Genomic DNA, 57671 nt, shown 5'->3' on the forward strand with positions numbered 1-57671 from the left:
GTTGCGGGCCAGCACCGGGCCGTGCATGTACGTACCGAAGACGGTGTCGTTGTACGCGCCCTCCGTGCCGTCGCCCGTGCCGTTGCCGTTGCCGAACCGCACCTGGGCGAGCGGGCGGGCGTTCGGCCCGACCTGGGTGACGCCCTGGTGGTTCTCGAAGCCGGTCAGCGGCGGCAGGCCGAGGCGCGGGTCGATGTCGCCGAGCACGTCGCCGACGCACCGGGCGCCCTCGCCGCGCACCGAGACCACGTCGAGCAGGCCGAGCCCCGGCTCGCGCTGGCCGAGGTCGTTGATGAACTCGTGGCCGATGATCTGGTAGCCGGCGCAGACCGAGAAGACGATCGCGCCGTTGCCCACCGCCCGGTTCAGGCCCCCGTCGCGGCGCAGCCGTTCGGCCGCGAGCCGCTGCGGGCGGTCCTCGCCGCCGCCGATCAGGTAGATGTCGCCGGAGGTCGGGATCGGCTGGTCGCTGCGCACGTCCAGGCGCGCCACGTCCAGGCCGCGCTGGCGCGCCCGGCGCTCCAGGACCAGCGCGTTGCCCTGGTCGCCGTAGGTGCTGAGCAGGTCCGGGTAGACCCAGACGACCCGCAGCTGGTTGTCGCTCACTTCACGTCCCCTGAGAGTCTCGTGGTCAGTTGCCGACGCGGCGGCGCAGGTCCTGGAAGGCGGTGTAGTTCGCGATGACCTCGATCCGGCCCGGCGGGCACTGCTGCACCGCCTGGTCGAGGTTCTCGCACACCTGGAACTGCTGGTTGGCCACCTCCAGGCGGACCGCGAGGTCCAGCTTCCGGTCGCCGATCACACAGATCGGGTGGCCGGTCAGCCGCGTGTAGTCCACGTCCCACAGCCAGGAGGTGTCGGTGCCGTCGGCGCCGCGCGCGTTCACCGAGAGGATCACCGGGGTGGGCGGCGGGTCGATCAGGGAGAAGGTCTCCAGCCAGCCCGCCGGGTTCTTGGCGAGCAGCAGGCGGAGGTCGCGGCCCTGGAACTGCACGACGTCGTAGCGCCCGGCGACCGCCTGCACCTGGTACATCCGCTCCAGGGCGACCTGCGGCGGCACCCCGAAGACGGCGGCGACGGCGGCCGAGGAGGCGGCGTTGGCCTTGTTGGCGCGGCCCGGCAGCTGGAGGTGGATCGGCCAGGCCGAGCCGTGCGGGTCGAGGACGTGGTCGCCGGAGAGCGCCCAGCTCGGCGTGGGCCGCCGGAAGCCGCACTCGCCGCAGAACCAGTCGTCGCCGGGGCGCTGCATCACACCGCCGCAGGACGGGCAGGACCAGGCGTCGTCCTTCCACATCTGCCCGGCGGCCACCCAGATGACGTTCGGCGAGGAGGAGGCCGCCCACACCACCAGCGGGTCGTCGGCGTTGGCCACGACGACCGCCTTGGAGCCGGCCAGCCCCTCGCGCCAGTGCTCGGCGAGCATCCGGGTCTCGGCGGCGCGGTCGAGCTGGTCGCGGGAGAGATTGAGCAGCGCGACGCACTTGGGGTCGGTGTCCCGGGCGACGCCCGCGAGGTACTTCTCGTCGACCTCGATGACCGCGAACCGGGCGTCCGAGCCGCCGGCGAGGGCGGAGGTGATGCCGGCCGGCATGTTGGCGCCGAGCGCGTTGGAGACGACCGGTCCGGCCGCCCGCAGCGCCTCGGCGATCAGCCGGGTGGTGGTGGTCTTGCCGTTGGTCGCCGAGACCAGGGTCACATCGAGGTGCTGGGCCAGCCGGGCGAGCAGGTCGGGGTCGAGCCGCAGCGCGACCTTCCCGCCGATCACCGAACCACTGCCCCGCCCCGCGGCGCGCGATGCCGCCGCGACCGCCTTGCCCGCGGTCACGGCGAGCTTGGCCCGCGGCGTGAGCGGGTCCGAGTTGCCTGCCATCAGTCCTCGATCCTCCCTTGCGTACGCGCCGTGCCCGGAACGCCCTTACGGCCACGTGGTGTGCACCGAAGCCTATCGAGATCCTTTCGCACACCCGAATCGCGCACCGGTGCGGGCGTCGGCGTCGGCGCGGGTCACGGCCCCGGGGCACGGGCTCCTCAGGGGACCTTACTCTTGCGGCCATGCGACACGGCTCCATCCCGGGCGCCCGCGGGCGCGTCCGCCCCCTGCGCCTCCTCGGCGACCCCGTCCTGCACGCCCGCTGCGCCGAGGTGACCGACTTCGGCCCCGAACTGGCGTCGCTCGTGGAGGACTTGTTCGCCTCCATGTACGCCGCGCACGGAGTGGGCCTGGCGGCGAACCAGATCGGCGAGCCGGTCCGCGTCTTCGTCTACGACTGCCCGGACGACGAGGACGTGCGCCATCTGGGCCATGTGGTGAACCCCCGGCTGGTCTCCGCCGGCGGGGTGGTGGTGCGCGGCCCGGAGGGCTGCCTGTCCCTGCCGGGCCTGGAGGCGGGCACCGAGCGCCACGACGAGGCGGTGGTGGAGGGCCTCACGGCGGCCGGGGAGCCGGTCACGGTGCGCGGCACCGGGTTCTTCGCCCGCTGCCTCCAGCACGAGTGCGACCACTTGGAGGGCGAGGTCTACCCGGACCGGCTCGGCGGGTGGCGCAGGCGGCGGGTGCTGCGGCAGGCGGCGAAGGCGTCCTGGAACAGGCCGGGGCCGCTCGCGGAGTCCCTCTGAACAAGGGCGATCGGTCTGAAAAGGGTGCTCGGTCTGAACAAGGGTGCTCGGTCCGGTCAGAACCCCGGACCGCCGACCCGGTCGCCGACCGCCGAAAGCCGCCCCCACAGCAGGTCGGTAAGGCTGTGCACCAACTCCTCGCGGGAGCAGGGGCGTTCGCCGAGCCACCAGTCTCCGGCCGCGTGCATCATGCCGACGATGCCGTGGCCCCAGACCCGGGCGAGCCGCCCGCCGGCCGGCCCGAGGTCGAGGCGCTCCTCGATGACCTGGGCCAGCTCCTCGCCCATCCGGCGCAGCAGCGGCGCGGAGTGCCGGCCCACGTCGAAGCCCTGCTCGGCCTGCTCGGCCGGGTGCATCAGGAACCGGTACACCTGCGGGCGGGCCTCGATGGCCGCCAGATAGGTGTCGAGCGTCGACGCCACCCGCTCCCGCCGGTCCGCCGGCGCGTCCAGGGCGGCCCGCAGCGAGGCGAGCAGGGCGTCGGTGTGCCGCTGGGCGAGGGCGGCGTAGAGTCCGCCCTTGTCACCGAAGTGCCGGTACAGGATCGGCTTGGTGATGCCCGCCTCGGCGGCGATGGCGTTCATCGAGGCGTGCGGTCCGTCGCGCAGCACCACCCGGTCGGCGGCCTCGAGGAGCTCCCGCCGGCGGCGCTCGGCGGTCCGCTGCTGATCGGTCCGCTGCGTGGTGTCCATGTGCTCTCCCCGCCTGTGCCTTTCCGGTGCCCCCCGGGCAACGTAACACCCGGCGGTGTTGACTTTCCCTACCGGCCGGTAACACACTGCGGTTACCGCAAGTAACATGTAGGGCGTCACTGGAGGGGACATGGCCGAGTTCACCATGGAGCTGAGCGACGAACAGAAGGAGGTCCGGGACTGGCTGCACGGCTTCGCCGCCGACGTCATCCGTCCCGCCGCCGCCGAATGGGACGAGCGCGAGGAGACTCCCTGGCCGGTCATCCAGGAGGCCGCCAAGGTCGGCATCTACTCCCTCGACTTCTACGCCCAGCAGTACTTCGACGCCACCGGCCTCGGCATACCGATGGCGATGGAGGAGCTGTTCTGGGGCGACGCCGGCATCGCCCTCTCCATCGTCGGCACCGGCCTGGCCGCCGTCGGCGTCCTCGCCAACGGCACCGAGGAGCAGATCGGCACCTGGATCCCGCAGATGTACGGCGACGCGAACGACGTGAAGGTCGCCGCCTTCTGCTCCTCCGAGCCCGACGCCGGCTCCGACGTCGCCTCCATGCGCACCCGCGCCGTCTACGACGAGGCCAAGGACGAGTGGGTGCTGAACGGCACCAAGACCTGGGCGACCAACGGCGGCATCGCCAACGTCCACGTGGTCGTCGCCGTCGTCGACCCGGAGATCGGCTCCAAGGGGCACGCCTCCTTCATCGTGCCGCCGGGTACGCCGGGTCTGTCCCAGGGGCAGAAGTTCAAGAAGCACGGCATCCGCGCCTCGCACACCGCCGAGGTCGTCCTCGACGACGTGCGGGTGCCGGGGTCCTGCCTGCTCGGCGGCAAGGAGAAGCTGGACCAGCGGTTGGCCCGGGCCCGGGAGAAGGCGAAGAAGGGCGGCGAGCGGCTGAAGAACGCGGCGATGGCCACGTTCGAGGCGAGTCGGCCGGCGGTCGGTGCGATGGCGGTCGGGACCGCGCGGGCCGCGTACGAGGTCGCGCTCGAGTACGCCCAGACGCGTGAGCAGTTCGGGCGGCCCATCATCGACAACCAGGGTGTCGCCTTCCAACTCGCCGACATGGCCACGTCCGTCGACGCGGCTCGGTTGCTGGTGTGGCGGGCGTCCTGGATGGCGGTCAACGGCAAGCCGTTCAACGCGGCCGAGGGGTCGATGTCGAAGCTCTTCGCCAGCGAGACGGCGAAGAAGGTCACGGCGCAGGCGGTGCAGATCCTCGGCGGCAACGGGTACACCCGGGAGTACCCGGTGGAGCGGATGCACCGGGACAGCGCGATCTACACGATCTTCGAGGGCACGAGCGAGATCCAGCGCCTGGTCATCGCCCGCACCTTGTCGGGCATGCCGATCCGCTAGCGCGGGCTGGGCGATGTCGTCGGCTGCGGGTGCGTCGTGGCTGGTCGCGCAGTTCCCCGCGCCCCTGGGTCCGCTGGGCTGAGGGCCGTCTGCCGGGTGCGGGTGCGTCGTGGCTGGTCGCGCAGTTCCCCGCGCCCCTAGGGGGTTGCAGACGCGCCAGCTGCAACCGAGCCGCACCTGCCTACCCCCCGCCCCAGCTGCGGGCAGTCGTGCCGCTGGGGCGGCACGGGTGGGCGCAGCGGCACCCCGTCGCGCCGGGGTGCGCCACGCCCCTACGGCGTCACCAGGTGACGGGCAGCGCCTCCGGGCCGCGGATCAGGGTGCCCCGCTTGAACGGCACCTGCTCCGGGGGCACCGCCAACTTCAGGCCCGGTACCCGGTCGAGCAGGGTGTCCAGGAGTACGGCCGTCTCCAGGCGGGACAGCGTGCCGCCGGGGCAGTGGTGGGGGCCCGAGCCGAAGGACAGGTGGGGGCGGGGGTCCCGGGTGAAGTCGATCGTGTCGGGGGCCGGGAAGACCGACGGGTCGCGGTTGGCGGCCAGGTACGACACGTACACCGCCTCGCCCGCCCGGATCTCCACGCCGCCGATCGACACGTCGGCGAGGGCGATCCGGGACAGCCCCACCGCGTTGCGGTGCGGGATCCAGCGCAGCAGCTCCTCGACCGCGCGGGGCCGCAGCCCCGGCTCGGAGCGCAGGCGTTCGGCCAGCTCGGGGCGGGACAGGAGCAGGAAGCACAGCTGGCCGGTGTTGTCGGTGACGGCCGCGCCGCCGATCTGGAGCAGCACCGCGAGGCCGACCGCCTCCTCCAGGCCGATCTCGTCCCGGCCGACCGCCGCGCCGAGCAGTGAGGCGAGGTCCTCGCCGGCGCTGTCGGAGCGCAGGCCGATCAGGTCGCCGAGATAGTCGGTCAGCTCCCGCCGGGCCCGCTCGGAGGTCTCCCCGTCGTGCGCCCGCGAGAGCAGCAGCCGGGTCCAGGCGCGCACCCGGTCGTGGTCGGCGGCCGGCACGCCCATCACCTCGGTGGCCACGGCGGCCGGGAACGGGCCGAGCACCGCCTCGGTGAGATCGGCCGGCGGCCCCTGGGCGAGCATCCCGTCCACCAGCGCCCCCGCCGCCGCCCGGGCCCGCTCGCGCACCCGCTCCACACCCCGCGCCGAGAGGGCGGGGGCCATCACCCGACGCAGCCGGGTGTGTTCGGGCGGGTCGAGGAAGCCCACCGCACCGCGCGCCGGGACGAAGTGCCGGGCGAGCCGGGTCACCTGGCGGTCCGCCACCGCCGCCCGCCCGAAGCGGGCGTCGTTCGTGACCCGCCGCACCTCCTCGTACCGGGTCACCAGCCAGGCCCAGCCCTCGCCGTCGGGGAGCGAGACCCGCTGCGGCGGACCCTCGCGCATCAGAGCGGCCAGGACCGGGTCGAAGTCGGTGCCGGGCAGGTCGGCGGCCGGCCAGTCCCGGACCGGCGGCAGGGCCCGCTCCCTCGTCATGTCGTCCACGATCACCCACGCCGGCGGCGATCTCGCGTCGTGCTGCTCCGTTCGGTCAGGGGCGGTCGCTGCTGTGCGCGATGCAGGCCACGTCGATCCGGTCGGCCAGTTTGGCCAGCTCGATGGTGAGCGCGGCGACGGTGTCCTCGTCCAGCCGCTCCTCGCCGCTCTCCACCAGCCGCAGCCACCGCCCGCCCACCGTGCGCAGCAGCTTGCTCACGTCGGCCGCGGCGACCTGGAGGACACCGCGGTCGTCGACGATCAGGGGCAGGGTCACTTCGCGGTTCACAACGGGGATCGTAGTCGCGGACGGCTCACGCCCCGTGCCATACGGTGGTGATGTTGCAGAACTCCCGGATTCCGTGCCCGGACAGCTCACGGCCGTAACCGGAGCGCTTCACCCCGCCGAACGGGAACGCCGGGTGGGAGGCGGTCATGCCGTTGACGTACACGCCGCCGGCCTCCAGGTCCCTTACGAAGCGGTCCACTTCGGCGTCGTCGCGGGTGAAGACGTTGGAACTGAGCCCGAAGTCGCTGTCGTTGGCGATCAGCACCGCCTCGTCCAGGTCGGCCGCCCGGTACAGCGTGGCGACCGGGCCGAACGCCTCCTCGCGGTGGATGCGCATCTCGCGGGTGATGCCGGCCAGGACGGTCGGCGGGTAGTACCAGCCGGGCCCGTCGGGGCGCTCGCCGCCGCACAGCACCTCGGCGCCGGACCGCACCGCGTCGTCCACCAGCTCGGTCACGTCCGTCAGGCCCTGCTCGCTGGAGAGCGGGCCGACGTCGGTGTCCTCGTCCAGCGGGTCGCCGACGCGCAGCGCCTCCATGCCGGCGGTGAAGCGCTCGGCGAAGGCGTCGTAGACGTCGGTGTGCACGATGAACCGCTTGGCGGCGATGCAGGACTGCCCGGCGTTCTGCACCCGCGCGGTCACCGCGACCTCCGCCGCCCGGTCCAGGTCGGCCGACGGCATCACGATGAACGGGTCGCTGCCGCCCAGTTCGAGCACCGTCTTCTTGATCATCTCGCCGGCGGTGGAGGCGACCGCGCGGCCGGCCGGCTCGCTGCCGGTCAGGGTGGCCGCCCGCACCCGCTCGTCGCGCAGGATCTCGTCGACGGCCCCGGAGCCGACCAGCAGGGTCTGGAAGCAGCCCTCGGGGAAGCCCGCCCGGTGGAAGAGGTCCTCCAGGTACAGGGCGGTCTGCGGCACGTTCGAGGCGTGCTTGAGCAGGCCCACGTTGCCCGCCATCAGCGCCGGCGCGGCGAAGCGGACCACCTGCCAGAGCGGGAAGTTCCACGGCATCACGGCGAGCACCGGACCGAGCGGCCGGTAGCGCACCAGGGCCCGGGAGGCGCCGGAGTCCTTCACGTCGGCCTCGGCGGGCTCCTCGTCGGCGAGCAGGTCGGCGGCGTGCTCGGCGTACCAGCGCATGGTCTTCGCGCACTTCAGGGCCTCGGCGCGGGCCTGCTTGACCGGCTTGCCCATCTCCAGGGTGATGACCCGGCCGATCTCCTCCGCGTCCTCCTCCAGGAGGTCGGCGGCGCGGCGCAGCAGCCCGGCGCGCTCCTCGAACGTCGTCGTCCGGTACGTGCGGAAGGTGGCCTCCGCGAGCTGGAGCCGGCGCTCGATCTCCTCCTCGCCCATGGCCTCGTACGTCCGCAGCGTCTCGCCGTTCGCCGGGTTCACCGTCGCGATGGCCATGGCCGACCTCCGTGTCGCTCGTTCGTGTGCTCGATCCGGGGCCCCGGCGGCTCGGCCCGGTCCCGTCAGTGCGAGTGCTCAGCCAGGCGGTCGAGAAACGCCGTCTGCGCCCGGACGATGACGCCGCGCGCCCGCTCCACCGCGAACCAGGCGACCTGGTCCAGCTCCGGGAACTCCTCGATATGCCCGGAGCGCGGCGGCCACTCCATGCGGAATGTGCCCGGCACGACCGTCGCGGGGTCGAGGTCGGCCTCCACCGCCCACGCCGTGACCACCTTGCCGCCGGCCTGCCGGACCTCACCGAGCGGCACGGCCTCGCCGTCCGGCGGCGGCAGCCCCAGCTCCTCCTGGAACTCGCGCCGGGCGGCGTCCCAGGCCGGCTCCTCGGGGTCGTACTCGCCCTTCGGTATGGTCCACGCGCCGGCCTGGCGGCGGGCGTAGAAGGGGCCGCCCATGTGCCCGAGCAGCACCTCGGGACCCTGGGCGGTGGGGCGGTGCAGCAGCAGCCCCGCGCTGCGTCTCACGGGGCCACCCCGGGGTGGGCGGCGAGCAGTGTCTCCACGGTGTCCGCCTCCTGCGGCCGCTTGTCCTCGCGGTAGCGCACCACGCGGGCGAAGCGCAGGGTGACGCCGGCCGGGTCGCGGGTGGACCGCTGGAGGCCGTCGTAGGCGATCTCGACCACGAGTTCGGGGCGCACGGTCACCGTGTACCCGCTCTCGGCCGTCGCCAGCTCCCGCAGCCGCTCGGTCTGCCAGGCGAGCATCGCGTCGGTCATGCCCTTGAAGGTCTTGCCGAGCATGACGAAGGTGCCGTCGGCGGCGCGGGCGCCCAGATGCAGGTTGGACAGCTTGCCGGTGCGGCGGCCGTGGCCCCACTCGGCGGCCAGGACGACCAGGTCGAGGGTGTGCACGGGCTTCACCTTCAGCCAGGACGCGCCGCGCCGCCCCGCGCTGTAGCCGGCGTCCAGTCCCTTGACGACCACGCCCTCGTGGCCGCGCTCCAGCGTCGCGGCGAGGAAGGCCTCGGCGGCGGGCAGGTCGGCCTCGCCGCCCACCAGGGCCCGGCGCACCCGCGTCGGCTCCGGCACCAGCGCGGCCAACTCCGCGTGCCGCTCGGTCAGCGGCAGGTCGAGCAGGTCGCGGTCGCCGGCGGACAGCACGTCGAAGAAGACGACGGAGACCGGCACGGTGCGCGCCGCCGCCGCCACGTCGGTGCGGGAGCCGACCCGTCCGGCCGTCTCCTGGAAGGAGCGCGGGCGCCCCTCCGCGTCGAAGGAGATCACCTCGCCGTCCAGCACGAACCGCTCACCCGGCAGCTCCCGCGCGGCGGCGGTGACCTCGGGCAGCCGGTCGGTGATGTCGTCCAGGGTGCGGGTGTACACGCCGACGCTGTCGCCGTCCCGGTGCACCTGCACCCGGATGCCGTCCAGCTTCTCCTCCACCGCGCAGGCGCCCAGTTTGCCGACCGCCTCGGCGACGGAGGACGCGGAGTGCGCCAGCATCGGCAGCACGGGGCGCCCCACGGTGAGCCGGAACCGTGCGAGGGCCTCGGGCCCGTCGGCCAGCAGCGCCTCGGCCACGGCCTGCAGCGACCCGGCGAGCATCACCGCGCGCCGCACCGCGGCCGGCTCGGCGCCGGTCGCGCCCGCCAGCCCCTCCACGGCGACCGCCTCCAGGGCACCCTGGCGGACCTCGCCGGTCAGCAGCCCGACGAGGAAGCGCTGCTCGTCCTCGGTGGCCGCGCCCATCAGCTCCCCGACCAGCCGCGCCCGCTCGGCCTGCGACCCGGCGCCGGAGACGCCGGCCAGCGCACCGAGCCGTGCGTCCACCTCCCGCACGCTCAGCGTCGCCTCCCCGGCCGGCGCCACCTCCCGGCCCAGGACCTTCCACCCGACCCCGATGCGCCCCTGCGGCAGCCGCCCCGCCAGATACGGAATGACCACCGGCACGTCGTCCGGCTCCGCCTCCCGGAACAACTCCGCGAGCAACGCGATCTTCCGGGACCGCGCCGAGGCGGCGCCGACCTCCCGAGACACCTGAGCCAGCCGGGCAAGCAGCATGCAGTCAGGGTGCACCGTGAGGGGGTGGGTCACACCTGGAAAAAGCCAGGTTTCGGCACGCGAACGCACGACTGCCCGCAGCGGCGGCGGGGCCGAGCGGCCGACGTGACCGCATGCCCCAGGGGCGCGGGGAACTGCGCGACCAGCCACGACGCACCCGCACCCGGGGAACGACCCGCAGCCCCCCCCCGCACGCCTCACCGCCGCGGACGCGAACCCGCGTCCAGGTCCGCCATCAGCAGGTCCCCGACGATCGCCGCCGCCGCCCGATACCCCCCGCTCGCCGCGTGAATCACCTGCTCGCCGAAGCCCATCGCGTTACCGGCCGTCCACACCCCCGGCACGCTCGTGCGACCGGTCGCGTCCACCACCGGATACGCCCCGAACGGCGTCGACTCCAACGAGGCCCCCAGCCGCTCCATCAGCCCCGTCCCCGGCACCGCGCGCGGCGCGCAGAACAGCACCTCCCGGTCGTGGACCGACCCGTCGGCCAGCCGGACCCCGGTGAGCCGGTCCGACGAGACCCGCAACCCGGCAACGAGACCCGGCACCACCTTCACCCCCGCCGTGGCCAGCCGCCGCAGGTCCTCGTCGGACAGCTCCTCCTCACCGACCGTGTGCAGGAAGAGCGTCACGTCGTCGGACCACCCGGACACCATCAGCGCCTGGTGCACACTGAGCACCCCCGTCGCCAGCACACCGAAGGCGCGGTCACGAACCTCCCAGCCGTGGCAGAACGGGCAGTGCAGCACATCCCGCCCGAACCGCTCGGCGACCCCCGGCACCTCGGGCAGCTCGTCCACGAGGCCGGTGGCGACGATCAGCCGCCGCGCCCGCACGGTCCGGCCGCCGGCCAGCACCACGGCGAAGTCCTCGCCCCGGGTGACGTCCACCGCCCGGTCCTGGACCAGTTCGACGCCGTACCGCGCGATCTCGGCCCGCCCGGCCGCCAGGAACTCCGCCGGCGGCATGCCGTCCCGGGTCAGATACCCCTGCATGTGCGCGGCCGGCGCGTTGCGCGGCTCGCCCGCGTCGACGACCAGGGTGCGCAGCCGCGCCCGGCCGAGCACGAGCGCCGCCGACAGCCCGGCCGCACCGCCCCCGACGACGATCACGTCATAGGTCTCGTCCGCTGCACGGTGTTCAACGGTCATGGGGACCACCTCCACCACGAAGGTGCCCCGGATACTGCGCAAACGACAAAGGCAGTTGCCGATTCGGCAAGTCGCGCCCGACGCGACCCCGCCAAGCCATTCCCTCCCTGGCAAGCGACCGCTTAGTATGCGAGGGACCCGGTCCGACCGACCCCCGCACGGAGGCCCCCGCATGCAGGCATGGCAGGTGCACGAGAACGGCGAGCCGAGCGAGGTGATGCGTCTCGCGGACGTGGCGCCCCCGGTGCCCGGCGACGGCCAGGTCCTGCTGAGGGTCCGCGCCGCGAACATCAACTTCCCCGACGCCCTGCTCTGCCGGGGCCAGTACCAGGTCAGGCCGCCGCTGCCATTCACACCCGGCGTGGAGGTGTGCGGCGAGACGGCGGACGGCCGCCGCGTCCTCGCCACCCCCGCCCTGCCCCACGGCGGATTCGCCGAATACACCCTGGCCGACGAGGCCGCCCTGCTGCCCGCCCCGGACACCCTCGACGACGCCGAGGCCGCCGCCCTGCACATCGGCTACCAGACCGGCTGGTTCGGCCTGCACCGCCGGGCCCGCATCGAGGCCGGCGAGACGCTGCTGGTGCACGCCGCCGCCGGCGGGGTCGGCAGCGCCGCCGTGCAGCTCGGCAAGGCGGCCGGCGCCCGGGTGATCGGCGTCGTCGGCGGCGCCGAGAAGGCCGCCGTCGCCCGGGAGCTGGGCTGCGACGTGGTGGTCGACCGGCGCGCCGAGGGCGTCGTCGCCGCCGTCAAGGAGGCCACCGGCGGCCGGGGCGCCGACGTGGTCTACGACCCCGTGGGCGGGGACGCGTACACGCAGTCCGCCAAGACCGTCGCCTTCGAGGGGCGCATCGTCGTCGTCGGCTTCGCGAGCGGCAGCATCCCCAGCCCGGCCCTCAACCACGCGCTGGTGAAGAACTACACGATCCTCGGCCTGCACTGGGGCCTGTACAGCACCAAGAACCCGCGCCTCGTCGCCCACTGCCACGAGCAGCTCACCGACCTGGCCGCCCGCGGCGCGATCAAGCCGCTGGTGAGCGAGCGGGTGCCGCTCGACGGGGCGGCCGACGCGGTCCAGCGCGTGGCCGACGGCGTGACCGCCGGCCGGGTGGCCGTCATCCCCGAGCCGGAGAAGGGAATCGCCGCATGACCGGCGCCGACGAACTGCGCGACCTCACCCGGAAGTTGCTCGCCGACCATCCGCCGGCGAGCACCGACCGGCTCGACTTCCTGCGCGCCCGCTTCGACGCCGGGCTCGCCTGGGTGCACTACCCCGAGGGCCTCGGCGGACTCGGCGCGCCCCGCGCCCTGCAGGCCGTCGTGGACGCCGAACTCGCCGCGGCCGGCGCCCCCGACAACGACCCCCGCCGCATCGGCATCGGCCTCGGCATGGCCGCCCCCACCGTCCTCCAGTACGGCACCGAGGAGCAGAAGCAGCGGCTGCTGCGCCCGCTGTGGACCGGCGAGGAGGTGTGGTGCCAGCTGTTCAGCGAGCCCGGCGCCGGCTCCGACCTGGCCGCGCTCGGCACCCGGGCCGTACGGGACGGCGAGGACTGGGTGGTGGACGGGCAGAAGGTGTGGACCTCAAGCGCCCACCTCGCCCGCTGGGCCATCCTCATCGCCCGCACCGACCCCGAGCAGCCCAAGCACCGCGGCATCACCTACTTCGTCTGCGACATGACCGACCCCGGCGTCGAGGTCCGCCCGCTGCGCCAGATCACCGGCGAGGCCGAGTTCAACGAGGTCTTCCTCACCGCCGTCCGCATCCCCGACTCCCGCCGCCTCGGCGAGGTCGGCGACGGCTGGCGGGTCGCGCAGACCACGCTCAACAACGAGCGCGTCGCCATCGGCGGCACCCCGGTCCCGCGCGAGGGCGGCATGATCGGCAAGGCCGCCGCCACCTGGCGCGAACGCCCTGAGCTGCGCACCCACGACCTGCACCAGCGCCTGCTCGGCCTGTGGGTGGAGGCCGAGGTGGCCAGGCTCACCGGCGTCCGGCTGCGCCAGCAGCTCGCGGCGGGCCAGCCCGGGCCCGAGGGCGCCGGCATGAAGCTCGAATTCGCCCGCCTCAACCAGGAGATCAGCTCCCTGGAGGTGGAACTCCTCGGCGAGGAGGGGCTGCTGTACGACGACTGGACGCTGCGCCGCCCGGAACTGGTCGACTTCACCGGCCGCGACGCCGGCTACCGCTACCTGCGCGCCAAGGGCAACAGCATCGAGGGCGGCACCAGCGAGGTGCTGCTCAACATCGTCGCCGAGCGCGTCCTCGGGCTGCCCGCCGAGCCGCGCACCGACAAGGACGTCGCCTGGAAGGACCTGGCCCGATGACCGACCTGCTCTACTCCGAGGAGGAGGACGCGCTGCGGGCCGCCGTCCGCGACCTGCTCACCGACCACTGCGCCGCCGCCGACGTCATCGCCCGCGCGGAGTCGGACACCCCGCACGACGTGCCGCTGTGGAAGTCCCTCGCCGCCGGCATGGGCCTGGCCGGCCTGCTGGTGCCCGAGGATCTCGGCGGCCAGGGCGCCACGCACCGCGAGGCCGCGGTCGTCCTGGAGGAGCTGGGCCGCGCGGTCGCACCGGTGCCCTACCTGACCAGCGCCGTCGTCGCCACCGAGGCCCTCCTCGAGTGCGGCGCCGAGGAACTGCTCGCCGACCTCGCCTCGGCGACATCGGTCGGCGTCCTCGCCGTCGGCCTGCACATCGCGCCAGGGGCCGCCTTCCCGGTCGTACGCCTCGAAGACGGTGCACTGAGCGGTGAGTTGACCGGGATCGCGGACGCGCCGGTCGCCGACGTCCTCCTCGTGCCCGCCGACGACGGCGGCCTCTACGCAGTCCCCTCCTCCGCCGCGACGATCACTCCGCAGGTCTCCCTGGACCTCACCCGCCCGCTGGCCCGGGTCCGCCTGGACGGCGCGTCGGGACATCGGCTCGGCGACGCGGACCCCGCCGTGCGCCGCGCCCTGCGGGCCGGCGCCGGACTGCTGGCCTCCGAGCAACTCGGCGCCGCCGACTGGCTGCTGACCGAGACGGTCCGCTATCTGAAGGAGCGCCGCCAGTTCAACCGCCAGGTCGGCGGCTTCCAGGCGCTCAAGCACCGCCTGGCCCGGCTCTGGCTGGAGGTCGCCGGCCTGCGCGCCGCCGCCCGCAACGCCGCCGACGCCCTCACCACCGGCACGGACGCGGACACGGCGGTCGCCGTCGCCCAGGCGTACGCCGCCCAGGTGGCCGTGCACGCCGCCGAGGAGGCGGTGCAGCTGCACGGCGGGATCGGCATGACCTGGGAGCACCCGGCCCACCTGTACCTCAAGCGGGCCAAGGCCGACGCCCTCGCCTACGGCACGGCGGGCGCCCACCGCGCGGCGCTGGCCGGCCTGGCGGACCTGCCCGCGCCCTGACCCGCACCCCGTGCCACATCCGACGGCCCGTCTCCGAGCAGGGGGCGGGCCGTCCGGCGTGCCACCCAGGTGAACGCGTGCGGGCGATCCGGCCAACACCCGCTCGCCGCAGGGCCCTTGCCCGCCCCGGGACCCCATACTCACTGGCGTCCCGTACGGCACCTCCAGGGAGGCAGAGCATGGCCCTCAGCACCCGGCGCACCGCCCTCACCACCCTCGGCACCGCCCTCGCGGGCGCGATCGTGCTCCCCGCCGCCCCGGCGCTGGCGAGCGAGAACCGGCACTCGGAAGGCCACCGCCCCCGCCCCCTGTGGCGCGCCCACGCCCACAACGACTACGAGCACCCGCGCCCCCTCCTCGACGCCCTCGACCACCGCTTCGGCAGCGTCGAGGCCGACATCTATTTGGTCGACGGCGCCCTCCTGGTCGCCCACGCCCCCGCCGACCTCGACCCGGCCCGCACCCTCGAGGCCCTCTACCTCGACCCGCTCGCCGCCCGCGTGCGCGCCAACGGCGGCCGGGTGTACCGGGGTGAAACCCACGCTCTCCAGCTCTTGGTCGACATCAAGACCGAGGGCGCCGCGACCTACCGCGAACTGGACCGACGGCTGCGCGGCTACCGGCACCTGTTCACCGCCTACCGCCACGGCCGCGTCGTCCCCGGCCCCGTCACCGCCGTGGTCTCCGGCGACCGGGCCGCCCGCGAGCCGCTGGCCGCACAGCACACCCGCAGCGCCTTCTACGACGGCCGCCTCACCGACCTCGGCACCTCGGCGCCCGCCTCCCTCATTCCGCTGATCAGCGACAACTGGACCCTCAACTTCACCTGGCAGGGCGTCGGCGCCTTCCCCGCGGCCGAGCGGCGCAGACTGCGCGACCTGGTCGCCGCCGCGCACGCCCGCCGGCAGCGGGTGCGGTTCTGGGCGACGCCCGACACCCCGGGCCCCGCCCGCGACGCCGTGTGGAGCGAACTGCTCGCCGCCGGCGTGGACCACCTCAACACCGACGACCTGACGGGCCTGGAGGCATTCCTCGACGCCCGCCGCGGCGGATAGCCGGGACCGGCGGGACACCACACGTTCGGCGGACAGCCCAGCCGCCCGGACGAACCCTCCGCTACGCCACACTTGCGGCCGAACGCCGCGAAGCGGACGTGGCGGAGGAGGTTGACGATGGCCGTTTCCATCTCTGTGGTGCTGTTGCTGTCGGTCCTGGCGGTGATCTTCCTGCGCAGTGGGGGGCTCAAGGTCTCGCACGCGCTGGTCTGCCTGCTGCTCGGCTTCTACCTGGCCGGCACCAGCATGGCCCCGACCATCAACAGCGGGCTCACCGCCACCGCGGACATCGTCGGCAGCCTCAGACCCTGACGGACTCCGGCTGACCGGTCACCGGCCGGAGAACACCCCGATGCCGTTCGCCACCGGGCGCTCGGCGCCGTCCGTGGGGTGGTTGCGGACCGTCACCCCGGCCGCCCCCGGCTCCCGCACCGCGATCGTCGTCGAGCCTCCGCCGTCCAGGCTGAAGCCGTCCTCCGCGCCCAACGACTGCAGGGTGCTGGCGACTTCGGCGATGGTCAGCCCCGTCCGGTAGGCGGGCGCCCCGTCCAGGGCAAGCAGCACCACCCGGCGACCACCGTCGGCCACCCCCACCGCGGTGCGCACCGCCGAGACGTTGCCGTCCAGACCGGGCAGCGGCCGGCCGTCCGCCAGCACCGGGTAGCCGCCGAGCGCGAAGCGGTACGGGATCCGCGAGGCCGCCGCCACCAGCCGGTACCGCACCCCCACCCGTTCGCCCACGGCCAGCTTCCGCAGCCACTGGGCCCCCGCCTCCCGCCCGACCAGGACGGTCGTGCCGGGCGCCACCGCGCCGGCCCCCGGCACGTCGGCGGCGCCGACCACCCGGCCGCCGCGGACCGTCACCTCATGGGTGTCCGTGCTGCACGGGGCGGCCCGGTCGGTGTCCGTGCCGCAGGTGGCGCGCACCCGGGACGCGGCACCCCAGGCGCTGGTGAACGCGCCGACCGAACCGACCGGCAGCGCGTACTGGTTGAGCCCGCCGAGCGGCAGCCGCCCCTCGGGCGCGCGGACGCCGCCGTCCAGGACGAGCCGGTCGAGGCGGGCCCGCCGGTCGGCCCCGACGCCGAGCACCTCCTCGCTGGTCGTGCCGGGCGGCAGGGCGGGGCCGAAACGCTGGCCCACCGGCACCGCCGCCTTCAGGGTCCTGCCCTCGGCGATCGCCGGCCCCACGGGGGCGCCGGTCGCCTCGACGCCCGGGTGCTGGGCCTCGCTGATGTTGAAGAAGTCCCCGTTGATCCCGGCCACGGCGCCCTGGACGTCCGCCAGCTTCGAGACGGGCTCGCGCGCGGCCACCGCCGCCGGGTGCAGCAGGCCGAGCCGCACTCGGGGGTCGCGCAGGTCGACGCGCAGCACATGGGCGTGCGCGGTGCCCTTGGCGGCCGGGATGTCGAGCTCCTCGTACGTCACCCCGGGCGCGACCCGCGCCGCCTGGGGTGCGGCGGCCACCGGCGCGGCGCCGGTCAGGGCGGCCCCGGCCAGGGTGCCCAGGGCCGCGAGGACGGTCAGGACCGGTCTGCCGGCCGGGAAGCGCTTGCCACGACGTGTCACGGGAACCCCCTGATGTCTCGTCAGACGACGCTCATGTCAGGGGAAGTACACCGGACGGGGCCGCCCCGCGGGATGGCCAATCGCGGACGACCCCGAAACGGCTGAGAAAACGCACCCCCTCGGCCCGCCGCCCATTCGCGGTCCGCTCTCTGGCATCGAAGCGCTCGTCGGTGCCATCGAGACAAAGGCGAGCGCGTCGTCTGTACAGGATCAGGGGACAGCCAAGTTGGCGGTAGAGCCATGCTCCGGAGAAGTGGAGAATTAGACGGATTGGTGACCTCTGTAGCCATGCTGTTATGACAGTCACAGATCAGGACGCGTTGAGCAGTATGGGCGTGACCGTCCGAATTTGAATGGGGCTTCCGGTTAGGCCTTGGTGCCGTGTGTGTTGTTCATCACATGCACTTGCTGAACTTGGCGCATAATGTCCGTTTTCCACTCCTTGACCGCCCGATCACTCGACCTTTAACTACCTGAAGATCACGTGAAGCTGTTGTGGCCAGGTGGGGTGGGGATGGTAATCGGGAGTGCAGGCAGAGCATTCGCTGCGTTGCTGAGCGCGGGTTTGGTCATCGGGCTGGCCCAGGCTGGGGGCAGTGAGGCGAAGGTGGGTGGCCTCGCGCCACAGGCAAGCACCGAGTCGTCTGCTGCGACTGCCTTGAGTGAGGCCGACGCGTTGGCGCAGGCAAGGCGGTCCGGAAAGTCTACGGAGGTTGGCTCTCTGCGCGGTGAGAGCCGTGAGGTATACGCAACGCCTGATGGATTCCTTGAAGCCCGCGAATACCTACGTCCTATATGGACTCATAATGGTAGTTCGTGGAAGCGGATCGATACGGATCTGGTTGTGTCGGGCGACGGGTTGGTGACTCCCCACGCGTCAACGGTGGAGCTGGAGTTCTCGGGTGGTGGGGAAGAGACCCCCTTGGTGCGGCTGAAACGTGCCGGCCGAGAGTTGACTCTGTCGTGGCCGACATCGTTGCCGAAGCCAGAGCTATCAGGAGCGGTAGCTACGTATCCGTCAGTTTTGCCGGATGTGGACTTGCGCATGACCGCTCAGGAGGACGGTTTCAGTCAGCTCCTGGTGGTGAAGACAGCTGAGGCCGCAGCGAGTCCAGAACTTGAAGAATTGCGTTTGGAACTGTCGGCTGATGGTCTGGACGTACAAAAGACTGACAAGGGCGGCCTGCAGGCCCTTGACTCGGGTGCTCGGGGCACGGTCTTCGAGGCGCCGAGACCGATGATGTGGGATTCGAGTGCAGGAGGGGAACACCCCTCTACTGCTCCGGAAACGTTGGGTGCTCGGCTCAGGTCGACGGGCAAGGCTGCCGCGTCTAGTGACGACGATGTGCCCGGGGCTGGTGAGTCCGGCAAGTTGGCTCCAGTGCTCGTGGACGTTCCTACGGCACAGGACGCGATCGTGCTCACCCCAAATGCGGATGTGCTGAAAGGCAATGATACGACATATCCAGTTTACATCGATCCGCAATGGTATTCACCGCGTGCTTCGGCGTGGACGATGGCCTCAAAATACTGGTCGTCGTCGCCGCAGTGGAAGTTTAACGGTGACTCGGACTCCGGGATGGGCTACTGCAACTGGTCCTACTGCAGTCCAAACGACACCAAACGACTCTTCTACCAGATCCCGGTGTCCAAGTTCGCGGGTAAATCCATCCTCTCAGCGGAGTTCGTAGTCAACGAGACGTGGGCGGCTTCTTGTTCGACGCGAGAAGTCGAATTGTGGCAGACCAAGGGTATTTCCTCGTCGACGACGTGGAATACGCAAACAGCCTCAGGGTTCTGGATCAGGAAACTACAGTCGAAGTCATTTGCTTACGGCTATTCGGGCTGCGCGGCCAAGGATGCGGAGTTCGATATTAAGTCGGCGATGCAGGCGGCCGCCAGTTCCAAGAGCGCAACGATGACGTTCGGACTGAGGGCGGCAAGTGAGACCGACCGGTACGGTTGGAAGCGGTTCTCGGATAAAGCATTTGTGCGTGTTAAGTATAATCGGCCGCCAGCGCAGGTGAAGATGTCGCAACTTACGATGGAATACGGAGGGGCTTGCAAGTCGCCGTCAGCCGTCGCGAGAGTGCGCACGTTGGGCAAGATCTACGCCAATAACGTCACCGACCCAGATGGCGACAAAGTCGCTGTACAGTTCCAGGCGGCTTGGAATGCGGGGGACGGAAAGGGTGTAGCCGCTCATTGGTCACCAAGTCTTACGTCGTCGAAGTCCTCGGGTTCGGATTTCTCGATCAGCCTTCCATCCTCAATTCCGGTAGACAAAACGGTGTCTTGGCATGTGAGGTCCTACGATGGGGCGCAATACTCGTCGTGGTCTAGCGCGGGTGATCCGACAGCCTGTTATTTCATTCATGATGGTAGTGTGCCAAAGGCGCCGACTATCACCTCCACCGAATATCCGGCGTCGGATCCGGAGAATCCTGAAGACCCATGGTTCGATGGGGTTGGCAAGTACGGATATTTCGACATCAAGGCCGCTGACGCGGACGTGGTGAAGTATTGGATCGGTTTCAATGGCAGTGCGACGTCAAAGAACACCGTGATCACCTCTGGTGGTGCGCTCAAAACCGTGCCGTTTCTACCGGCGCGGGCTGGACTGAACTTCGTGACGGCCGTGGCTATCGATGCGGCCGGAAAGGCAAGTGAGGAACGCACGTACCAGTACCGGGTAAAAGCCGGGCAGCCCGAAAGGGCGATGTGGGAGATGGATGGCGACGCTAGCGCGGGAGAGAGTGAGGGAAGTTCTGGCGCCCGGTCCGCCATCCTCCATGGTGGCGCAAGTACCGGTGTGGAAGGCAGAGTGGGAACCGCCCTCCATGTCGACGGTGCGACGGGATACGCTGAAACCGATATCCCAACCGTCAACACGGCCAATGGATTCAGCGTCTCAGCCTGGGTAAAGCTTGACAAGCTGCCAGAGACAGCGGCGATCATCGCGGCGCAACCCGGAAACCACTCGCCTGGTTTCGAGCTGTATTATTCTCACGACTATAGCCGTTGGGTTTTCAACCAGTTCACATCTGATTCTGCAAACGCTTCTATCGCCCGAGCGATGGCCCCTCAGCCTGGCGGAGTGAACGTGGGCGAGTGGACGCATCTGGTGGGCATTTACAGTGGGCTGGACAAGGCACTCCACCTGTATGTTAATGGCGATCTTGCTGGCTCAACGCCGTACATGACAGCATGGGACGCTCGCCGCGGTCTCCAGATTGGTGCCGGACAGTACAACGGAAACCCCGCGTCCTTCTTCCCTGGCACTATCGACGAACTACGTATTTTTGACAAGCCGATCAGTTCTGGTGAAGTGACGCACCTTTACCATCTTGAACCGCTTGGTAACGGACGCACGGCCCGCGCGGTCTTCCCACTCGATGAGCCCGTAGATGTGATTGAAGTTGAAGGCCACGCTGACACCCAGCCTCTGACCCTTTCCGGCGGTGCCCAGTTGGGAGCCGACGGCGTGGCCGGCGACGCCTTGCAGCTGGACGGAACAACGGGCTACGCCCGTACCGTCGCTCCGCACACTGACACTCAGCGTCCCTTCACCGTGTCGGCTTGGGCGAAGTTGGACCGGCTCCCGAGCGGAGCGGCTACGGTAATTGCGCAACTAGGCACTAACCGGCCCGGCTATGAGCTGTATTACTCAAAGGACTACAACCGATGGGGATTCAAACAGTTCTCGGGCGACGTGGTGGGTGCCACGCAGATTGCTGCTCTCCAACCGGAGGGAACCACGGCACGCGCGGGTGAGTGGGTGCACCTAGTCGGAGTTCACGATCAGGTGGCGCAAACGCTAACCCTGTACGTGAACGGGCTGAAGGCTGGCAGTGTTGCTCAGGCTGCTCCCTTCTACGCGGGTGGCGCTGTCCAGGTCGGAGCACTGAGCGTCGACGGCGGCCGGCTCATCGAGTACTTCCCTGGTCGAATCGATGACGTACGCGTATATGACAGGGCCGTGTCCGCCGAGGAAGTGACCCAAATGTTCCAGCAACGTCCGCTTGTCAAGAGCCGCTGGACTTTCGAGGAGACCGCTGGTACGGACCCGGTAACCGTCCCTGACGCGGCTGGTACGGGTAACACCCTCAGTATGCGTAGCGGCGCAACCCATTCCGACATGGGCTGGATCGACTTCGGTGCCATGGCACTCGATGGTTCGACCGGTTATGCAACGGCGAGCGGAGTTCCTGTTGATACGTCAGGTAGTTTTACGCTGACCGCTTGGGCACAGGCAGCCGCACTACCCAGAAGTGCCGTGGCACTGGCCGCCGCGGAGGGCGTCAACAGGAGTGCGTTTACGGTCCGGTTCGTGCCTGACACCACAGATCCGGAGAATCGTCCAGGCACTTGGGAACTGGCCGTGACCAACGGTGATACGGTCAGCGCGACGGTGGTACGCGTGGGCAATGGCGAGTTCTACGATGCGCGCGAGTGGAACCATATTGCTCTGGTCTATGACGGCTTCGCCAAGCAGGCTCGCCTCTATGTGAACGGCGGTCTAGCCGAGGTTTCCTGTACGGACGCCGACGGCGACGGCGCAAGCGATGACACCACATGCGAAGACCAGACGCCTTGGGCCGAGAACGTCCTGGCCTTCAAGTCCACCTCTCTCCAGGTCGGCCGAAGTGGCACCGGTACCAAAGCCGGCGCTTACTTCCCCGGTCTTGTGGACGATGTATGGACCTTCCAAGGTGCATTGACAAGTACGCAGGTAGAGAAGCTCGCGGCCAGTTGGTTCGACGTGCCCACTCAAGTTCCTGGCGACTAAAACAAGGGTGTGCGTGCCGCAAATTTGTGCGGTGCACACACCCTACTTCTACCTCTCGAATCAAGATCTGCGTGCACCACGAGGGTGGCGCCAGTTGATGGAGATAGGAAAGCCCATGTACGGTACAACGCGATCACGTCGTGCCTTCACCATGCGACGAAGAGTCGCACTGGGTGCGTCGACGGTCATGATCGCTACCTTGTTGCAAGCAGTGACATTCGCATCCACTGCAGACGCGGTCGGAACAAAGGCCCCCAATGTCACGGATCCTGACAAGCCCGTTGCTGCCGGAGCGCCTATCAATGTGAAGCCTCGAACCTTGCAGCGGGGGCCTCGGACACCAAATGCAGAGCCGAAGGCAGATTGGCCCGCTGCGGGGTCGGCCGTGGTGACTTTGGATGAGCCGCAGAACACGGCGGGCGTTCTGGTCAAGGCGAGAGACCTCCCTCTAGGGCTGAACACCCCTGCCCACCGGGTCAAGTCCGCGACCGGCGGTAGCGTGGAAGCCACGGTGCTAGGCAGAGACATCGCGAAGAAAGCTGGTGTCGATGGGCTGCTCTTCACCTTGGAGGCGAGAGACAAAGACTCCGTCGGCGTGGTGGGCACGACTGTCGACTACTCCTCCTTCGCGCAGGCGTACGGTGGCTCCTACACCTCCCGGCTTGAACTTATTGAGCTGCCGGCATGCGTCCTGAAAACGCCAGCGAAGGACGCCTGCCGTACTGTCCTCCCAGTCATTACGAAGAACGACGCTGAGGCACGAACGCTGACTGCATCGGCGGTGTCCGTGCAGTCGTCGGTACCAACAGTACTGGCGGCGGTGGCTGGCGACAGTGGCAAGACTGGTGACTACAAGGCCACTCCGCTGTCGGCCTCGTCGACTTGGGGTACCGACCTCAGCACCGGTACCTTCACGTGGTCATATGAGTTCCCGGTACCCAATGTTCCTGGGGGTATGAGTCCGGACCTGCGTCTTGCTTACTCTTCTGGGTCGATCGACGGTCGTACCGGAAATAGCAACAACCAGTCATCCTGGGCTGGCGACGGTTTCCAACTCTGGCCCGGATCAATCGAGCGGCGCTACAAACCCTGCAGCGACGACGGGCAAACAGCCGCCGACGGCATCAACAAGCCCGGAGACCTGTGCTGGGGTTACGACAATGCTTACATCACGTTCAACGGTAAAGCCAGCGAACTGGTTCCGGTGGGTACGGATGATTATCGGCTCAAGCACGACGACGGAACCCGCATCGCACGACTGCGACAGACCGACCGAGGTAACAGCGACAATGACAACGAGTACTGGCGTGTCACCGACCCGCAGGGCAATCGTTATTATTTCGGTTACAACCGGCTGAACGGTTGGACCGATGGCGACGAGGCAACCGACTCCACCTGGACCGTCCCAGTTTACGGAGACGACGCCGGCGAACCCTGTCACGCCACAACTTTCGCGAGCTCATGGTGCCAGCAGGCGTGGCGCTGGAATCTGGATTACGCGATCGATGCCCACGGCAACGCCATCGCCTACTTCTATAACAAGGAAGACAACTCCTACGGTCGTAACCTGAAGGCATCCGACGACACCCGTTACACGCGCGGCGGTTATCTGGACCGTATCGAGTATGGTTCTGATTGGGCCAAATTCTACAGTTCTAAGCCACTTGCCAAGGTAGACTTCGCCAACTCCGAGAGGTGCATTCCCAACGGTTCTAACACCTGCTCGTCGATCGCTGACGACGCTTTCTACTGGTACGACACCCCTTGGGACATGAACTGCGAAGCTGGCAGTGACTGTGACAAAGGCAGGCTCTCGCCAACATTCTGGACCCGAAAACGACTGGCCGCGATCACTACCGAGGTCCTCAAGAGCGACGGTAGCTATGCCCCCGTCGACTCGTGGACTCTGTCATACCGCTGGGGCCAAGCGGACGTCGATTACCAATTGTTGCTCGACTCCATTCAGAAGACCGGCCGTGCCGGTGACACGCCGGTCACCTTGCCGAAAACCACCTTGGCCTACACTCAGCTCGCAAATCGTCTGGACAAGATTGGTGATGGCTATGCACCTTATGTCAAAGGTCGTCTTTCCACCATCGCAGACGAATTCGGCGGTCAGACTGACATCAACTACTCGGCGCCCGACTGCGATGCGTCTCATCTGCCGATCCCCGAGACGAACACCACGCGATGCTTCCCCGAGCTGATCGGAGGCTCGGACACTAAAGATCCCGAGCTGCAGTGGTTCAATAAATATGTCGTCACCTCGGTAACGGCGACCGACCGGACCGGTGGGGCTCCCGACGCTGTCACCAACTATCAGTATTTGGGCGGTGCAGCCTGGCACTGGGACGATGACGACGGCCTGACCCGGCAGAAGAACAAAACCTGGTCGCAGTGGCGGGGATACAGTCATGCGCGAGTCATGACCGGCGGTGAAGGTGGCCCTGGCGCACTGAAATCACAGCAGGACAGCTACTTCCTGCGCGGCATGGACGGAGACCGCAAGGCGGCTTCCGGAGGCACGAAAGCAGTTACTGTCACCCTAGGCTCGGGTGAAGGCGACCCGATCACTGACCACGAGTCGGCGGTCGGATTCACCTACAAGACCGAAAGTTACTCCCGGCCGGGGGGGAAAATCCTTGAAAAGAGCATCCAACGACCCTGGCATTATCAGACGGGTAGGCGGGAACGCTCCTGGGGCACGGTGACCTCAAACTTCACCGGTACCGCTGACGAGAAGACAATGACGTCTCTCGACGACGGGGCCGGATTGGAATGGCGCACTGCTGAAACGGCCATGACGTACGACACCGTCGCGGGCCGGCTTATTCAGACAAATGATTACGGGCAGACCGGCGTTGCTGACAACACCTGCACACGTACCGCCTACGCCACCAACACTGACGTGAACATCCTCACCCTCGCCTCAAGGGTCGAGACGGTTGTTGGCGACTGCTCTGGCACACCGGACCGTAGCAAGGACGTGCTGTCCGACGTACGTACGGCATACGACGGCCGTACGTACGGGGCAGCCCCCACAAAGGGCGACGTCACCGCCGCCGCCAAGCTCAGCAAGCACGACGGGGCCCGGGCAACTTACCTGGAGACGGGCCATACTTACGACGCATACGGCCGTCAGCTGACTGCTACTGACTTGACCGCCAATGTCACCGCTACCGAGGGCGGCACACCTACGCGTACGGCCCGCCAGGACGGCTTGACCACTGTCACCACGTACAGTCCGACCATTGGCTTTCCCACAACGGTGACGACAACGACGCCACCAGCCAAGGCGGCCGACCCCTCCACCGCGCAGAGCACCGTCACGACCTTCGACCCGCGGCGGGGCGAGCCGGTCATGCACAAGGACACCAACGGCAAGATCACGAGTCTCACGTACGATGCTCTCGGACGCAGCGACAAGGTCTGGCTCGCGGATCGCAAGACTGGGCAGGCACCGTCCTTGGACTACGACTACTTCGTCGAGGACACCGCCCCGGCCGCTGTTCGTACGCTGACACTCGACAACAGCGGCGCCCAGATTCCCTCGTACACGCTGTACGACGGTCTGCTGCGCACACGACAGACTCAGGGCATCGGGCCAGACGGAGGCCGACTCGTCGCAGACACGTTCTACGACGAACGGGGTCTAACGTCCAAGGAATTCGCGACTTATTACGCCGAAGGGCCACCCAATCGGACCCTCTTCCCGCCCGCAGACGCACTGAGTGTCGAGACTCAGACATGGCACGCCTACGACGGTCTTGGACGGGAGATCGAGGCGAGGCGGATCGCCGGCAATAGCGACGGCGGCGACACCCTCGGCGTTGTCCAGACCGTATATGGCGGCGACCGCACTACCGTCATTCCTCCCCAAGGAGGTACGGCCACCACAACACTGACAGACATCCGCGGAAATACGGTGGAATTGCGCCAGCACCGGATGCGAAGTGCCGACGCCGACTACGACAGCACGAAGTACACCTACACCCTGACTGACCAACTGGCGAAGGTAACCGACCAGGTCGGGAATGTGTGGTCCTACAGCTACGATCAGCTGGGGCGGCAGGTTAAGGTCGACGACCCAGACAGGGGGACCACTCGAAGCCAGTACGACGACCGCGGGCAGATCACCACTACCACTGACGCCCGGAATACGGTCCTTTACCATGCTTATGACCAACTGGGTAGGCAGACTCAACTGAGAGACGGTAGCGTCTCCGGCACACTCCGCGCGGAGTGGGCTTATGACACAATCGCGGGGGCCAAGGGCCAACTTGCTTCGGCCACCCGATACGTCAAGGGTTCGGCCTACACCAGCAAGGTCACCCAGTACGATCAGCTTTACCGTCCCATCCGCACAGCAATTACCATCCCGGCCAGCGAAGGAACGGCCCTGGCTGGTACCTACCAGACAGGCACCAGCTATAAGCCCTCTGGTCTTGCGGCAGGTGTCTCCTACTCTGCGGTCGGCTCACTTCCCGGTGGCTCTTATGCCTACAGCTACGACAACACGCTGCGTCCAACCACCATCCTGGGCGACGGATTCGAGTCAAACGTCACTTACTCCCAGACGGGTAAACCGCTGCAGTATCTCTATGGCGCCAGCGCACAGGGATCGAAGAAGGCGTCAGTCACGAACACCTATGAATGGGGCACGCAGCGCCTGGCCACATCCCGCGTCGACCGACAGGATGTCGTAGGCGTCGACCGGTTCAATACTTACCGCTATGACGAGGCAGGCAATGTCTTGTCCGTTTCTGACGTATCCCGTGCGGGAACCGACAATCAATGTTTCACCTTTGACTACCTGCAGCGGGTAAGTGAAGCGTGGACCGAAGCTGATTCCACTTGCCAGAGCGCGCCGACTACGGGCTCAGCCAAGGGTGTTGCTCCGTACTGGCAGTCCTACACCTATGACAAAACGGGTAATCGAACGAGCGAAACGGTCCACGATCTCGCGGGAATCACCAGTAGGGACATCAAGCGCAAATACACCTATCCCGCGGTTGGCGCCAATCAGCCGCACACTCTGAGTTCGGTCACTGAGACAGGCCCCTCGGGAACTATGACAGCCGGCTACATCTACGACGACGCCGGCAACACCATCGCGCGTCCTGAAGCTGGTGAGGACCAGGTACTGGAATGGGACGCGGAGGGGCATCTGGCGAAGGTCACTCAGCCCGTCGCAGGTAAAGAGGGCAAGGTTACCGAGTACCTGTACGACCCCGACGGCAACCGCCTCATAGCCCGCGAACCGAATCGAACCACGATCTACATCGGAAACACTGAACTTGTCCTCCCCAAGGGGGCAACTAGGGCCAAGGCCACCCGTTATATCGATCTCGGGGGTGGGAGCCAGGCCGTCCAGTCGGACGACGGCAAAGTCGACGTCACCATCTCCGACCACCTGGGCACAGGTCAACTCGCGATCGGACTTGCGGACCTAACCCTCTCCCAGCGCAGAACCCTGCCGTTCGGCGGCCGTCGGGGTGATGACACCAATCTCTGGCCTGGAGACAAAGGCTTCGTTGGTGGCACTGACGACGCCGACGCCACTGGTCTGACTCACCTAGGTGCTCGTGAGTACGACCCGTTCACTGGCCGCTTCCTCAGTGTCGATCCAGTGATGGACCTGGCCGACCCCCAGCAGATCAACGGCTACACCTACGCCAACAACAATCCCGCCTCGAAGAACGATCCTTCAGGATTGAGGCCAGAAAGCCTCTGTGGTCGGGAAGGCCACTGCCCGGGTGGGTACGAGGAGCGGTTTACACAGGACGACCCTGGGAAGTTTACATTCCACGGGACAGACACGCACATGCATTCCCGTAACGACTACTCGGTAGTCATCACAACTACACGAGTTGATGGAACGCATAAGGCTGTCGTCCATCAAACTATGCTCAGAAATGGCGACAAGGTGTTGGGCATTCTCCCCGAAGGGGAGAACCACCTGCTCACCGCTTTTAAGGAGACATTCAAAGAGCTTGTTTTCGACTATGACCTAGCCGGGGACTGCTCCCAAGACGTCAAGGGTGAATGCGGCTGGATTCTGGCAGACTTGCCTTTCGCGAAGTTTGCCAAGATCGCCAAGTTGGAGAAGTTGGGCAAGGTCGCCAAGGAAGCCAGTCACTGTAAATGTTTCCTGGCCGGCACGAACGTTCTTCTGGCAAGCGGAAAGACCAAGAACATCGAGGATGTTAAGGTCGGCGACGTGGTTCTTGCCGGAGACCCAAAAACCGGCAAAAGAGGCCCACGGAAGGTCACCCGCCTCATAATTACAGACAGCGACAAATTCTTCAATGAGCTGTCCATTGCCACCCGTGGCGGTGTCGAACATCTGACGGCCACTGACGAACACCCATTCTGGTCACCTTCTGAGCATGCGTGGGTAGACGCTAAAAACCTGAAGTCGGGGATGACTCTCCTGACTGACGAGGGCGCCACTGTCATCGTCACGGGCAACCGCGCCTTCACTGCAAGCGCCCGAACGTACAACCTCACGATCAGCGGTCTGCACACGTACTATGTGCTGGCGGGGGACACGCCGGTCCTGGTGCACAATTCGAATGGCCTGTGTGGAACCGCGGCGCTGGAAAACGGCGACTGGCAGCACATCGTGGACCGTCACCGGCCTGGAGGTGCACTGGTGGACGATGCCGCTGGGATCTTCACTGGTAAGGCAAAGCACGTTCGCCAGCGAATAGCCGACACTATCAACCGGGGGACGCCGAAGCCCAATACTCCGGACCCTGTTACACGCGAGGCGCGGCCTGGTCAAATCTACGAGTGGGATTTCGGAACCCCTGTCGGGAGGGCGGGCCCGGCGAATGGTGGAGGCGAGCTAACCGGTGTCCGCGTAATCGTTAACGACGGAAAAGTCGTGACGGCGTTTCCGTACTAAGTGAGTAGCAAGTGAGGAAAAGCGTGATTCAACTCTCCTTCTACCTCCCGGAGCCGGGTTCAGCCTGGACCAAGACCTGGGACGCCGCCAAGCAGGGCGATCCGGTCGCGATCAGCGAAATGGACCTCCGCTATAAGTGCTTCGGGGTGAATTTCGAACTGATGGTTGGCGACGTTGAGATCGTCTCAAAGAAGAGATTTGTGACTCTCGTCGATCTGGCCTTGTCTCTCTCTGGTGCGGTGAAGCGCATCTCGTCAGGTGAAGATGCCGCATTCGGTTTCACTGAAAGCGAAGAGGTGATTCATCTGCGTCAAGATGGCGATCTGGTTGCGGTGAGTTCGTCGAAGCATCCAATGCACGGAGCAGTGGGACGTGAAGAGCTCGTGGGTGAAGTTCTTCGATTCCTTCGGGAAGCGCATTCGCGATTGGTTACAGAGATTCCTGGATTGTCGGCAAACCCAGTTATCCAGCGAATCTCGCCGGAGTAGGTAACCTGCCTTCGAAGGCGATAGAGATTGAAATGTAGAGGCCCCGCTGGAGTTTTCCAGCGGGGCCTCTACGGGCGTTTGACGGCAACGGTGACGGCAACGTCAGCGGACGACGGGTGGGAAGTCGGGGCCGTCGCTGCCAGGGCTGAGAGCTTCGCCGAGGCTGTCGATGGCTTGGCGCTGGAGGCGGAGTCGGACGTGGGCGTAGGCGCCGGCCGTCACGCCGATGTGGGCGTGGCCGAGCAGCTCCTTGATCACGACGAGGTCGATGCCCTGCTCCAGGAGGAGGGTGGCGGTCGAGTGCCGGAGGTCATGGAAGCGGATCACGCGAAGGCCAGCGCGTTCGAGGAGGCGGCGGAAGCGGCGTGTGAGGTTGGTGGGATCGAAGGGCCTGCCGACCGGGGTGGTGAAGACGAGACCGTTGTCCGCCCATCGTGATCCCGCAGCCTGACGATCTTCCTGCTGCCGCGCCTAGTGGATCTTGAGAGAGTTGATGCATTCGGTGGGCAGCGCGAAACGGCGTTCAGAGGCGCGGGTCTTGGTGTGCAGGATGGTCAGGCCGCCGGTGCGAGTGCGCTGGAGGGAGCGGTGGATGGCGGCGGTTCCCGCGTCGAGGTCGAGGTCTTCCCGGTGCAGGCCGAGGAGTTCGCCCTTGCGGAGGCCGGTGCGCAGGGCGAGTTCGTACAGCGCGTGAAGCCGGTCGCCGCTGGCGGCCTGGAGGAACTGCCGGGCCTCGCTCGCGGTGAAGGGCTTGAAGCGCCGGGGGCGGGGCGCGGGGGTCTTGACGTTTCGGGCGACATTGCGGGGCAGGTCGTCTTCGCGGACGGCGTGCTCAAGTGCGGGCTTGAGAACCGAGTGGACGTAGGCCACGGTCAGTGGCGAGAGCCGCTTGTCGCAGCATTGGCCGATGGCGCAGCAGGAGTGCCGGGCGGTGTCCCGTCCATGTATGCAGCACTGGCAGGGCACGCGGAGGTGGTCGAGGAAGGAGCGGACGTCGCGGGCGGTGAGCCGGGCGAGCTTCTTCGCGCCGAGGCCGGGGATGAGGTGGAGACGGATGCAGGCGGCGTAGCGGGTGTGGGTGTGCTCCCGGACCTGGTGAACGGCGATGCTGTTCAGCCAGTACGTCAGGTAGTCACTCACGGTGCAGTCGGATACTGCGACGGGCAGCCCGAGTTGCTCGCGGCGATCTTCTTGGTGAGCTTGCCCAGGGCTTCCTTCCGGCTTGTGCCGTAGACGCGGATGCGCTTGCGGGTGTTGCCGGGTGCGAGGACGTATCCGGCGGCTTGCCAGCGGCCGTCCTTGCGCTGGTAGATGGTGCCGTCTCCGTTGGCACGGGAACGGGTGCGGCGGGAGGCGGCGGGGCGCGGCATGGTCATCAGGCAGCTTGCTGGTCGAGGCGGGTGCGGATGTAGTCGGTGAGCGGCGATGCGGCGGGCGCGGCCGAGGGTGATCGAGGTGAGCTGGCCGGAGCGGAGCAGGTCGTAACGGCGGGGCGGCCGAGTTGGAGGCGGGCCATCACCTGGTGACCGTGAGCAGATCCGGCGTCGGTCCCGCCTCCGCACCGGGAACGCTGGTCGGGGGCGAGGCCAGCAGCAGCCCCCTTCGGCCGTGAACTGCCGTTCTCGTTCCGTGCGGTGCCATACGGCGGCGGCGAGTGGCGCGGCGCCGGCGCTGTAGCCGAGCCGAGGTAGTTCCAGTGGCCGATGACGAGCGTGGTCGTCGGATCCGGTTCGAGGAGGCCGGGGTGGGCGCGGGCTTGTTCGGTACGCCAGGTGCGGTGGGCGTCGCGCAGCGCGCCGAGCGTGACGGAGTAGCGGCGTGACTTGGTGGAGATGTGAACCCGGAAGCCGAGCATGTGCGCCCACTTCCAGAGCTTGAGGTCGGCGAACGCCGGCAGGCGGCCTAGCCCCCAGCAGGTGCGGATCATCCGCCGCAGGTGCCGGGTGACGCCGAAGCTGGGCAGTGGCCAGGTCTGCCCGGTGCCGTCGGTCCAGATAGAGGACGATGTCAGGGAATGTTGGACGGAATGGCCAAGACCGGGGTCGGCTCAGCCCGCGCCCGGGCCGACCCGGGGCAGAACGGTCACCCGGTGGAAGTTGCACCCGCGCGGCGACTCGTCCCTCGGCCCCTGCGGCACCGCCTGATGGGCCTTCAACGCCATGCTCACCAGGCTCAGGAGCAGGTCCACGTCCGCCTCGCAGTCCAGGTGGACGGTCACCCAGCGGGAGCCCGGCACCAGGTGGATGGCGGTGGAGCCGTCGAGGTCGTGGTGCAGGCGCTGGATGGCCCGGCGGGTGAGGTGGAGGTCCACGTCCCGCCCGGTGTGGAAGTGCACGATGTCGTCACGCGCGGAGCCGAGGGACCGCCCGGTCCCGCAACTGGCCTCGCCCGAGGTCAGATCGGGCCAGGTCTGCAGCCGCTCCATGGCGCGCTGGGCCAGAGTCATGCCCCCATCGTGGCCCGACCACCGCCCGGCAACCAGGGGTTGTGCGATTCGTAACCGGCACGTGAGGTGCTCGGGGCGCTCGGAGACCCCCGGCGGGCGGTGGCGCGGCCGGCCGCCGGGGGCGTCTCAGGGGTGCTCGCTCACGGCGTCACGCAGCCGATGGTGTCCGTCGGGAAGTTGCCGCCGGTGGACGTGGCGGTGAAGCCGAAGGTGGCGGTGGAGTCCGGTGGGATCACGCGGTTGTGGTCGGCGTTGCGGACCGTGATCGTGCCGTCGGAGCCCGTGGTGGCCGTGCCGTTCCACACGTTGGACAGCGTGGTGCCGGCGCCCGGCTTCCACCGCACGGCCCAGCCGTTCAGGGGCTCAGTCCCGTGGTTCATGACCTCGACGGAGCCCTGGAACCCGCCGTTCCAGGAGTTCTGCACGGAGTACACGGCCATGCAGGACCCGGTGTGCGGCGGGGTCGGCGTGGGTGTCGGGGTCGGGGTGGGCGTGGGCGTCGGAGTGCTTCCCGCGCCGCGGATGCCGGTGACCTCGCCGTGGCCGCCGTCGAAGACGATGTCGGAGCAGGAGAAGAAGTTCTCCTGGCTGTCCGAGCGCACCCACTGCATGAAGACCAGCGCGTTGCCCGACCGCCCCGAGGGCAGCCGCAGGTCCCAGTAGTAGTGGCCCCCGTTGGTGCCGGGGGAGCCCTGCTGGGGCGGGTTGGAGACGGTCTGGATCAGGTCCAGGTCGCCCCAGCCCAGCGGTGAGGTGGGCGACCAGCCGGGCTTGGTCAGGTAGACCCGGAAGGAGCCGGGGTGGGCCGCCCAGTTGCTGTACTGCACCTGCATCGTCGCCCCGGACGTCAGATGCGTGCGGGGCCAGTCGGCGCGGGCCGCGTTGTAGGCGGCGAAGTCGTACGGGGAGCGGTTGCCCGCGCTGCACAGGGTGCCGTCGGGGACGTAACCGGCGCCGCGCCCGCCCGCGTTGGAGTCCAGCACGGCGAACCAGTTGTACAGCGCGTTGCCGCCGCTCTGCGCGAGCGCGGCCTTGCAGGCGGGGTTGGTCGGGTCGAGGGCGCCGGTGCCGGTGAGGGCGTCCAGTTGGCAGAGGTAGGTGCGCGAGCCGGGCAGCATCGCCACGCCGTGCGCCTCGGCGCGGCCCTGGCCGAGCACGAGGGTGGCACCGAGCGCGCCGAGCAGGGTGGCCAGGACCGCCGCGAGGGAGAGCAGTCTGCCGCGTAAGGAGGTTCGGGCCCATCGGGCTGTGCGAGTCATGGGTGCTCCAGGTTCCGGGGGAGGGGCGTTACTTCACGGCACAGGTGGTGGCGTCGTTCAGACGGAAGGCGGACGGTTTCGCGAAGGTGCCGCCGTACGTCCCCTGGAAGCCGAAGGTCGCCGTGGCGCCCGGCTCGAGCCGCGCGTTGTGGGACACCCCGGTGGCGGTGACGTTGCCGGACGACGGCGTGACCGTGGCGTTCCACGCCTGGGTCACCTGCTGCCCGGTGGGCAGGGCGAAGCCGAGCCGCCAGGCATCGACAGCCGACGAACCGTTGTTGGTGAGGCTGACGTTCGCGGTGAAGCCGCCCGGCCAGACGTTGGTGTCGTAGGCCACCGTGCACGCCGACGGGGTGCCGGGGCCGCCCGGGTCGCCGGTGCCGCCGCCCGTGCGGACGGTGGAGGAGAAGGAGTTCACGGCCAGACCGGCGCCGTTCTGCCAGGGCTCGAAGCCGGCCTGGACGCTGGTGAGATACCAGCTGTCGGTGGCCAGGCCGCGCGAGATCGCCTGCCGGACGAAGGCCATCACGTCGAAGTTCCAGCTGGTGATCGCGGCCGGGGCGACGAAGGACAGCACGTCGTTGCCGCCGTTGTTGCCCGACCAGACCTCCCAGGACCGGCCGGCCACGTCGGCCGAGCCCACCCGCGAGCCGACCGGCTGGATCGGGCCGACCCGGTTGAACCAGACCATGATCTCGGTGCGGTTCACGCCGTCCTTGCGGGGCGTCGGGTCGAGCCAGATGTCGTACGCGGCGTCGTAGACCGCGCCCGAGACATAGCTGTAGGAGATGCTGGTCGGCGCCTCGGCGATGGTGTTCAGCCGGGCCGGCAGCGCGGTGCCGGGGGAGCAGTTGGTGTAGTGGCAGCCGTTGAAGACGGACGGGTACGACTTCGGGGCGCCGTTGGTCGGCACCGAGCCGTCGGCCTGGTCGACCCGGAAGCCGGTGTTGGTGGCGGTGACGCACTGGGTGGCGCTGGTGCCCCAGCGGTTGTTCTGGACGACGTAGCGTCCCTGTATCACGGTCGAGCCGAAGGGCTCGCAGATCTGGGTGTCCGCCTGGGCCGGGCCGGCCACGACGAGGAGCGACGCCGTGGCGGCGAGTGCCGTCAGCAGTGCTCCGAGGAGACCGCGCAGGGTGCGGGCCTGGTGCGGTGACGCTCGCATGGGGGGACCTCTCGGGAGGGGGCGAGGGGAGGGAGCACCTCCGATATGGGAGCGCTCCCACCTAGCGGTGTGCTGGGGACTGTAGAAGCGGTGCATGTCCCTGACAAGACTGCGCGCACCGCTTCGTACGGAGATTCCGTGCCGCCCCTCCGACACCTGGCGGGCCCTCGGGCGGCCCGCCAGGTGAGGCCCGTCAGTCCTCCAGCCGGACCGGCATCAGCAGGGAGAAGGTCTGCTCGTCGTCGGGGCGGCGGACGGCCAGCGGTGCGGTGGGCGCCCCGACCTCCACCGCCAGGCGGTCCCGGGCGCCGGCGTCGAGCGCGTCGAGGAGGAAGGCGCGGTTCACGGCGACGAGGTCGCCCGCGTCGTCGCCCTCGGCGCACGGCGTCAGCGTGTTCCCGTCCGACACGCGGAGCAGGCTGACGTCACCGGCGGCTCGGGGGTCACCGGTCGTGCGGCCGGGCCGGACGGGGCCGGTCCTGAGCGACTCACGCAGGGCCGGCACGTCCACGAGGACCCGGCGCCCGGCCGGCACGCTCACGAGCCGCCGGTAGTCGGGGAAGTCGTACGGCAGGCACTGCCCGGCGGCCTGACGGTCGCCGGCCTCCAGGGTGACGCGGTCGCCGTCCACGCCGAGCCGCGCGGAGCCCTCGTCCGGCAGCAGCGCCCGCATCGCGTCGGCGAGCGGCCGGGGGACGAGGACCCGGACCGGGGTGCCCTCGGAATCGGTGACGCCGGCGCGGGCGACCGCAAGGCGGTACCGGTCGGTGGCCACGAGGCGGAGGGCGTCCCCGTCCGTGTCGAACAGCACGCCGGTCAGCATCGGGAGGTCGGGATCGTCGCCGGCCGCGAAGCGGACCGCGTCCAGTGCGGCGGCCAGCTCCGCCGCAACGACGGTGAGCCGGAGGCGGGTGGTGGAGCGTGGCGCGGTCATGGGTGTCTCCCTGTCGTCGAGGAACGCGCGGAGCGTGGAGAACTCGTCGCGTGCGTCGGACAGTTGCTGTTCCAGACGCCTCAGGTGCGCCTGGATCAGGCCCCTGACCAGGTCGCTGTCCGGGCCCGACCAGCCGGCCAGCACCAGCCGGACGTCCGCCAGCGGCATGCCGGTCCGCCGCAGCCGGGCCAGCAGCCGGGCCTCGTCGAGCTGGTCGTCGGCGTACCAGCGGTAGCCGCTCGCCGGATCGACCCTGGCGGGCACCAGCACCCCGGCCCGGTCGTAGAACCGCAGGGCGCTCACGCCCAGGCCGCTGTCCCGGGCCATCTCGCCGATGCTGCGCATGTCGTTCTCCACGTCCGGGACTCTGCGGCCTCGACCAGGTCGAGGGTCAAACCGCGACGGGAGCCTATGCGCCGCTCGCCCGGCTAAAGCGGCCGGGCGGCCTCGTTCCGGGCGGGGTGGTGGGGGCCGAGGAAGACCGCGATCCCCCGGCTTTCGGGGGCGGGGTGGGTGGCCTGCGTCCAGCCCTGGCGGCGGTAGAAGGCCATGGCGCGGGGTGAGCGCAGCGAGGTGAGGAGCCAGGCCCGGCCGTCCGGGGCGTCCTCGGTCACCGCCGCCAGCAGGGCGGCGGCGAGTCCGGTGCCGCGCGCGTCGGGGCGGACGGCCAGCTCGTCCGTCTCGCGGGCTCCGCACAGCCAGGCGGTCGTACGGTCCTGGCCGAGTCCGGCGGCGACCTCGGGGTAGCACCGGCCGGCGGGGAAGGGGGTGGGCGTGGTCCAGGCGGTGGCGAAGCCGGCGGCCTCGCCCTCGGCGAACGCCACCGCCGCGAGGAACCCCGGCCGCGCGGCGTCCGCCCGCAGCCGCGCCACGAACGCGTCCGCCTGCGCGGCGCCCTCGTTCCAGGGCGGCGCGCCGAAGGCGGCGGCGTAGACCGAGCGCAGGGCGCCGAGGTGGGGGAGCAGCTCCGTACCGCGCAGCACGTGGACGCCGGTGTCCGGCGCCCGTCGGGGCGGCCCGCCGTCGCGCACCGGGCCCACCCCGGCCTCGTCGTGCGACGAGTCGACGCCCGGCACCACACGGGAACGGGAACGCATCCGGGCCACCTCTCTCGCGGTCTTCTTGCCGAGGATAGGTTGTTGCGCACTATGTGCAATAAGGCGGCCGGAGTCATGAGCGACGATGGGGGAGAGACGATCACCCGGCGGAGAGGAAGCAACGACACCATGCGCGTCACCGGCGACGAGTCCGAGCCCGTCCTGCTGCACACCGAGGGCCGGGCCGGCCACCTCGTCCTGAACCGGCCCCGGGCCCTCAACGCCCTCACCCACGAGATGGTCCGCCGCCTCCAGGAGGCGCTGGACGCCTGGGAGCACGACCCCACCGTGGAGACCGTCGTCCTCACCGGCGCCGGGGAGCGCGGGCTGTGCGCCGGCGGTGACATCCGGGCCATCCACGATGACGCCCGGGACGGTGACGGCACGGCCTCCGCCGCCTTCTGGCGCGACGAGTACCGCCTCAACGCCCGCATCGCCCGCTACCCCAAGCCCTACGTCGCCGTCATGGACGGCATCGTGATGGGCGGCGGCGTCGGCGTCTCCGCGCACGGCGGCGTCCGGGTCGTCACCGAACGCTCCCTGGTCGCCATGCCCGAGACCGGCATCGGCTTCGTCCCCGACGTCGGCGGCACCTACCTGCTCTCCCGGGCGCCCGGCGAACTCGGCACCCACCTCGCCCTGACGGGCGCCCGGATCGGCGCGGGCGACGCCCTGCTGTGCGGGCTCGCCGACCACCACGTGCCGTCGTCCGCGCTGCCGGACCTCCTGGCCGACCTGGCGCAACTGCCCGCCCCGCAGGCCGTGGAGCGGCACGCCCGCCCCGCGCCGCCCGGTGAACTGGCCGGCCGGCGCGAGTGGATCGACGCCTGCTACGCAGCCGACGACACCGAGGAGATCGTCCGCCGTCTGCACGCCCACGGCGACCCGGCCGCGAAGGAGGCCGCGGAGACGCTGCTCGCCAAGTCGCCCACCGCCGTGAAGGCGACCCTGGCCGCACTGCGCCGCGCCCGCCGGCTCGACACCCTGGAGGAGGTCCTCGACCAGGAGTACCGCGTCTCCTGCGCCATGCTGACCGCCCCGGACCTCGTGGAGGGTATTCGCGCCCAGGTCGTCGACAAGGACCGCACCCCGCGCTGGTCACCGGCCGGCCTCGCGGAGGTCGCCGACGCCGAGGTGGAGCGGCTGTTCGCCCCGCTGGGCGGGCGGGAACTCGGCCTGCGGAGCTGAGGGCGCGTCAGTCCTCGTCGGCGCTGGTCAGCGCCTCGGTGATCAGCCGGGTGGCGAAGTCCTGGTCCTGGGTGATGCGGTTGATGTGCTCCGCGAGGAGGAAGGCGGTGGCCTCCAGCGGGGTCATCTCCGCCTTGGTCCAGCCCCCGTACTGCTGCCGCCACAGGCTGGGGCTCAGCCCGATGCCGGCCGCGACGACCATGCCGGTCATGGTGGGGATGACCTCGGGGGGAATGCCCCCTCGCATCCTCCGCATCGTCGTCACGGCCGACCGGCGGCCACCGCGAGTGACCTGGCGTATGCGCACAGTAGTCGCCGCCGGCAGGCCCCGCCCCGGTTTCTCAGCAGAATCACAGACTGCGCCAAGGGGGCTCTCACGGGAACTGTCGAGGCTTCTCGCATGAGTACCTCCCTGCCCCAGGCGCGCACCGAACTGAAGCGGCCCGACGGCGGCCCCGTCCGGGTGCTCGTCGTGGACGACGAGCAGTCCATCACCGAACTGCTCTCCATGGCCCTGCGCTACGAGGGCTGGCAGCTCCGCTCCGCCGAGGACGGCGAGGGGGCGCTGCGCGCGGCCCGCGCGTTCCGGCCGGACGCCGTGGTCCTGGACATGATGCTGCCCGACATGGACGGACTCGCGGTCCTCGGCCGGCTGCGCCGCGACCTGCCGGACGTGCCCGTGCTCTTCCTCACCGCGCGCGACGCCGTCGAGGACCGGATCGCCGGGCTCACCGCGGGCGGCGACGACTACGTCACCAAGCCCTTCAGCCTGGAGGAGGTGGTCGCCCGGCTGCGCGGCCTGATCCGGCGCACCGGCGCGAGCGACCGGCGCAGCGAGTCGGTCCTCACCGTCGGCGACCTCACCCTGGACGAGGACAGCCACGACGTGTACCGCGACGGGCAGCACATCCACCTGACCGCCACCGAGTTCGAGCTGCTGCGCTTCCTGATGCGCAACCCGCGCCGGGTGCTGAGCAAGGCGCAGATCCTGGACCGGGTGTGGTCCTACGACTTCGGCGGCCAGGCCAACGTGGTCGAGCTGTACATCTCCTACCTGCGGCGCAAGATCGACGCCGGGCGCGAGCCGATGATCCACACCCGCCGCGGGGCGGGCTACCTGCTGAAGCCGGCCGTCGCAGCACCGTGAACGACGCGCAGGCGCCTGAGGCGGGACGGCCGCGCCGGTCCGGGCCCCGCTCGCTGCGGGCCCGCCTCGTCCTGTCCAGCCTGGCGCTGATCGCGGTGGTCGCCGCGGTCATCGGGTCCGTCACCACCATCGCCCTGCGCTCCTACCTCTACCGCCAACTCGACGACCAGGTCGGCCAGATCGCCATGCGGGCCGCCGGCCCCGAGGACGTGCCCCGGGACGCGGGGCACTTCCCGCCGCCGGGCGGCGACGATGCGTACGACTTCGTCACCAAGGGGGCCACCGCCGGCACGGTGGGCGCCCGTGTCACGGTGGACGGCGCCGGGCGGGCCGCGGTGGCGGACGGCGAGATCAACACCGAGCGCACTGGGGCGGACGGCGCGCGCACCCAGGCCGACCGGCTGACCCGCACCCAGCTCGACGCCCTCGCCGGCGCCCCCCGGGACGGCGCGACCCACCGCGTGACCCTCCCGGGGCGGGGCGACTACCGTGTGCGGTACGCGCACGGCGTGCGCGGCGCCTACTACGTGGGCCGCCCCACCGCGGACGTCGACCGCACGATCCGCACCCTGGTCGTCATAGAGCTGTCGGTCACCGCGGCGGGCCTGACCGCCGCCGGCATCGCCGCCGCCGCGCTGACCGGCGTCGCCCTGCGCCCGCTGCGCCGGGTCGCCGCCACCGCCGCCCGCGTCTCCGAACTGCCCCTGCACCGAGGCGAGGTGGCCCTGCCCGAGCGCGTCCCCGACGCCGAGGCCGACCCGCGGACCGAGGCCGGGCAGGTGGGTGCCGCGCTCAACCGGATGCTCGACCACGTCCACTCCGCGCTCGACGCCCGGCACCGCAGCGAGACGCGGGTACGGCAGTTCGTCGCCGACGCCGGCCACGAGCTGCGCACCCCGCTCGCCTCCATCTGCGGCTACGCCGAACTCACCCGGCGCGGCCACGAGCCCGCCGGTCCCGACACGCGGCACGCGCTCGGCCGGATCGAGTCCGAGGCCGAGCGGATGACCGGGCTCGTGGAGGACCTGCTGCTCCTCGCCCGCCTGGACACCGGGCGGCCGCTGGCCTTCGCGGACACCGACCTGTGCCCGCTGGTGGTCGACGCCGTCGCCGACGCCCGCGCCGCCGCGCCCGGACACGTCTGGCGGCTGGCCCTGCCCGACGCGGAGGACACCAGAGTGCGTGCGGACGCGTCCCGGCTGCCGCAGGTCCTGGTCAACCTGCTCGCCAACGCCCGCAGCCACACCCCGCCCGGCACCACCGTCACCGCCCGGGTGCGCCGGGCGGGGGAGCGGCTGCTCGTGGAGGTCGCGGACGACGGGCCCGGCGTCCCGCCCGACCTGCTGCCGCACGTCTTCGAGCGGTTCGCCCGGGGCGACACCTCCCGTTCCCGCGCCGCCGGCTCCACCGGCCTCGGCCTCGCGATCGTCCGGGCGGTCACCTTGGCGCACGGGGGACAAGTGTGGGTCGAGAGCGCGCCGGGCCGCACCGTGTTCACGGTCGACCTACCGGCCCTGCCGGCCCTGCCGCACACGCCTCTCCGCGCCGGCGCCGTGGTCCGGGCGCCGCATTCACAGCCGTACGACAGGCTGACCACACGGCCGTGACAGGGCGTCCGGACACCGTCGGACCATGCGAACCGATCCCCGAACCCCCGCCGGCCCGCCGGGCCCGCTGCCGGTGCGGAGCCATCTGCCGCTGCGCCCGGACGGCCCCGGCTCCCCGGTCCTCGACGTGGTCGTCCCCGTGTACAACGAGGAGGACGACCTCGGGCCCTGCGCGCGCCGGCTACACGGCCATCTCACCCGCACCTTCCCCTACCCGTTCCGGGTGACCATCGCCGACAACGCCTCCACCGACACCACGCCCGCCGTCGCCGCCGGGCTGTGCGCGGAGCTGGACTCGGTGGTCTACACGCGCCTGGAGCAGAAGGGGCGCGGGCGGGCCCTCGGCACCGTGTGGGCGGCCTCCGCGGCACCGGTCCTCGCCTACATGGACGTCGACCTGTCCACCGACCTCAACGCCCTGCTCCCGCTGGTCGCCCCGCTCATCTCGGGCCACTCGGACCTGGCCATCGGCACCCGGCTGAGCCGCACCTCGCGGGTGGTGCGCGGCCCCAAGCGGGAGTTCGTCTCGCGGGCCTACAACCTGATCCTGCGCGGCTCGCTGCACGCCCGCTTCTCCGACGCCCAGTGCGGGTTCAAGGCCATAAGGGGCGACGTGGCGCGGGCCCTGCTGCCCCTGGTGGAGGACACCGGCTGGTTCTTCGACACCGAGCTGCTCGTGCTGGCCGAGCGGGCCGGGCTGCGCATCCACGAGGTGCCGGTGGACTGGGTCGACGACCCGGACTCCTCGGTGCGCCTGGTGCGGACGGCGGCCGAGGACCTCAAGGGCGTGTGGCGGGTGGGCCGGGCCCTGGCGGCCGGCACCCTGCCGCTCGACCGCCTCGCCCGGCCGTTCGGCGACGACCCCCGCGACCGCGAGGTGGCGGGCGTGCCCGGCTCCCTCGCCCGACAGCTCGCCGGCTTCTGCGTGGTCGGCGCCCTGTCCACGCTCGGCTACCTGCTGCTGTACTCGGCCTTCCGCACGGCCGTCGCGGCGCAGGCGGCCAACGCGCTCGCGCTGCTCCTGTCCGCCGTCGCCAACACGGCCGCCAACCGGCGGCTGACCTTCGGGGTGCGGGGCCGGGCCCGGGCCGTGCGGCACCAGGCACAGGGTCTGGTGGTGTTCGCCATCGGGCTCGCCCTGACCAGCGGCTCGCTCGCCGCGCTCGACACCGCCGGGCCCCGGCACTCCCACGGCGCCGAGCTGGCCGTCCTGATCTCGGCCAACCTGGCGGCCACCGTGCTGCGGTTCCTGCTCCTGCGGGCCTGGGTCTTTCCCGAGCAGCGCTCCGCCGCATCCGTGCCCCGCCCCGCCGCCACCCCCGACGACCTCCGGGAGACCGTCCGATGACCACGCACCACCCCACCGCGGAGGCCCTCGCGGCCGGGCCCGCCCGGCCCGCGTCCGACGACCGGCGGCCCGGCGATCCGTCCTGGGTCCGGCCCGTGCTCCTCGCCCTCCTCCTGGCGACCGGGCTCGCCTACCTCTGGAACCTCAGCGCCTCCGGCTCCGCCAACTCCTTCTACTCGGCGGCCGTGCAGGCGGGCAGCCAGAGCTGGAAGGCGTTCTTCTTCGGCTCCCTCGACGCGGGCAACGCCATCACCGTCGACAAGCCGCCGGCCGCACTGTGGCCGATGGCCCTGTCCGTGCGGCTCTTCGGCCTCAACTCCTGGGCGGTCCTGGTCCCGCAGGTGCTCATGGGCGTCGGCACGGCCGCGGTGCTGTACGCGGCGGTGCGCCGCCGGTTCAGCGCCCTCGCAGGCCTGCTGGCCGTGGTGGTGCTGGCCCTCACGCCGGTCGCCGCCCTGATGTTCCGCTTCAACAACCCCGACGCGCTGCTGGCGCTGCTGATGACGACCGCGGTGTACTGCGTGCTGCGCGCGGTCGAGGACGGCCGGACGAAGTGGCTGGCCTGGGCCGGGGCCGCGGTCGGCCTCGCCTTCCTGGCCAAAACGCTCCAGGCGTTCCTGATCCTGCCGCCGCTGGCCCTGGTGTACGCCGTGTGCGCCCCGGTGCGGCTGCGCCGGCGGCTCGGCCAACTGGCCCTGTCCGCCGCCGTGATGGTCGTCGTCGGCGGCTGGTGGGTGGCGGCCGTCGAACTGTGGCCCGCGTCCTCGCGCCCGTACGTCGGCGGCTCGCAGCACAACTCGTTCCTGGAACTCACCTTCGGCTACAACGGGTTCGGCCGGCTCAGCGGCGACGAGACCGGCAGCGTCGGCGGCGGCGGCCGGGGCGGCGGCCCCGGGGGCGGCATGTTCGGGGAGAGCGGCGTGACGCGCATGTTCGGCGACTCGGTCGGCGGCCAGATCGCGTGGCTGCTGCCCGCCGCCCTGCTGCTGCTCGCGGCCGGCCTCGCGGTCACCTGGCGGGCGCGGCGCGCGGACCCGGCGCGGGCCGCCTTCCTCGCCTGGGGCGGTGCCCTGCTGACGACCGCCGGGGTCTTCTCCTTCATGGCGGGGATCTTCCACCAGTACTACACCGTGGCCCTCGCGCCCTACCTGGCCGCCCTCGTCGGCATGGGCACGGCGGTCCTCTGGGAGGAGCGGGCGCGGATCGCGGCCCGGGCGGCGCTCGCCGCGACCGTCGCCGGCACCGGCGTCTGGTCGTACGTCCTGCTCGACCGCACCCCCGACTACCTGCCGTGGCTGCGGTGGGCGGTGCCGGCGGGCGGGCTCGCCGCCGGGGCCGCGCTGCTCCTGCCGCCCCGCCTGGGCCGGCTGCCGGCCCGGCTCGCGGCGGGTCTCGCGATCCTCGCCTGCCTGGGCGGCCCGGCGGCGTACACCCTCACCACGCTGAACTCCGGCCACACCGGGTCCATCGTCACGGCGGGACCGGCCGAGGCGGGCCGGACGGGCATGCCGGGCGGGCGCGGGGCGCCGCGGTTCGGCGAGTCCGGCGGCGGGCGCGGGATGCCCGGCGGTCAGCTGCCCGGTGGCCGCGGGATGCCGGGGGGCGCGACCCCGCCCGGCGGCGGCAGGGCACCCGGCGGGGCCTTTCCGGCCCTTCCGGAAGGCGCCGGCCGGGGCGGTGGCGGGATGGGCGGCCTGCTCGACGGGGCGCAGGTGAGCGCGAAGGCGAAGGCCATGCTGGAACAGGACGCCGGCGACTACATCTGGGCCGCCGCCTCGGTCGGCTCGCAGAACGCGGCGAGCTACCAACTCGCCACCGAGAAGCCGGTCATGGCGATCGGCGGCTTCAACGGCACCGACCCGTCGCCGACGCTCGCCCAGTTCAAGGCGTACGTGCAGCAGGGGCGGATCCACTGGTTCATCGCCGGCGGCGGCATGGGCGGCCGCATGGGCGGCAACGGCACCGCCGCGCAGATCACGTCCTGGGTCGAGCAGATGTACCAGAAGGTCACCGTCGGGAGCGCCACCTTCTACGACCTGACCGCGCCCCAGGCGTGAATCAGGCGCCGGTCTCCCCGTCGAGCAGCTCGCGCACGACATCGAGGTGGCCGTTGTGCCGGGACGTCTCCTCGATCAAGTGCAGGAGCACCCAGCGCAGGTCGACGTGGAGGCCGTCGCGGACCGGCTTCGCGGCCCTGGTCTCCAGACCGTGCTCGGCCACCAGGCGCCGGTGGCGGGCGTTCTGCTCCTCGTACTCCGCCAGGAGCCGGGGCAGCGGGACGTCGACCGCCGTGCGCATCTCGGGGTCGGGGTCGTCGTCGGTGGCCTCGGTGAGCGGGCCCTCCAGCTCGCCGCCGAGGAAGACCACGTCGAACCACCAGTGCTCGACCCAGCGCAGGTGGCTGATCAGCCCGCACAGCGTCATCAGCGGGGAGCCCGGGAGCGGCGCCTTGCGCGCGTCCTCGGCGGACACGCCCGCGCACTTGGCGCGTGCGGTGGCCCGGGCGTAGTCCAGGAACGTGGTCAGCTGCGTACGCTCGTCCCAGGCGGGAGGCGTGTCGGTTCGCTCAGTCATCGCGCGGAGTCTCCCGCAGCGGGGGAGCGGGTGTCGACCGAATAGACCGGCACCCGCTCCGCGGCCTACGCGCTCTCGGCCGCCGGCGGCGCCGAGTGGGCCAGCCGGATCCGGCGCTGCTCGGCGGCGGTCCGCTCGAAGGTGCGCAGCAGGTCCGCCGCGACGCTCACCGCGATGGTGGCGGGCTCCTTGCCGGAGATCTCCGTCAGTCCGATCGGGGTCTTGACCCGGTCGATGGCCGCCGCGTCGTGACCGCCCTCGGTGGTCAGGCGGTGCTTGAACCGGGACCACTTGGCGGAGGAGCCGATGAGCCCGATCGAGCCCAGCTCCGGCAGCCGCAGCGCGGCGTCGACCAGCGCGGCGTCCTCGGCGTGGTCGTGGGTCATGATCAGCACGTGCGTGCCCGGCGTCAGCTCCCCGAGCACCTCCTCCGGGAGCAGCGGCGTGTGGTGCACGTGCACCTGCGCCACCGCGTCCCCGAGCACCGCGAGCCGCTCCTCGGCGAGCACCTCGGCGCGGCTGTCCACCAGATGCAGGTCCAGCTCCTGGCGGGCCAGGATGCGCGCCAACTCCAGACCCACGTGCCCGACGCCGAACACCGCCACCGCCGGGACGACCGGCAGCGGCTCCAGCAGCACGGTGACCACGCCGCCGCAGCACTGCACGCCGTGGCGGTTGGTCACCTTGTCGTTGAGGGCGAACTCCAGCAGCTCCGGCTCCGCGTCGAGCGCGCCGACCAGCTCGCGGGCCCGGTCGATCGCGACGGCCTCGACGTTGCCGCCGCCGATGGACCCCCAGCTGTCGGTGCGGCCCACCACGAGCTTGGCGCCGGCCCGGCGGGGGGCGTGACCGCGCACGGTCGCGACGGTCACGAGCACGCCGGGTTCCCGGCGCTCCCGCAACCGCGCGACCGCGGTCACCCAGGTCATGTCAGGCATGGCTGAGCGCGGTCGACCCGACGGGGATCCTGCTCCCGCCGCGCGCCCGGCCGTCGACCGGGGCGTCCGTGCCGTCACCCGAGCGCGCCTTCTCGACGGCCCAGTAGACCGCCTCCGGCGTCGCCGGCGAGGCGAGGTCCACGCTGGTGCCCGCCGGGCCGAACGCCGCGGCGGCCTGCCTGAGCGCCTCGCGCACCGAGAACGCCAGCATCAGGGGCGGCTCGCCGACCGCCTTGGAGCCGTAGACCGCGCCCTCCTCGGTGGCGTTCTCCAGCAGGTGGACGTGGAACTCCTCCGGCATCTCCGAGAAGCTCGGCAGCTTGTACGTGCTGGCCGCCTGGGTGAGCAGCCGGCCGCGGTTCGGGCCGTCGCCGGTGTCCCAGCGCAGGTCCTCCAGGGTCAGCCACCCCGCGCCCTGCACGAAGCCGCCCTCGACCTGGCCGATGTCGATCATCGGCGAGAGGCTGTCGCCGACGTCGTGCACGATGTCCACCCGGCGGATGCGGTAGGCGCCGGTGAAGCCGTCCACCTCCACCTCCGTCGCGGCGGCACCGTAGGCGAAGTACTTGAACGGCGAGCCCCGGAAGGTCTTCGCGTCCCAGTGCAGGCCCTCGGTGCGGTAGTAGCCGGCGGCGGAGAGCTGGACGCGCTGGAAGTACGCGGTGCGCACCAGGTCGTCCCAGGCCAGCTCCCGGTCGCTGCCCAGGCCGCGCGCCACGCCCTCGACGATCCGCACGTCGGAGGCGTTCGTGCCGAGCTGGGAGGCGGCCACCTGCAGGAGCCGCTCGCGCAGCTGCTCGCAGGCGTTCTTGATCGCCCCGCCGTTCAGGTCGGCGCCGGAACTGGCAGCGGTGGCCGAGGTGTTGGGCACCTTGTCGGTGCGGGTCGGGGCGAGCCGCACCTTGTGCAGCGGGATGCCCAGGGTGGTCGCCGCCACCTGGAGCATCTTGGTGTGCAGGCCCTGGCCCATCTCGGTGCCGCCGTGGTTGATCAGGACGGAGCCGTCCTTGTAGATCAGCACCAGCGCGCCGCCCTGGTTGAAGGCGGTGAGGTTGAAGGAGATGCCGAACTTGATGCCGGTGAGCGCGAGCGCCCGCTTGGTGTGCGGGTGGGCCGCGTTGAAGGCGGCGATCTCGCGCCGGCGGTCGGCGATGCCGCCGTCCTGCTTGACCTGCTCCCAGGTGACGGAGACCCGCTCGGGGTGGTTGACCGGCTGACCGTACGGTGTCGTCTGGTCCGGCCCGTAGAAGTTGCGCTCGCGCAGCTCCATCGGGTCCAGGCCGAGCAGCGGCGCGCAGCGGCCGAGGATGTCCTCGATCACCAGCATGCCCTGCGGGCCGCCGAAGCCGCGGAAGGCGGTGTTGGAGACCGAGTTGGTCTTGGCGATCCGGCCGGCGACGCGGGCGTTGGGGATCCAGTACGTGTTGTCGATGTGGCACAGCGCGCGGGCCACCACCGGCTCGGACAGGTCCAGGCTCCAGCCGCCGTCCCCGGTGAGGGTGGCGTCCAGGGCCCTGATCCGGCCGTCCGCGTCGAAGCCGATCTTCCACTCGGCGTGGAATCCGTGCCGCTTGCCGGACATGGTCAGGTCCTGCGTGCGGTTCAGCCGCAGCCGGACCGGGCGGCCGGTGAGCTTGGCGCCGAGCGCCGCGATGGCCGCGAAGCCGTGCGGCTGCATCTCCTTGCCGCCGAAGCCGCCGCCCATCCTGAGGCACTGCACGGTCACCTCGTGGCTGTGCAGGCCGAGCACGTGCGCGACGATCTCCTGCGTCTCCGAGGGGTGCTGGGTGCTGCTCTGGACGAACACCTGCTCGTTCTCGTCGACATGCGCGAGCGCCGCGTGCGTCTCCAGGTAGAAGTGCTCCTGGCCGGCGAACTGGAACTCGCCGCTGAAGACGTGCGCGGCGTCGGCGAAGCCGGCCTCGACGTCGCCGGTCACCATCACCGGCCGGGCGCCGTGGAAGCTCTCGGCCGCGATCGCCTCCTTCAGCGTCAGCAGCGAGGGCTTCTCCTCCAGCTCCACCTCGACGGCGGCCGCACCGATCCGGGCCGCCTCCAGGGTCTCGCCGAGCACCCAGGCGACCGCGTGGCCGTGGAACATGACCTCTTCGGGGAAGAGCGGCTCGTCGTGCTTCATGCCCGCGTCGTTGACGCCGGGCACGTCGGCGACGGTCAGCACCTTGACCACGCCCGGCACGGCGAGCGCCGGCTCGGTGCGCAGCGCGGTGATCCGGCCGTGGGCCTTCATGACCTGGACCGGGTAGGCGTGCAGCACGTCCTTGGTGCGGAACACCAGGTCGTCGGTGTAGAGCGCGGCACCCGTGACGTGCAGGGTGGCGCTCTCGTGCGGCATGGAGACGCCGACAGCCGGCTTCTCGGGACGCTCGGACAGATGGCTCATGACGACACCGCCTCCGTGGTCTGTGCGTGCAGCTTCAGCAGGCTCTGGCCGAGCATCGCGGCGCGATAGTCGGCGCTGGCCCGGTGGTCACTCATGGGCGTTCCCTGGGCCTTGAGTTCACGCGCGGCGGCCTCGACGGTGTCCGTCACCCACGGCTTGCCCTCCAGGGCGGCCTCGGTGGCGAGCGCGCGGATCGGGGTGGCGGCGACGCCGCCCAGGCCGATGCGGGCCTTGCGGACGATCCCGTCCTCGACGTCGAGGGCGAAGGCGACCGCCACGCTGGAGATGTCGTCGAAGCGGCGCTTGGCGATCTTGTGGAAGGCCGTCACCGGCGCCAGCGGCAGCGGGATGCGCACCGCGCGGATCAGCTCGCCGGGCCGGCGCACGCTCTGCCGGTAGCCGGTGAAGTACTCCGCCAGCGGGACCACGCGCTCACCGTCCGCGTCGGCGAGGACCAGCGACGCCTCCAGGGCGAGCAGCACCGGCGGGCTGTCGCCGATGGGGGAGCCGGTGCCCAGGTTGCCGCCCAGGGTGGCGGCGTTGCGGATCAGCCGCGACGCGAACTGCGGGAACAGCTCGGCCAGCAGCGGCACCCGGCCGTCCAGCCGGCGCTCGATCTCGGTGAGCGTCTGGGCCGCCCCGATCTCGACGTGGTCGGCCTCCTCGCGCAGCTCCCGCAGCTCGGGCAGCCGGTCGACGGCGATCACGCACTCGGCCCGGCGGGAGCGGATGTTGACCTCCACGCCCCAGTCGGTGGAGCCGGCGACCACCTGCGCGTCGGGGCGCTCGCGCAGCAGCCGGGTCGCCTCGCCGAGGGTGCCCGGGCGCAGGAAGACGCTGTCGTCCTGGGCGTACTCGGTGACGGCCGCGGCGGGCGGGGCCTGCTCGCGGCGCTGCGCGAAGGGGTCCTCCTCGGCGGGCGCGCCGACGGCGAACGCGGCGTCGCGGATCGGGCGGTACCCGGTGCAGCGGCACAGGTTGCCGCTGAGCGCGTGCAGGTCGAAGCCGTTCGGACCGTGCTCGGCGTCGCCGCCGACGGTCGCGTCCGTGTCGGCGTCACCGTCCTGCCCGGCGTGCGCGCAGCGCCCGGGCCGGTAGTACTCGGCGGCCATGCTGCAGATGAAGCCCGGCGTGCAGTAACCGCACTGGGAGCCGCCGCGGACCGCCATCTCCTCTTGCACCGGGTGCAGGGTGGGCGCCGTGCCGGGGGCGCCCGGCGTGGCGAGCCCCTCGGCGGTGATGATCTCCTGGCCGTCGAGGGCCGCGACCGGGGACAGGCAGGCGTTGATCGCCACCCAGTCGGTCGGCTTGTCCACCCCGGGCCGGGCCACCAGGACCGAACACGCGCCGCACTCGCCCTCGGCACATCCCTCCTTGCTCCCGGTGAGGCCGCGCTCACGCAGGAAGTCCAGGACCGTCGTGTGCGGGGTGGACGGGGAGATCGGGGTGACCTTCCCGTTGACCGTGATCCGCGCCGCTACCATGGCACTTCCTCGTTTCGGTACGCGGTCGTTCTGGTTACCGTAGTCGCCATTGCAGGGGCTTTCTCTTTCGGTGACGCAGTTGACGCAGTGGAGAACCCTGGGCGCGGACCGGCGCGCGAAGACGCGCGGGGAGCGGGGCAGGGGCGAAGGCCGCCGGGCCGCGAACGGACGGGCCGGCGAAAGGGCTGCTCAGCAGCCGTGCGCTACCCGACCCGGGACCCAGGCGCTCTGCTGGGCGAGGCGATGCAGATCGGAGCAGGTGGTCATCCGACGTCGCCTCCTTCCGGTTACCTCATCGAGTCGGTGCATTGGTAGCTAAGTTGCTGCGAGTTCATCGGTCAAGACGCCCTGCGCCAATCGGCGACGGGTCTAGGGGAAGCCACGAACGGGCCGACCGCGCGTCTCGGAAGTGATTGTGCTATCCCACAAAGCGACGCCGCCGAAATGCTCCGGTCCCAGTATCCCCCGCATTCTCTCGCCCCGCGTGCGCGCCGCGTGGACTTCGACGGAATCCGCCAAGAGCCGACAAGATCCACCAGACGGGTCGCTCGCGGTCCCGTCGGGCGGCTCGGCGGTTACCAGTGGTCGTGACCCAGTGACGTGACGTCATTGCAGGTCAGAGCGGGTGCGAGCGTCGCCAAAACGCACTAAAGCGGGCATCGATTTGAAGATCGACCTTCAAAACTTGCCTACGAATTCCACACATCCCCCTCTTCAGCCGGGCCGCCATGGTCTACATTGACCGTGCTCACATGCTGGGACACGACGCGACAAATGATGATCTATAGGACCCGCGCATATGCGGGAGGCGGGGGCCTCCCGGGGGGAGGGGCAGCGCGCGGGGCGTGATCACGTCGAACCACTGGGGACCGGGGGGTTTCTGTGCGGCAGGGGGGACTAGTACGCCCTTTTCCGCCGACGCGCGGGCGTCCGGCGGACGGGGCGGTCAGCGGGTCGGCGAGTGACTGGGAGCAGCGCTACCGGCGTACCGTCATCGCCGGCGACACCGCGGTCACCGCCTTCGTGGTGGCGGCCATAGGCCAGTTCTTCGGGGCCAGGGACGCGGCCAACTGGCACGAGAAGTGGGGCATCCTCGCCTTCGGCACCGAACTGCTGGTGCTGGCGGCGCTCGCGGTCGGCCGGGCCTGGGCGCCCGCCGTGCTCGGCCAGGGCGCCGAGGAGTTCCGCCGCCTCGGACGCGCCCTGTTCGCCGCGACGGTCGTGCTCGCGCTCGGCGGGATCGCCCTCACCTCCCGCAACATCAAGCTCTGGATCTTCGTCGCCATACCGGCCATAGCGCTCGTCACCATGACAGCGCGCTATCTGCTCCGCCTCGCCCTGCACCGGCGGCGCAACGACGGCCACTGCCTGCGCCCGGTGCTCGCCGCCGGCAGCCCGGACACCCTGAGGGACCTGATCACCCGCACCCGCAAGTTCCCGCACCTCGGCTGGCGGGTGGACGCGGTGTGCACCACGGACGGTCTCGGGCCCGACGGCGACCAGCTGGACGGCGTACCGGTCGTCGGGCGGCTGACGGAGGTCGCGAACCACGTCCGCCGCGACGGCTACCGCGTCGTCGCGGTCACCCCGGACCCGCACTGGTCACCGGACCGCCTGCAGCGCCTGGCCTGGAACCTGGAAGGCAGCGACGCCGAGATGGTCGTGGCCCCCGTGCTGATGGAGGTGGCCGGACCGCGGCTGCACGTCGACGCGGTGCTCGGCATCCCGCTGCTGCGCGTCAGCATGCCCGCCTTCACCGGGGGCCGGCGCGCGGTCAAGGAAGTCGTCGACCGGATGGGCGCGGCGCTGCTGCTGATGGTGTTCGCGCCGCTGATGGTGCTCGTCGGGCTGCTCGTGCTGGTGGAGAGCCGGGGCGGGGCGTTCTACCGCCAGCGCCGGGTCGGCAAGGACGGCCGCGAGTTCACCATCCTCAAGTTCCGCACCATGGTCGCCGGGGCGCACGGGGCACGCGCCGGGCTTGCCCTCTACAACGAGGGCTCGGGGCTGCTGTTCAAGCTCCGCAACGACCCGCGGGTGACCCGGGTCGGGGCGGTGCTGCGCCGGTACTCGATCGACGAGCTGCCGCAGCTGTTCAACGTGCTCACCGGGTCGATGTCGCTCGTCGGGCCGCGGCCCCCGCTGCCGGAGGAGTCCGCCGCCTACGGCCCGGACATCCGGCGGAGGCTGCTGGTCAAGCCGGGCCTCACCGGCCTGTGGCAGATCAGCGGGCGCAGCGACCTGCCGTGGGACGAGGCGGTCCGCCTCGACCTGCGGTACGTGGAGGACTGGTCGCTGGCACTGGACTCGGTGATCTTGTGGAAGACGCTGCGCGCGGTGCTGCACGGCCAGGGGGCCTACTGATGCGCCGGGACCGCCCCGAGACGGGCGCCCGGAGGGCAGGCCGCGAGGGCCTGCCCGGGGGGAGGGACGGGTCATGAGGATCAGCGTGTTCGGGCTCGGCTACGTGGGCTGCGTGTCGGCCGCGTGCCTGGCCGGCATGGGGCACGAGGTCATCGGGGTGGACGTGAACCGGGCCAAGGTCGACCTGGTGAACGACGGCAAGGCCCCGGTGGTGGAGGAACGGATCGGCGAGCTGACAGCCGAGGTCGTGCGGACCGGGGCGCTGCGCGCCACCGCGGACGTCGGCGAGGCCGTGGCCGGCAGCGAGGTGTCGCTGGTCTGCGTGGGCACGCCCTCGGAGCCCAACGGCAGCCTGTGCACCACCTACTTGGAGCGGGTCACCGAGGAGATCGGCGCCGCGCTGGCCGAGCGGGGCGGCCGGCACACGGTCGTCTTCCGCAGCACCATGCTCCCCGGCACCTGCCTGAACCTGCTGGTGCCGATCCTGGAGAAGAGCGCCGGCGGCACGGCCGGGGTGGACTTCGGGGTCGCGGTCAACCCGGAGTTCCTGCGCGAGGGCACCAGCGTGCGGGACTTCTTCGACCCGCCCAAGACCGTCATCGGCGAGTTCGAGTCCGCGAGCGGCGACGTGGTGGCGGCGCTGTACGAGAGCCTGCCCGGCGAGGTGTTCCGGGTGCCGATCCCGACGGCCGAGGCGATCAAGTACGCGGACAACGCCTTCCACGGCCTCAAGATCGGGTTCGCCAACGAGCTGGGCGCGGTCTGCCAGGCGCTCGGCGTCGACTCGCACCAGGTGATGGACGTGTTCCTGGCCGACCGCAAGCTCAACATCAGCCCCGCCTACCTCAGACCCGGCTTCGCCTTCGGCGGCTCGTGCCTCCCCAAGGACCTGCGCAGCCTGGTCCACGCCGCGCACCGGGCCGACGTCTCGGTGCCCATCCTGTCCCACGTGCTGCCCTCCAACTCCGACCACCTCCAGCGCGCGGTGGAGCTGGTCGAGCGCACCGGCAAGCGCCGGGTCGGCCTGTTCGGGCTGTCCTTCAAGCCCGGCACCGACGACCTCCGCGAGAGCCCGCTGGTCGAGCTGGCCGAGCGGCTCTTCGGCAAGGGGTACGACCTGAAGATCTACGACGCCAACGTCAGCCTCTCCCGGCTGCTCGGCGCGAACCGGGAGTACATCGAGAGCCGGCTGCCGCACCTCGCGCAGCTCCTCGCGGACTCCGTGGAGGAGGTCCTCGACCACGCGGAGGCATGCCTCGTCGGCACCAAGGACCCGGCCGTCCTCTCGGCGCTGCCGCACGGCGAAGGCCCGGTGATCGTCGACCTCGTCCGCCTGCCCGACGCCGACGCGCGCCGGACCGAGCCGGGGTACGTGGGCCTTGCCTGGTGACACGAGCGCCCCCGGCGGGACGAGGGGCGGCGGCCGGCCGGGGCGGCGCGCGCTGATCCTGGTGGAGAACCTGTCGGTGCCCTTCGACCGGCGGGTCTGGCAGGAGTGCACCACCCTGCGCGACGCCGGCTGGACGGTGCACGTCATCTGCCCGCAGGGCACCAAGCGCGACACCGAGACCGAGGCGGAGGTCGACGGCGTACGCATCCACCGCTACCCGCTGCGCGCCGCCACCGGAGGACCGGCCGGCTACCCCAGGGAGTACGGCTCGGCGCTGTGGCACACCCTCCGGTTGGCCCGCAGGGTCGGCCCGGTCGACGTGGTGCACGCCTGCAACCCGCCCGACCTGCTCTTCCTGCCCGCCCTGTGGCTCAAGCGGCGCGGCGCGCGGTTCGTCTTCGACCAGCACGACCTGGTGCCCGAGCTGTACCTCTCCCGGTTCGACCGGGGCCAGGACCTGCTCTACCGCGCCGTGTGCGCGCTGGAGCGGCTGACCTACCGGGCCGCGGACGTCGTGCTCGCCACCAACGAGAGCTACCGGGACACCGCGGTGCGCCGCGGCGGCAAGCGGCCCGCGGACGTCTTCGTGGTGCGCAGCGCCCCGCAGACCGACCGGTTCCGGCCGGTGCCGCCCGAGCCGGAGCTGAAGCGCGGCAAGCCCCATCTGCTGTGCTACCTCGGCGTGATGGGCCCCCAGGACGGCGTCGACTACGCCCTGCGGGCCCTCGCCAAGCTCCGCGACGAGCTGGGGCGGACCGACTGGCACGCGGTGTTCGTCGGCTCCGGCGACGCCTTCGACGCGATGACGGAGCTGTCCCGGCGGCTCCGGCTCACCGGCCAGGTCGAGTTCACCGGGCGCATCCCGGACGCCGACCTGGTGCGCCACCTGTCCACCGCGGACATCTGCCTCTCTCCCGACCCGCGCAATCCGCTCAACGACGTCTCCACCATGAACAAGGTCCTGGAGTACATGGCGATGGGCCGGCCCATCGTCTCCTTCGACCTCAAGGAGGCGCGCGTCTCCGCCGGCGACGCCGCCCTCTACGCGCCGGCCAACGACGAGGCCGCGTTCGCCGCGCTCATCGCGCAGTTGATGGACGACCCCGAGAAACGGGCCCAGATGGGCAAGCTCGGCCAGGAGCGGGTGACCGGGCCGCTGTCCTGGCAGCACTCCCAGCAGGCGCTGCTCGCCGCCTACGAGGCCGCGTGGCGCGGGGGGAGGCGGCGCCGTTGAGCGACGACACCATTCGGCTGGCCACCGTCGGGCGCATCCTGCGCCGGCGCTGGCGGCTGCTCGCCGTCCTCACCGTCCTCGGCGCGCTCGTCGGCTACGGCGCCTCGGTGCTGTTCCCGCCGCGCTACACCGCGTCGGCGTCGGTCCTGCTGCCCGGGCAGTGGGAGGAGCGCGAGCTGCTCACCCAGGTGGACATCGCCACCAGCTCGTCGGTGACCGACCGGGTCGCGGGCAAGCTCGGCTGGCGGGGCGTCGACGGCGCGGAGCTGCGGGACCGGGTGGGCGCCACGGCCGCCGACGGCAACATCATCAAGATCTCCGGCACCGCCGAGACCCCGGAGCGCGCCCAGCTCCTCGCCGACCAGGTCGCCCAGCAGTTCGTCGCCTTCGCCGCGCAGATCGCGGGCGACGGCGGCGACCCCGACGCGGCCACCGGGGCCGAGGAACTGCGGCAGAAGGTGCTGGAGACCAACCGCCGCATCACCGACCTGGCCGACGCGGCCGACCCCGGGCAGACCGTGGAGAGCGTGCAGGCGCGCACCACGCTGGAGAAGCTGCGCACCTCGCTGGAGGAGGCCATGACGAAGCTGGAGCAGGCCGACCCGGCGGCGGGCCGGGCCGGCCTGGTCGTCATGGGCCCGGCGGCCCGCCCCACCGAGGAGGCGCCGCCGACGCGGACGCAGTTCGTCGCCGCCGGGGCCCTGCTGTTCCTGCTGCTCTCGGTCGTCGGCCACCTCGCCGCGGCCCGGATGGACCGGCGGCTGCGCACCGAGGACGAGATCGCCGCCGCGCTGCGCGCCCCGCTGCTCGGCACCCTCGACGTGCCCACCGGACGGCGCCCGGACGGTCCCGGCGGCCTCGGCCCGCGAGCCCGGCTCCGCCGGCTGCTCGGCGCGGACACCCGGTGGGACCTGCCGGCCCCGCGCGAGTCGGGAGACGAGGCCGGCCGGCGGATCCGCTGCCGGCGGGTGTGCGCCCGGCTCCGGGAGCGCCTGCCGATCCCCCGGCGGCTGCTGGTCGTCGTGCCGGACGGCGACGAGATCGCCCGCCGGGCGGCCGGTCAGCTCGTGACCGAGGCCAAGGGCGACCCGGTGCTGCGCGTGGTGGCGGTCCCGGTGGACCGGCCGATGGTGCCGGACCGCGAGACCGAGACCGGCGCCCTGCTCGTGCTGAGCGCCGGCGACTGGACCGCGGGGGAGCTGGCCGGCCTCGCCGAGGCGTGCGCGGACGGCGGACACGAGGTCGTCGGCGTCGTCGTCGCCGGGCCGGTCCTGGGCCGCCCGGCGCGGACCGGCGGCCGGCTCCCGGACGACGCCACCCTGGCGCTCGCCGTGCCCGGCCAGGTGACCGGAGGCTCGGTATGACGACGCGTACGGCGCCGGAGTCCTCGCCGGCCGTCCACCTGCTGGACCTGCACTCCCTGGTGGTGGCGGTGCGCAGGCGCCGCCGCCTGTGGGGCACCCTGGCGCTCCTGGGGCTGCTGGCCGGCGGCGCACTCGCGGTGCTGCGCCCGCCGGCGCCCGCCGCGACGGCCACGGTGCTGGTCGCCCACCAGGCGGACCAGCCCAACGACACCGGCACGCTGATCCGCACCGACGTGGAGCTGCTGCACACCACGCGGATCGCCGGCCAGGCCCTGCGGGCCCTCAACTCCCCGCAGGCACCTCAGGACTTCATGCGGGACTACCGGGGGACCGGCCTCACCAACAACCTCCTGAAGATCGACGTCACGGGCGCCAGCGACGCCCAGGCGGTGGACCGGGCCGAGGCGCTGGCGGACGCCTTCGTCGCCGACCACGTGCGGCGCATGCGCGAGGCCGCCGACGCCGAGGCCAAGGCCCTGCGCGAGCAGCGGGACCGGATGCGGGACGAACTCGCCCAGGTCAACGCGCAGATCGGGGACAGCTCCGCGGACGCGGACCCGAGTGCGTCGGCGGGCATAGAGTCGCTCTTCGCCCGCCGGGCCGAACTCAACTCGCGGATCGCCGACTTCGACCAGCGCGCCGCCGAGGCCCGCACCGGCACGCCCAAGGTCGTCGCCGGCACCCAGATCGTGGACGACCCGCGCGCGGTGCGGCACTCCCTGCCCAGGACCGCCGCCACCGACGCCGTGATCGGGCTCGTCCTCGGGCTCGTCCTCGGCCTCGCCGTCGCCGCCGTCGGCACGGTGGTGGCCGACCGGCCCGTGCTGCGCCGGGAGATCGCGGCGAACCTGGGCGCCTCCGTCGTCGCGGAAGTGCGCCGCCCCCACCGGTCGGCCGCGCCGTGGCGGCGCCGGCGCGCCCGGGCGGCCCGCGAACGGCTCACCGCGACCCTGGCCCGCACCGTGCGCGGCACCGCCGAACCGGTGTCGCTCCTCGAACTGGGCTGCGCGCGCGGCGCGAGCGCGATCGCCCTCGACCTCGCCCGGGTCCTCGCGGCGGACGGGCCGGTGGTCGTGGTCGACGCGCTGCCGGGCGCACGGCGCGCCGACCGCCGCCGCAAGCCGGGCGACCCGGCCGTCGTCGGGCCCGGCGACGCCGCCGCCGTCCCCCGGGGGACCCGCAGGATCGGCGTCGGCTCACTCGCGCCCGGCACGGCGTGGACCGGCCTGCCGGACCTCGGCACCCGCACCGTGCTCGTCGTCCGCGCCGGCCACGGCAGCGCCGCCTGGCTGCACACCGTGGCCCGGCAACTCGCCGACCTGCTGGTCCCGGTGCTCGGCGTCGTGCTGATCGACCCCGACCCGCGGGACCGGACCGACGGCACCCTGTGGGACGGGCAGCACATGGCGCTGCGCGGCCGCACCGAGCGCCCGGCCCGGCAGAACGGGACGGGCAGGGCGCCGGCCGAGCGGCCCTCCTGGGCGGTACGCGTGCCGGACAGCGACCAGGAGGTGCGGTAGGACATGTGTGGCATCGCAGGCACGTACCGCTGGCCGGACGGCAAGGCCGTGACCGACCGGCTCACCGAGACCCTGGCCCACCGCGGCCCGGACGGCGCCGGCCGCTACGGCCACCGCGCCGGGGACGGCGAGGTCCAGCTCGGGCACCGCCGGCTGGCCATCGTCGACCTGTCCGAGACCGGCGCCCAGCCGATGGTCTCCGACGGGCTCGCCCTGACGTACAACGGCGAGCTGTACAACGCGCCCGAGCTGCGCGCCGAACTGGCCGCCGCCGGGGTCCGCTTCCGCGGCACCTCCGACACCGAGGTGCTCCTGGAGGCCTGGCGGCGCTGGGGCACCGACTGCCTGCCCCGGCTGCGCGGCATGTTCGCCTTCGGGATCTTCGACGAGCGCACCGGCGACCTGGTGCTCGCCCGCGACCAGCTCGGCGTCAAGCCGCTGTTCGTCCTCCGGCGCGGCGAGGGCCTGGTGTTCGCCTCCGAGCTGAAGGCGCTCGCCGCGGCGACCGGCGGGACCCTGGAGGTGGACCCGGCCGCGCTGGTGGCCTCGCTCCTCTACTACTGGGTCCCCGACTCGCGCTGCGCGTACCGCGAGGCGGAGAAGGTGCCGCCGGGCAGCTGGCTCCGCTGCCGGCCCGACGGCCGGGTGGAGCGCGGCCGGTACTGGAACCTGAAGGACGTCGCCGCCGAGGGGCAGGAGCGGGCCCGCGCCGGCGAGACGCCGGACCTGGCCGCCGTCGTCGAGGACTCGACCCGGCGCCACCTGCTCTCCGACGTGCCCGTGGCGACCTTCCTCTCCGGCGGCCTCGACTCCAGCTGGCTGACCGCGCTTGCCGCCCGCCACCGGCCCGGCATCTCCGCCTACACCATCGGCTTCCGCGCCGAGGACGCCCGGTTCGAGGCGATGCCCGACGACCTGCGCCACGCCCGGCGGGTCGCCGA

The 57671-nt window shown here is 70.9% G+C and carries 41 protein-coding genes and 2 pseudogenes (2 of these 43 only partly in view); 21 read left to right on the top strand and 22 right to left on the bottom strand.

All coding sequences use genetic code 11. The features are described 5' to 3' along the window. Positions 1 to 606 carry the 5' portion of a glutamine amidotransferase gene (locus ACGFZL_RS09495; RefSeq protein ID WP_355175740.1) on the bottom strand. The gene continues 123 nt to the left of window position 1, outside the view, so 606 of the gene's 729 nt are visible here — the first part of the coding sequence; its start codon is at positions 604 to 606; its stop codon lies beyond the left edge, outside the window. Positions 607 to 631: 25 nt separating this feature from the next. After that, positions 632 to 1870 carry a MurT ligase domain-containing protein gene (locus ACGFZL_RS09500; protein WP_355175739.1) on the bottom strand — a complete coding sequence of 413 codons (1239 nt, stop codon included), beginning with the start codon at positions 1868 to 1870 and terminating at the stop codon, positions 632 to 634. A gap of 182 nt (positions 1871 to 2052) precedes the next feature. Here ACGFZL_RS09500 and def point away from each other — a divergent pair, with 182 nt between their 5' ends. After that, positions 2053 to 2616, top strand: coding sequence for a peptide deformylase (gene def, locus ACGFZL_RS09505; RefSeq protein WP_393690309.1), 564 nt, complete (start codon positions 2053 to 2055; stop codon positions 2614 to 2616). 56 nt (positions 2617 to 2672) lie between these two features. On the opposite strand, the gene ACGFZL_RS09510 is transcribed toward def, so the two are convergent. Next, a complete protein-coding gene (locus ACGFZL_RS09510; protein WP_393690310.1) occupies positions 2673 to 3308 on the bottom strand; it encodes a TetR family transcriptional regulator in 636 nt (211 codons plus the stop codon). 130 nt (positions 3309 to 3438) lie between these two features. On the opposite strand from ACGFZL_RS09510, the gene ACGFZL_RS09515 reads away from it, so the two are divergent. Further along, a complete protein-coding gene (locus ACGFZL_RS09515) occupies positions 3439 to 4665 on the top strand; it encodes an acyl-CoA dehydrogenase family protein (protein WP_393690311.1) in 1227 nt (408 codons plus the stop codon). Between the two features lie 280 nt (positions 4666 to 4945). Here ACGFZL_RS09515 and ACGFZL_RS09520 read toward each other — a convergent pair whose 3' ends face one another. The 6 genes from ACGFZL_RS09520 to ACGFZL_RS09545 all read right to left on the bottom strand — a co-directional run bounded on the left by ACGFZL_RS09520 (position 4946) and on the right by ACGFZL_RS09545 (position 11064). Further along, entirely contained in the window at positions 4946 to 6151 is a 1206-nt protein-coding gene (locus ACGFZL_RS09520) for a cytochrome P450 (RefSeq protein ID WP_393690312.1), read from the bottom strand. A gap of 55 nt (positions 6152 to 6206) precedes the next feature. Continuing rightward, positions 6207 to 6440, bottom strand: coding sequence for a DUF6213 family protein (locus ACGFZL_RS09525; RefSeq protein WP_355175734.1), 234 nt, complete (start codon positions 6438 to 6440; stop codon positions 6207 to 6209). A 25-nt stretch (positions 6441 to 6465) separates the two neighbouring features. Further along, entirely contained in the window at positions 6466 to 7851 is a 1386-nt protein-coding gene (locus ACGFZL_RS09530) for an NADP-dependent succinic semialdehyde dehydrogenase (RefSeq protein ID WP_393690313.1), read from the bottom strand. Positions 7852 to 7916: 65 nt separating this feature from the next. Beyond that, positions 7917 to 8375 (bottom strand): NUDIX domain-containing protein, encoded by a 459-nt coding sequence (locus ACGFZL_RS09535; RefSeq protein ID WP_355175732.1) that lies wholly within the window; start codon positions 8373 to 8375, stop codon positions 7917 to 7919. Next, positions 8372 to 9910, bottom strand: coding sequence for an ATP-dependent DNA ligase (locus ACGFZL_RS09540; RefSeq protein WP_393690314.1), 1539 nt, complete (start codon positions 9908 to 9910; stop codon positions 8372 to 8374). Before ACGFZL_RS09540 ends, ACGFZL_RS09535 begins: the two co-directional genes overlap by 4 nt. A gap of 197 nt (positions 9911 to 10107) precedes the next feature. Next, a complete protein-coding gene (locus ACGFZL_RS09545) occupies positions 10108 to 11064 on the bottom strand; it encodes an NAD(P)/FAD-dependent oxidoreductase (RefSeq protein ID WP_393690315.1) in 957 nt (318 codons plus the stop codon). Between the two features lie 172 nt (positions 11065 to 11236). On the opposite strand from ACGFZL_RS09545, the gene ACGFZL_RS09550 reads away from it, so the two are divergent. The 5 genes from ACGFZL_RS09550 to ACGFZL_RS09570 all read left to right on the top strand — a co-directional run bounded on the left by ACGFZL_RS09550 (position 11237) and on the right by ACGFZL_RS09570 (position 15829). Further along, a complete protein-coding gene (locus ACGFZL_RS09550; RefSeq protein WP_393690316.1) occupies positions 11237 to 12214 on the top strand; it encodes an NADPH:quinone oxidoreductase family protein in 978 nt (325 codons plus the stop codon). Next, positions 12211 to 13392 carry an acyl-CoA dehydrogenase family protein gene (locus ACGFZL_RS09555; protein WP_393690317.1) on the top strand — a complete coding sequence of 394 codons (1182 nt, stop codon included), beginning with the start codon at positions 12211 to 12213 and terminating at the stop codon, positions 13390 to 13392. The genes ACGFZL_RS09550 and ACGFZL_RS09555 overlap by 4 nt, the downstream gene beginning before the upstream one ends. Beyond that, positions 13389 to 14462, top strand: coding sequence for an acyl-CoA dehydrogenase family protein (locus tag ACGFZL_RS09560; RefSeq protein ID WP_393690318.1), 1074 nt, complete (start codon positions 13389 to 13391; stop codon positions 14460 to 14462). The genes ACGFZL_RS09555 and ACGFZL_RS09560 overlap by 4 nt, the downstream gene beginning before the upstream one ends. A 179-nt stretch (positions 14463 to 14641) precedes the next feature. Continuing rightward, positions 14642 to 15517 (top strand): phosphatidylinositol-specific phospholipase C/glycerophosphodiester phosphodiesterase family protein, encoded by an 876-nt coding sequence (locus tag ACGFZL_RS09565; RefSeq protein ID WP_393690319.1) that lies wholly within the window; start codon positions 14642 to 14644, stop codon positions 15515 to 15517. Positions 15518 to 15634: 117 nt separating this feature from the next. Beyond that, positions 15635 to 15829 (top strand): hypothetical protein, encoded by a 195-nt coding sequence (locus ACGFZL_RS09570; protein ID WP_355175725.1) that lies wholly within the window; start codon positions 15635 to 15637, stop codon positions 15827 to 15829. Positions 15830 to 15847: 18 nt separating this feature from the next. Here the strand turns inward: ACGFZL_RS09570 and ACGFZL_RS09575 are convergent, their stop codons facing one another. Next, complete coding sequence (locus ACGFZL_RS09575; RefSeq protein ID WP_393690320.1) at positions 15848 to 17086, bottom strand: phosphodiester glycosidase family protein; 1239 nt, start codon at positions 17084 to 17086, stop codon at positions 15848 to 15850. Positions 17087 to 18131: 1045 nt separating this feature from the next. Between ACGFZL_RS09575 and ACGFZL_RS09580 the strand changes: the two genes are divergently transcribed. The 3 genes from ACGFZL_RS09580 to ACGFZL_RS09590 all read left to right on the top strand — a co-directional run bounded on the left by ACGFZL_RS09580 (position 18132) and on the right by ACGFZL_RS09590 (position 29273). After that, entirely contained in the window at positions 18132 to 21875 is a 3744-nt protein-coding gene (locus ACGFZL_RS09580) for a LamG-like jellyroll fold domain-containing protein (protein WP_393690321.1), read from the top strand. 187 nt (positions 21876 to 22062) lie between these two features. After that, positions 22063 to 28785, top strand: coding sequence for a polymorphic toxin-type HINT domain-containing protein (locus ACGFZL_RS09585; protein ID WP_393690322.1), 6723 nt, complete (start codon positions 22063 to 22065; stop codon positions 28783 to 28785). Between the two features lie 23 nt (positions 28786 to 28808). Further along, positions 28809 to 29273, top strand: a complete 465-nt coding sequence (locus tag ACGFZL_RS09590; RefSeq protein WP_393690323.1) for a hypothetical protein — start codon at positions 28809 to 28811, stop codon at positions 29271 to 29273. Between the two features lie 102 nt (positions 29274 to 29375). Here the strand turns inward: ACGFZL_RS09590 and ACGFZL_RS09595 are convergent. From ACGFZL_RS09595 to ACGFZL_RS09625, 7 genes and pseudogenes are all read right to left on the bottom strand, one after another. Further along, positions 29376 to 30649, bottom strand: a pseudogene (locus tag ACGFZL_RS09595) (tyrosine-type recombinase/integrase). Then, positions 30649 to 31200 (bottom strand): replication initiator, encoded by a 552-nt coding sequence (locus tag ACGFZL_RS09600; RefSeq protein WP_393690324.1) that lies wholly within the window; start codon positions 31198 to 31200, stop codon positions 30649 to 30651. The pseudogene ACGFZL_RS09595 and the gene ACGFZL_RS09600 overlap by 1 nt, the downstream one beginning before the upstream one ends. 120 nt (positions 31201 to 31320) lie before the next feature. Continuing rightward, a complete protein-coding gene (locus ACGFZL_RS09605; RefSeq protein ID WP_393690325.1) occupies positions 31321 to 31719 on the bottom strand; it encodes a luciferase family protein in 399 nt (132 codons plus the stop codon). Between the two features lie 140 nt (positions 31720 to 31859). Continuing rightward, positions 31860 to 32978, bottom strand: coding sequence for a lytic polysaccharide monooxygenase (locus ACGFZL_RS09610; protein ID WP_393690326.1), 1119 nt, complete (start codon positions 32976 to 32978; stop codon positions 31860 to 31862). Positions 32979 to 33006: 28 nt separating this feature from the next. Beyond that, positions 33007 to 34143: a GH12 family glycosyl hydrolase domain-containing protein gene (locus tag ACGFZL_RS09615; RefSeq protein ID WP_393690327.1), complete on the bottom strand. Its 1137-nt coding sequence runs from the start codon at positions 34141 to 34143 to the stop codon at positions 33007 to 33009. Between the two features lie 193 nt (positions 34144 to 34336). Next, entirely contained in the window at positions 34337 to 35434 is a 1098-nt protein-coding gene (locus ACGFZL_RS09620) for a MerR family transcriptional regulator (RefSeq protein WP_393690328.1), read from the bottom strand. Between the two features lie 71 nt (positions 35435 to 35505). Then, positions 35506 to 36174: a GNAT family N-acetyltransferase gene (locus ACGFZL_RS09625; protein ID WP_393690329.1), complete on the bottom strand. Its 669-nt coding sequence runs from the start codon at positions 36172 to 36174 to the stop codon at positions 35506 to 35508. Positions 36175 to 36303: 129 nt separating this feature from the next. Here ACGFZL_RS09625 and ACGFZL_RS09630 point away from each other — a divergent pair, with 129 nt between their 5' ends. Next, positions 36304 to 37362 carry an enoyl-CoA hydratase/isomerase family protein gene (locus ACGFZL_RS09630; RefSeq protein ID WP_393690604.1) on the top strand — a complete coding sequence of 353 codons (1059 nt, stop codon included), beginning with the start codon at positions 36304 to 36306 and terminating at the stop codon, positions 37360 to 37362. A gap of 7 nt (positions 37363 to 37369) precedes the next feature. Here the strand turns inward: ACGFZL_RS09630 and ACGFZL_RS09635 are convergent. Next, a pseudogene (locus ACGFZL_RS09635) lies at positions 37370 to 37627 on the bottom strand (hypothetical protein); the annotation flags it as partial. Positions 37628 to 37762: 135 nt separating this feature from the next. On the opposite strand from ACGFZL_RS09635, the gene ACGFZL_RS09640 reads away from it, so the two are divergent. The 4 genes from ACGFZL_RS09640 to ACGFZL_RS09655 are packed head-to-tail and all read left to right on the top strand — an operon-like array spanning position 37763 to position 43521. Further along, complete coding sequence (locus ACGFZL_RS09640) at positions 37763 to 38509, top strand: response regulator transcription factor (protein ID WP_355169317.1); 747 nt, start codon at positions 37763 to 37765, stop codon at positions 38507 to 38509. Continuing rightward, positions 38506 to 40116 (top strand): sensor histidine kinase, encoded by a 1611-nt coding sequence (locus ACGFZL_RS09645; RefSeq protein WP_393690330.1) that lies wholly within the window; start codon positions 38506 to 38508, stop codon positions 40114 to 40116. Before ACGFZL_RS09640 ends, ACGFZL_RS09645 begins: the two co-directional genes overlap by 4 nt. A 25-nt stretch (positions 40117 to 40141) precedes the next feature. Continuing rightward, positions 40142 to 41464 (top strand): glycosyltransferase, encoded by a 1323-nt coding sequence (locus tag ACGFZL_RS09650; protein ID WP_393690331.1) that lies wholly within the window; start codon positions 40142 to 40144, stop codon positions 41462 to 41464. Further along, positions 41461 to 43521: an ArnT family glycosyltransferase gene (locus ACGFZL_RS09655; protein WP_393690332.1), complete on the top strand. Its 2061-nt coding sequence runs from the start codon at positions 41461 to 41463 to the stop codon at positions 43519 to 43521. Before ACGFZL_RS09650 ends, ACGFZL_RS09655 begins: the two co-directional genes overlap by 4 nt. A 1-nt stretch (position 43522) precedes the next feature. Here ACGFZL_RS09655 and ACGFZL_RS09660 read toward each other — a convergent pair whose 3' ends face one another. From ACGFZL_RS09660 to ACGFZL_RS09675, 4 genes are all read right to left on the bottom strand, one after another. Beyond that, on the bottom strand, positions 43523 to 44038 hold the full coding sequence (locus ACGFZL_RS09660) for a DinB family protein (RefSeq protein ID WP_393690333.1): 516 nt from the start codon (positions 44036 to 44038) through the stop codon (positions 43523 to 43525). A gap of 65 nt (positions 44039 to 44103) precedes the next feature. Beyond that, entirely contained in the window at positions 44104 to 44967 is an 864-nt protein-coding gene (gene xdhC, locus ACGFZL_RS09665; protein ID WP_393690334.1) for a xanthine dehydrogenase accessory protein XdhC, read from the bottom strand. 1 nt (position 44968) lies between these two features. Next, positions 44969 to 47377, bottom strand: a complete 2409-nt coding sequence (gene xdhB, locus ACGFZL_RS09670; protein ID WP_393690335.1) for a xanthine dehydrogenase molybdopterin binding subunit — start codon at positions 47375 to 47377, stop codon at positions 44969 to 44971. Further along, positions 47374 to 48861: a xanthine dehydrogenase small subunit gene (locus ACGFZL_RS09675; RefSeq protein WP_393690336.1), complete on the bottom strand. Its 1488-nt coding sequence runs from the start codon at positions 48859 to 48861 to the stop codon at positions 47374 to 47376. Before ACGFZL_RS09675 ends, xdhB begins: the two co-directional genes overlap by 4 nt. Before the next feature lie 882 nt (positions 48862 to 49743). Between ACGFZL_RS09675 and ACGFZL_RS09680 the strand changes: the two genes are divergently transcribed. The 6 genes from ACGFZL_RS09680 to asnB all read left to right on the top strand — a co-directional run. Continuing rightward, on the top strand, positions 49744 to 51222 hold the full coding sequence (locus tag ACGFZL_RS09680) for a sugar transferase (RefSeq protein ID WP_393690337.1): 1479 nt from the start codon (positions 49744 to 49746) through the stop codon (positions 51220 to 51222). A gap of 73 nt (positions 51223 to 51295) precedes the next feature. Then, positions 51296 to 52612 (top strand): nucleotide sugar dehydrogenase, encoded by a 1317-nt coding sequence (locus tag ACGFZL_RS09685; RefSeq protein ID WP_355169299.1) that lies wholly within the window; start codon positions 51296 to 51298, stop codon positions 52610 to 52612. Beyond that, positions 52602 to 53846: a glycosyltransferase family 4 protein gene (locus ACGFZL_RS09690; RefSeq protein WP_393690338.1), complete on the top strand. Its 1245-nt coding sequence runs from the start codon at positions 52602 to 52604 to the stop codon at positions 53844 to 53846. Before ACGFZL_RS09685 ends, ACGFZL_RS09690 begins: the two co-directional genes overlap by 11 nt. Next, entirely contained in the window at positions 53843 to 55210 is a 1368-nt protein-coding gene (locus ACGFZL_RS09695; protein ID WP_393690339.1) for a Wzz/FepE/Etk N-terminal domain-containing protein, read from the top strand. The genes ACGFZL_RS09690 and ACGFZL_RS09695 overlap by 4 nt, the downstream gene beginning before the upstream one ends. Further along, positions 55207 to 56730 (top strand): Wzz/FepE/Etk N-terminal domain-containing protein, encoded by a 1524-nt coding sequence (locus tag ACGFZL_RS09700; protein ID WP_393690340.1) that lies wholly within the window; start codon positions 55207 to 55209, stop codon positions 56728 to 56730. The genes ACGFZL_RS09695 and ACGFZL_RS09700 overlap by 4 nt, the downstream gene beginning before the upstream one ends. Positions 56731 to 56733: 3 nt before the next feature. After that, positions 56734 to 57671, top strand: partial view of an asparagine synthase (glutamine-hydrolyzing) gene (asnB, locus tag ACGFZL_RS09705; RefSeq protein ID WP_393690341.1) — the 5' portion only. Its footprint extends 991 nt past the window's final position; 938 of the gene's 1929 nt are visible here — the first part of the coding sequence; its start codon is at positions 56734 to 56736; its stop codon lies off the right edge, out of view.

Source organism: Streptomyces sp. NPDC048182 (assembly GCF_043202555.1).
In the GTDB taxonomy this organism is placed as follows: Bacteria; Actinomycetota; Actinomycetes; order Streptomycetales; family Streptomycetaceae; genus Streptomyces.

Excerpts from the sequence above, each read along its gene's own strand:
- ACGFZL_RS09520 (WP_393690312.1), bottom strand. The coding sequence starts at position 6,151 with ATGACGAGGGAGCGGGCCCTGCCGCCGGTCCGGGACTGGCCGGCCGCC.
- ACGFZL_RS09600 (WP_393690324.1), bottom strand. The coding sequence starts at position 31,200 with ATGATCCGCACCTGCTGGGGGCTAGGCCGCCTGCCGGCGTTCGCCGAC.
- ACGFZL_RS09685 (WP_355169299.1), top strand. The coding sequence starts at position 51,296 with ATGAGGATCAGCGTGTTCGGGCTCGGCTACGTGGGCTGCGTGTCGGCC.
- ACGFZL_RS09700 (WP_393690340.1), top strand. The coding sequence starts at position 55,207 with ATGACGACGCGTACGGCGCCGGAGTCCTCGCCGGCCGTCCACCTGCTG.
- xdhC (WP_393690334.1), bottom strand. The coding sequence starts at position 44,967 with ATGACCTGGGTGACCGCGGTCGCGCGGTTGCGGGAGCGCCGGGAACCC.
- ACGFZL_RS09605 (WP_393690325.1), bottom strand. The coding sequence starts at position 31,719 with ATGACTCTGGCCCAGCGCGCCATGGAGCGGCTGCAGACCTGGCCCGAT.
- ACGFZL_RS09540 (WP_393690314.1), bottom strand. The coding sequence starts at position 9,910 with ATGCTGCTTGCCCGGCTGGCTCAGGTGTCTCGGGAGGTCGGCGCCGCC.
- ACGFZL_RS09500 (WP_355175739.1), bottom strand. The coding sequence starts at position 1,870 with ATGGCAGGCAACTCGGACCCGCTCACGCCGCGGGCCAAGCTCGCCGTG.
- ACGFZL_RS09615 (WP_393690327.1), bottom strand. The coding sequence starts at position 34,143 with ATGCGAGCGTCACCGCACCAGGCCCGCACCCTGCGCGGTCTCCTCGGA.
- ACGFZL_RS09565 (WP_393690319.1), top strand. The coding sequence starts at position 14,642 with ATGGCCCTCAGCACCCGGCGCACCGCCCTCACCACCCTCGGCACCGCC.
- ACGFZL_RS09510 (WP_393690310.1), bottom strand. The coding sequence starts at position 3,308 with ATGGACACCACGCAGCGGACCGATCAGCAGCGGACCGCCGAGCGCCGC.
- ACGFZL_RS09640 (WP_355169317.1), top strand. The coding sequence starts at position 37,763 with ATGAGTACCTCCCTGCCCCAGGCGCGCACCGAACTGAAGCGGCCCGAC.
- xdhB (WP_393690335.1), bottom strand. The coding sequence starts at position 47,377 with ATGAGCCATCTGTCCGAGCGTCCCGAGAAGCCGGCTGTCGGCGTCTCC.
- ACGFZL_RS09630 (WP_393690604.1), top strand. The coding sequence starts at position 36,304 with ATGCGCGTCACCGGCGACGAGTCCGAGCCCGTCCTGCTGCACACCGAG.
- ACGFZL_RS09545 (WP_393690315.1), bottom strand. The coding sequence starts at position 11,064 with ATGACCGTTGAACACCGTGCAGCGGACGAGACCTATGACGTGATCGTC.
- ACGFZL_RS09530 (WP_393690313.1), bottom strand. The coding sequence starts at position 7,851 with ATGGCCATCGCGACGGTGAACCCGGCGAACGGCGAGACGCTGCGGACG.
- ACGFZL_RS09610 (WP_393690326.1), bottom strand. The coding sequence starts at position 32,978 with ATGACTCGCACAGCCCGATGGGCCCGAACCTCCTTACGCGGCAGACTG.
- ACGFZL_RS09570 (WP_355175725.1), top strand. The coding sequence starts at position 15,635 with ATGGCCGTTTCCATCTCTGTGGTGCTGTTGCTGTCGGTCCTGGCGGTG.
- ACGFZL_RS09650 (WP_393690331.1), top strand. The coding sequence starts at position 40,142 with ATGCGAACCGATCCCCGAACCCCCGCCGGCCCGCCGGGCCCGCTGCCG.
- ACGFZL_RS09585 (WP_393690322.1), top strand. The coding sequence starts at position 22,063 with ATGATCGCTACCTTGTTGCAAGCAGTGACATTCGCATCCACTGCAGAC.
- ACGFZL_RS09515 (WP_393690311.1), top strand. The coding sequence starts at position 3,439 with ATGGCCGAGTTCACCATGGAGCTGAGCGACGAACAGAAGGAGGTCCGG.
- ACGFZL_RS09560 (WP_393690318.1), top strand. The coding sequence starts at position 13,389 with ATGACCGACCTGCTCTACTCCGAGGAGGAGGACGCGCTGCGGGCCGCC.
- def (WP_393690309.1), top strand. The coding sequence starts at position 2,053 with ATGCGACACGGCTCCATCCCGGGCGCCCGCGGGCGCGTCCGCCCCCTG.
- ACGFZL_RS09550 (WP_393690316.1), top strand. The coding sequence starts at position 11,237 with ATGCAGGCATGGCAGGTGCACGAGAACGGCGAGCCGAGCGAGGTGATG.
- ACGFZL_RS09580 (WP_393690321.1), top strand. The coding sequence starts at position 18,132 with ATGACCGCTCAGGAGGACGGTTTCAGTCAGCTCCTGGTGGTGAAGACA.
- ACGFZL_RS09675 (WP_393690336.1), bottom strand. The coding sequence starts at position 48,861 with ATGGTAGCGGCGCGGATCACGGTCAACGGGAAGGTCACCCCGATCTCC.
- ACGFZL_RS09625 (WP_393690329.1), bottom strand. The coding sequence starts at position 36,174 with ATGCGTTCCCGTTCCCGTGTGGTGCCGGGCGTCGACTCGTCGCACGAC.
- ACGFZL_RS09555 (WP_393690317.1), top strand. The coding sequence starts at position 12,211 with ATGACCGGCGCCGACGAACTGCGCGACCTCACCCGGAAGTTGCTCGCC.
- ACGFZL_RS09655 (WP_393690332.1), top strand. The coding sequence starts at position 41,461 with ATGACCACGCACCACCCCACCGCGGAGGCCCTCGCGGCCGGGCCCGCC.
- ACGFZL_RS09660 (WP_393690333.1), bottom strand. The coding sequence starts at position 44,038 with ATGACTGAGCGAACCGACACGCCTCCCGCCTGGGACGAGCGTACGCAG.